The sequence below is a fragment of the Pedobacter rhizosphaerae genome (genome assembly GCF_900111155.1).
GTDB lineage: Bacteria > Bacteroidota > Bacteroidia > Sphingobacteriales > Sphingobacteriaceae > Pedobacter > Pedobacter rhizosphaerae.
The window spans coordinates 49,230-106,900 of record NZ_FOGG01000009.1; the positions used below are offsets into that span (position 1 = coordinate 49,230).

Sequence of the window (57,671 nt, forward strand, 5' to 3'; positions counted from 1 at the left end):
TAAGTAGAACGAAGAGGTGGTGCTTTGGCCTTGTTGGGCGGAAATACATATCGACAAAAGTGCCACATTGATAAATGAAAGAGAATCAACGATCTAGGCATCCTTGTCTAAGGACAATCAACTATCTTTTTATTTCTCTACTGGTTGGTGTCTCCACCGACCAGATCATTGAGTTAATCTAAATATCAAAATTTAGCATCCAGCTTTAAAACTTATTACTTACACAACCTTTCCCCGGCTCGCCGCCGCGGGAGAGAAGCTATAACTAGAAAAGAGGGATAAGTATATCCATCTTACGTCCTCATTATCGTTTCCCGTTTTATTTACTTCTAATTGCTTTGATGTAAATAATGTGTTTTATTAAATTATCTGTTAATTTTAAGATATTTACATAACTAAAATCTAGATTTTTCGATGAATAAGCAGCTTTTAAAGCATTCTTTCCAGCTTTTAAATGCCGAATATGTGAAGTTGGGTAATAAGTGGAACTTTAAAAATGTTATTAGTCCATATTATAGATTATACCACATCGATGAAGGTGAAGGAGTAATATCCAGTCCTGGCGTTAAACTAAAACTTCGTCCGGGTTATCTTTATCTGATTCCCAGCTTTACTTTATGTAACCTTTTTTGTGAGGCTTACCTAAGCCAGTATTTTATTCAGTTTTTCGAGGAATCTGCAGATGGAATTTCGTTATTTTTAAATTTTAGAAAAATACAGGAGATAGAGGCCACCGTTCAGGATATTGAATGTTTCAAACGCTTTATTTCCATCAATCCGGGTAGGGGTATAAATCGTTCTGACGACCCTTTGGTGTACGAAAAAGATATTTATTATAAGGAATATACCAAACTCAACAACCTCCAAAGTATTGCTGTTCAATATGAAAGCCAGGGAATTATTCTCCAATTGATATCCAGATTCCTAAAACCCGAAATTTTTCATCATGATAAGCAGATAAATATTCCATCAGCAATAATGGATTCAATCGGTTATATACAAATCAATATCGGGACGGTACTTAAAGTGAGCGATTTAGCAGATAAGGCCAATCTCAATACTGATTATTTTTCTAAACTTTTTCAGCGCCATACTGGCCAAAGCCCTGTTGCCTATATCTTGCAAAAACGGATAGAACGGGCTCAGTATCTGATTGTAACTACTAACAAACAGCAGGTAGAAATTGCTCAAATGACGGGGTTTGAGAATGTACAATATTTTTCAAGGGTGTTTAAGCGGATCACCGGACTTACTCCGGGTGCATACAAAGCACAAAATAAGTACCTCACCTGATCAACCTATTTAAACGTAGCAATTGGAAATGCTATATTTACTGCTGATGCCCATTGGTGATATTTCATTTTTGGATGCTATTCCTGCTCTCGGCAGTAATGTTGCCTATAATGCGAAAGATAATGCCGCTACACTTGGTCTTATGAGCAAACCCAACGAGTTACATGAAACAATAGAACGAACTTTGTATTTTTACTTCGGACAGCCTAAAATATTAAGAGAAAGCCGTGATGATAAATTCCCTCAATAAAATGATAAACAAGGTTAAACCGGTAAATCCGCTTACCACAATTAAAAGATATTTACTGTTGCTAGGTTTTAGCAGCACCATATGGAGTGCTTTTGCTCAGGGCGGAAAAGCTGTTAATGGTAATCCATGGGATAAGGTGCCTGCAATTTTAGCTTCGATAGAAGCCCCGGTTTTTCCCAATAAGGACTTTAATATAAAAGATTACGGTGCAGTGGGTGATGGAAAAACCAACTCTTCTGGGGCCATACGTAAAGCCATTGAAGCCTGTAACCGCGCAGGGGGCGGGAGAGTTGTGGTACCTGCAGGACGATACCTTACCGGGCCTGTTTATCTGAAGAGTAATGTGAATTTTTTTGTAGATAAAGGGGCTACGATATTATTTTCTACCAACCCAAAAGACTATTTACCCCTGGTACGTACCCGCTGGGAAGGTGTAGAGCTGATGAACTATTCGCCATTAATTTATGCTTATGAGGAGCATAATATAGCCATTACTGGTGAAGGAACACTTGATGGACAAGCCAGTACTGATCATTGGTGGCCATGGAAGGGGAAAAAAGATAAGGGCTATGTAGCAGGAACACCGAGCCAGTTGGATGCCGGTAATCGGGATGCCTTGTTTGATATGGCTGAAAAGGATGTGCCTTTGGAGAAAAGGGTGTTTGGTGAAGGACATTACCTCAGACCACAGTTTGTTCAGCCTTATAAATGTACCCGTGTACTTATTCAGGGTGTAAAAGTAGTTCGTTCGCCCATGTGGATCATTAATCCTGTTCTTTGCAACAATGTAACTATTAAGGGAATTACCGTGGAAAGTAATGGTCCAAATAATGATGGCTGTGATCCTGAGTCTTGTAAGGATGTATTGATCAAAGATTGTTATTTTAATACTGGTGATGATTGCATTGCCCTTAAATCTGGAAGAAACAGAGATGGAAGAAGGATAAATGTACCATGTGAAAATGTGGTGATCCAGCATTGTACAATGGCAAACGGTCATGGAGGGGTGGTAATAGGCAGTGAAATATCTGGTGGGGTTAAAAATGTTTTCGCAGAAGACTGCCAGATGAATAGTCCGGAATTAGACCGGGCGCTAAGAATTAAAACCAGTACAGCCCGGGGCGGAATAACCGAAAATATTTACCTGCGTAATATTAAAGTGGGTAGGGTAAAACAGGAAGCGATATTAATTACCATGTTCTATGAAGATAAGGGGAATTTTATGCCTTTAATTCGCAACATCAGAGTAGATAATATGCAAGTAGCTTACGGCGGTAAAACAGGTATTGTAGTAGAAGGGTATAAAGCACAGCCGGTACAAAATCTTCAGCTCAGCAACCTGCAAATTAATAATGTGAAACATCCTTATCATATTTCTAATTTAAAAGGCCTAAAGCTGGAAAAGGTAGAAATTAATGGCAAGAATATGCGCTCGGAAGAGGTTAAGATTTTAGATACCGAAGGTAATTTGCATTGGTAGTTTTTGAATTTTGTAGTTTAAGGAATGTGGGTTTTAATGCTCGGAACTTAAACTTGTTTTACTTTGTTGCGCTCAGGGTCTTTTTATAGTTTTACAGTAAAGGTGCTGAAATAAATTTACTGCGTAGCGTTCCACTGCGTTACAGGTCAGCAAGACGGGATATTAATAGGGGTTTCTTAATAAATCTCCTCCCGCGATTCGTCCCCCCTGAATTTATTTCAGGGTCTTTTTTCCAGGTTTACAGTAAAGGTGCTGAAATACTCAGCATCGGAAAGGTCTGCTTAGGATATTAATTGTCCGTTTCAGTCATATATTAATCATGCCGGCTTAAAACAATAGATACCTTTGACTGTACAAAAGAAATAAAATTTTAAAATGACCGTATGGTCATTTATCTTTGTACACATAAATTGGTTTAACATCATTAAACATAAGAGCGATGACAAAGGCAGAAAAAACAAAGCAATTAATCATAGATAAGGCTGCACCGATATTTAATTCTAAAGGTATAGCAGGTACCTCATTGAGTGATATTTTGGAGGCTACAAAACTGGCAAAGGGAAGCCTTTACGTCCATTTTGAGAATAAAGAGGCTATTTCTCATGCTGTAGTTGATCACTTTGTAGCCCATAAAACGAAATTTCTAAGTGCGGCATTTTCAGTGAAAGGTAATGCAAAGAAAAAATTATTCTCCTATCTCGACCTGGTCTTGAATCCTGCGAAGCCACTATTTGAAGGCGGTTGCCCCTTTCTTAACTTAGGAATGGAAGCTGACGATATGGATCAGGTGATTCGTGCAAAAGTTAAAAAAATGCTAGAAACAGAGCAAAGCTTTATTTCGGGAACCATTAAACAGGGCATAGAGAACGGTGAGTTTCAAGCTGATTGGAATGCAAAAGATTTTGCTACAACTACATATGCAATGATAGAAGGGGCAATAATGATTACCAGGGTATCCAGCGGTGGAAAATCGATGAAGACTATAGCTGCTTTCTTAAAAAATGAAATTGTACGTCACGAGATTTAATCCAGATCGGGAAAAAAAAGGAAAGCAACTTTTATGCGTAGGGTATAGCTACGAACTAATAGATTCTACTGAAAGGCGAAAGCCTTAAAATTTTATCTTATAAATGACCGATTGGTCATTTAAGGAACAGTAAACTGAATATTTAACATCTAATACATCCACTGGAAACAGTATTAATTAAAATTATATAGACATGAAATCAAAAATTTTGTTTGCAGTAATCATGGGAATGATTACCACGGGAATTATTTCCTTCAGCCTTTTGGCTATTAATTTGGGCTTAAGCGAACGCTTTGTAGGTATTTGGCTGAAAAGCTGGCTTACTGGCTATCTCATAGTGATACCAGTGATATTACTTTTAGGTCCACAGGTACAGAAGGCAGTAAACTGGGCACTTAATGAAAACCGCAGGTAACTATGTTTTTTATGAGTGCTTTGAACCTCATTTATACCATATATTACTAGGATTTGAATAAAGTAAACGATAAATTTATACTACCAACCGGAGTGCATATAAAATCCTCATAGATAAGAAAACAGATCCTTAGCTACAATAAAATCCAGTACTGCCTGAGTCTATTTCGCCATTCAATTTGTCCACTTAGGCTAATTCATCTTTATCATCCGATCCGTAGTATAATACCTTTGCTTTAGAAAGACACTAAAAAAGCGACTCTTCTAAAAAATCAATTTAATAATTTAAAAATCAGAGAAATGGAAATTTCAAACCTTGTTGCACAGAAAACTGTGTACACAGCAACAACAACTACAACAGGTGGCCGAGAAGGCGCATCAAAAAGTTCAGATGGACGTTTAGATATCAAACTTACCGCTCCGGGTGGTAGGGGTGAAGGAACTAATCCAGAACAATTATTCGCCGCCGGATGGTCTGCATGCTTTTTAGGCGCTTTGGGAAAGGCTGCGGCAGTAAAAGGTCTTAGACTTTCGGCCGCTTCAAGTATCAACACAGATGTAGATTTGGTACTTTCAGAAACGGATGGATATTCACTACAGGTACGATTAAATATCAGCCTTCCTCATATCTCACATGAAGATGCTGTAGCATTGGCAGCGCATGCCCATACGCTATGTCCGTATTCAAAAGCGATTAAGGGTAATATTAAAGTAGAAACAAATATCCTTTAGTATCTAAAATTGACCGCATTAAAATTGACCGATTGTAAAAGAAGTAATTTAATTTTTTTTTGCTTCTTAAATGACCAATCGGTCATTTTAAAATGGGTGTATCTAATACTTAAAAACCTGATCATGGAAAACATTAAAACATCTGCATTACCTAAAACAGTTAAGGTAGCTGCGGTACAGATAGCCCCAGTGCTATATAGCCGTAAGGGAACGGTTGAAAAAGTAATTAACAAGATTAGCGAACTGGCTAAAAAAGGGGTGGAGTTTGCTACTTTCCCCGAAACCATTATTCCTTATTATCCTTATTTCTCGTTTATCCAGGCACCTTATGCTATGGGAAAAGAGCATCAGCGTTTAATGGATGAGGCTATTGTGGTTCCCTCAGCAGAGACTGAGGCGATTGGAGAGGCCGCCAGACAAGCTAATATGGTAGTCTCCATTGGTGTTAATGAACGCGATGGTGGCTCCGTTTATAATACTCAGCTGCTTTTTGATGCAGATGGAGCGCTGATTCAACGCCGTCGTAAACTTACCCCCACTTACCACGAACGTATGGTTTGGGGCCAGGGAGATGCTTCCGGCCTGAGTGCGGTAAATAGTAAAGTAGGAAGAATTGGCCAACTGGCTTGTTGGGAGCATTACAATCCCCTTTTTCGTTATGCGCTGATCGCAGATGGTGAACAGATCCACTCGGCCATGTACCCCGGATCATTCTTAGGTCCCTTGCATGGAGAACAGACAGCCTTAAACGTACGCCAGCATGCGCTCGAGTCTGCCTGTTTCGTAGTATGTGCAACAGGTTGGCTTAGCCCGGAGCAGCAGGAACAAATTGCCAAGGATACCGGTGGTCCGATAGGGCCTATTTCTGGAGGTTGCTTTACAGCCATCATTGGTCCGGATGGACAGCTGATAGGCGAAGCTTTGAAAACAGGAGAGGGAGAGGTTATTGCCGAGATTGATTTTGCTCAAATAGACGCTCGCAAACGCTTAATGGATGCCAATGGTCATTACAGCCGACCGGAGCTCGTTAGTCTGAACATAGACCTTACACCGGCAGCACAGGTTCATAACCCATACAGCGGAAAGCCATATTTAGGGATGAAGGCAGAAAATAACAGTATTTACAATTAAACATAATAAAAATGAAAACGTTAAAAAATATTACCCGGTTAGTAATTGCCGGAGTATTGATGATGCAGGTTGCGCTTGCAACTGCACAAGATCATTCAAAAACAGTATTAAAAAATGATGATGGTATAAGGCCCTTCAAGGTCAGATTTTCAGATGCCGCAATAAAAGGACTTCAACAACGTGTTGCAGCTACAAAGTGGCCTGGAAAAGAGCTGGTTGGTGATGCGTCACAGGGAGCAAAGCTGGTTAAAATGCAGGAACTTGCCAAGTATTGGGGAACTTCTTATGACTGGAGAAAGGCGGAAGCCAGGCTAAATACTTATCCGCAGTTCAAAACCCAGATTGATGGTGTAGATATCCACTTTATTCATGTTAAATCAAAACATCAGAATGCCATGCCCCTTATTTTAAGTCACGGTTGGCCGGGATCGGTATTTGAATTTATCAGTGTTATTGAGCCACTAACCAACCCAACCGCTTTTGGAGGGAAAGCGGAAGATGCTTTTGATGTGATTATACCATCTTTACCTGGATTTGGTTTTTCTGGTAAACCCACTGTTGAAGGTTGGAACAACGAACGTATTGCAAAAGCCTGGATTGTACTGATGGATAGATTAGGGTATAAACGTTATGTTGCACAGGGTGGTGACTGGGGGGCGGCAATTGCACATGAAATGGCACTAAAGTCTCCTAAGGGATTACTGGGCATTCACAGTAATTTACCGGCAACATTGCCTAATGAGGCTGCTATGGCTCTTGGAGGTAATATAGTGCCGGCAGGTTTTTCAGAAAAAGAAAGTGCCGCTTTTTTACAACTGAACAATGCGATTAAAACCGGTGGATTTATCTACAAAACAACGCTGGAAGCAAAACCTCAGGGGCTAAGCTATGGCTTGTCAGACTCACCAGTTGGACTTGCTTCCTGGATATTCTTGCATCCAGGCTTCGACGATTGGTCTTATGGACAGGATTCTAAGCAATTACCTACCAAAGATCAGGTGCTCGACGATATTTCTCTTTACTGGTTAACCAATACAGCCTCTTCATCTGCTCAGATTTACTGGGAGAACCGGAAGAACAGCATTATTAGTGCAGATTTAATGAAATCTGACCAGATCACCATTCCGGTAGCTGTTACAACCTTTCCAAAGGATGTTTACGCCTCTCCAGAAAGTTGGGCACGCAAAGCATATAAAAATCTGAGTTATTTCAATGAAGTGGATAGAGGTGGACATTTTGCAGCCTGGGAAGAACCGCAACTGTTTATTCAAGAAATGCGCGCGGCATTTAAAACGCTCCGCTAATTTAAGATATTTTAATGGCCCTGATGTCCTGATCAAAGCTTTTCGCAAAAGAAAAGAGGCTGTACCATCAACATTCAAGATTGAATGAATACGATACAGCTTCTTTCTATTCTTTTATAGCTGAACAAACTTTACGCCCAAACTAAACCATCGTGAAGGAAGCGGAATGGCTCCAACTTCAAAATAAGTGGTATCAAAAATATTCTGGGCATCGAGGAAGATGGTGAACTTATCAATAGACTGGCTAACCCTAACATCATTTATCCAATAGGACGGACCTAACATTCGCTGGTTATAGCGGGTAGCAAAAAGTGCTGATAGGTTTTTATATCTAAAGTCTACCGTATTGGTAACCTGATGTTTTAATGAAGAAATGAGGTACTTAGAAGCTAAAGTAGTGTTGATGTTTTTAAACTCAGACTCTAAGTAAGAATAGCCAAGCATGAAATTAAATTTTGATTGATCGGTAAGGGCTAAAGCATAAGTGGTACGTACGTAAATCCCCCTGGTAAGGAGGTCGCCCACGTTATTACTTTGCCATGGCTGGCTGGAAAGTAGTCTTGTCCAATCGATAAACTTATTTATTCTTCTATAGAAATAGCTTGAACTGATGCTGAAACTATTTTTGTTAAACTTTAAGCCAATTTCAGATTGAAAGGCATTTTCGGGAGTAACGCTGGTATTTCCGATATTTCCGGGGCGCTGGTCCAGGTATAAATCTGTAAAGGAGGGGAGCCTTTGGCTGGTGCCAATGTTTCCGGTAATTTTAAGGGTATTGGTTAATTCGTAACTGGCATCCAAACCTGGGTAAATCTGCCATTTATAATCCGAATTATAATTCAGGTAAGTACCAAAATTTATATTCAGTTTTTCCAGTAAATAGGTTCTGTACTGCGCATAAAGCCCGAGGTTATTTCTACGGTGTACGCCAATATTGGAAGAGTTGATGTCTTCTGTTCTTGCTTCAGCTCCAAAACCCAGTTCTCCCGTTCCGGTTTTATATGCGGTATTTACCTCTGCAGCAAGCGAATTGGTGTAATGGCGACTTCTTCCCGCATCGAGCCTTGCCGGTCCAAAGTAACGGTAATCATCGTCATTGTATCTGTAGCTGAGCCTCGACATTAAAGTCCAGTGTGCTGATAGCTGGCTTTTAGATTGGATAGAAGCCAGTGTGGTTTGAACGACTTCATCAGAGTTTTTATCTCCTGGGGCAGCATAAAATCCATTTGCACCGAAGCCATTTTTGGTATAACCGAACAATGCTTCTATTTCATTTGAAGGGTTGATCTGGAAGCGGCCCTGATAAAGTAGTTTATTGTTTTCAAAGCCCGTATTATATCTGTATCCGTTACTGGCATCGTGCGAGGCGAATAAGGAATGCTGATGTTTTTCCTTGCTGAGTACAGCTCCAAACTGGATTCCCCTGCCGTTGAAAGTTTTACCGGAATCTTCTGCATCTTTTTCAAAGTTAGAACCAGCATAAGAACTGATCATAAAGCCTGATCGGGTAGGTTTTTTAGTGATGATATTAATGGCCCCCGTTAAGCTGTTAATACCGTAAATTCTGGCTGCCGGTCCGCGGATAATTTCAATTCTTTCGATGGCCTCTACCGGAATGGGCAAATTGAGCATGTTGTGTGCGGTTTGCGAATCAATAATCTTGGTACCGTTTAAAAGCACCACTGTTTGTTCAAAGCTTCCACCATCTATGCTGATATCTGCCTGACTTCCAAATGGGCCTCTTTGCCTGATATCTACACCATTGGCATACTGCAATACTTCCTGGATAGTTCGTGCAGGTAGTTTTGCAATCGTTTCTTTATCAATTATATATACATTTCTGTTTTGTTTAGAGATAGGCGTATTGAACCGATTTTCGTTAATTACAACATCATCAATCTTGATTACGGTATCTCTTTGGGTTTGCCCATACAGCTGGTTACAGGTTAGGGCAAGTATAAAAAGGTAAATTTTCTTCATGCTTTCAAATTTTGGCAAAAGTAGTATCTTGCCGTACCATTCAAGTAGGCCAGTTTTTAGAAAATGGATAGTCCGGTTTCAATTCCCTTTAAAAGTTTTATTCAGCTTAAGCCAGAAGAGCCTACAGCCTTGTACCTGCAAATTGTTTTTGAATTTATTAAGGCTATCCAAACGGGATGGCTGCCTGAAGGTACAAAACTGCCGGGAACACGAATTTTGTGTAAGCTTTTGCTGGTAAACAGGAACACGCTCATTAAGGCATTTGATGATTTAGAATCGCAGGGTTTTATTGAAATCAAGGCCAATAAGGGAACATTTATACTTTCCGGACAGAAGCAAAAAAACAGACCAAAATCAACCGCTAAGGAAAGAAAGGATGATACAGGATTTACGTTTAAAAGGTCATCCATTTTGGAAAGCCCTTTAGAGGTTAGTTCACTTCCTTATCAATTTAATGATGGCCTTCCTGATTTAAGGCTGATTCATACTGATGTATTGGCCAGGTTATATGTTGCTAAACTCAAACGCCAGAAAAACACCAATGCCTGGTCTAAACTTCAAACACAATCGCGACTGGATTTTAAAGTCCAGTTTTCTAATTTCTTAAATTTAACGAGGGGTATCCGCATTGCCGAATCTAATTTGCTCACCACGGGGAGTCATGAGATTAGTTTGTATTTGGTTACTAAGCTTTTAATTTCGCCTGGCGATCGGGTTGTAGTGGCCGCTCCGAGTTATTACTTATCTAACATGACATTATCGGATAGTGGGGCCGAGATTATTTCGATTCCTGTTGATGAAAATGGTATAGATACGGAGAAACTGCAGATGGTTTGCGAGAAAAATCCCATCAGGATGTTGTACCTCACCTCTAATTTTCATTACCCCACTACCATTGCCTTAAGTGCCAAGAGGAGGATTGCGCTGCTGGAGCTGGCAGATCGATATGGTTTTGTCATTTTAGAGGACGACTATGAGTTTGATTTTCATTACGATAATAATCCCGTTTTACCGCTGGCAGCCTTCGATACCCATGAAAGGGTGGTGTACATCGGATCGTTCGCCAGATCGCTGCCTAGCGGTTTTGGCTATGGCTTTGTTGCTGCTCCTGCTGCGTTTATCAGCGAGCTGGAAAAACACCAGCGAATTTTGGAGCCCGGTATCGATGTGGTTAAGGAACAGGTGCTTACAGAATGGATTAAGGAGGGAGAGGTACACCGGCTTTCGAAAAAAAATAAGAAGATATACAGGGAGCGTAGAGATTATTTTATTGGGTTATTGAATGAAAAACTGAAAGGAAGGATTAAGTTTCTGGTGCCTGCCCGTGGTTTAGCCGTTTGGGTTGAATGGATGGATCACTTTAGCCTGATCAAATTAAAGGACGCCTGTGCCGCTAAGGGATTATTCTTGCCTCAAACCATTCTGTATCAAAGTAAAAACCTTCGAGCTACGCGTTTGGGCTTTGGTCATTTAGAAAGGGATGAGATGGAAAAAGCGGTGGAGATATTGCGTTTGGGATTGGGTGAATTATTGGGTAGCCCGAATTAAAAAAAATGAAGTGATGTAAAATGTGGGCATGGAAGATGGTCTTGTTCTATTCATTGCTTGTAAGAAAGTTTTAACACTGAAATTGTTACCAGGAATAAACTCAAAAAAAGAGTAATAAAAATTGATTACTATCGTTTTAATTATAGCTTTACGCGAAGCGCATTCTATTTGTTTGGCACACAACTGGAAATCTCCTGTTGAATACGCTCAGGTGCTAAACACAATCACATGTCAAAGATATCTTTTCAATCTACCTCAACACCCTTCTTTCATGCTTTGAAGGCCAAGGTTAATACTTATTTTTTAGAAACTGGAAAAAGTAAAAATGGAGGAACAAAGCTGTTTATCAAAGGGATAGGCCTGGTTGTTTCTGCTATGCTCATCTATTCTACGCTGGTTTTTCTTGATCCGCATTGGATAATTAGTGTGGTACTATGTGCAGCATTTGGTGCTAATCTTGCTGCCATTGGTTTCAATGTGATGCATGAGGGCGGACATGGCAGCTTTTCTAAATTTAAATGGATCAATGAAGTTTCGGCCTATTCGTTAAATATTATGGGTGGAACCATACATTTCTGGAAACAGAAACACAATATAGACCATCATACTTATACCAATATAGATGGCATGGATCATGATATCGATATTAAGTTTATGCGGATGCATGCCGAGCAGGATAGAAAGTGGCATCATCGTTTCCAGCAATATTACTGGATTTTGTTGTATGGTGTTTCTTATCTGGCATGGGTACTCTATCAGGATTTTGAGAAATACTTTTCGAGAAAAATGGGCAAATCTGGCAAAAAGCTCAACCTGAGTGTTAAAGAACATTTGATCTTTTGGGCAACTAAGTTGGGATATTTAACGATTTACTTATTGATACCCATTTTGATGCTAGGGTTTGGAAAAGCATTATTAGGTTTTCTAATTGCTGCGGTAGTTTGCGGTTTTACGTTAAGCGTTGTTTTTCAACTGGCACACGTGGTGGAGGGAACAAGTTTCCCGGAAAATATCAATGGAAAAATTCAGAATGAATGGGCAGTACATCAAATCTCATCCACAGCTAATTTTGCTACCCGGAGTAAGCTGGCTTACTTTTATCTGGGTGGACTAAATTTCCAGGTCGAACATCATCTTTTTCCCGGAATCAGTCACATTCATTATCCCAAGATAAATGAGTTTGTTAAGGAAACTTGCAAGGAGTTTGGGGTTTCTTATCTCGAACACCGGACAATGCTGCGGGCATTTATTTCACATCTCTCACACTTGAAAAAATTAGGTGTTTCAGCATAAGCCGGACACCATTCTCATACTTGATTACTGATCCATTAAAATTTTATTATGCAAAATGAAAACATAGCCTTACAGGCAAAAGTATTTTTATTCCATTTGAACAATTCAAATGATGAAAACGGGATCCGTAGAGATGAAGAGTGGAAGCTCCGCCAGGTTACTGAAACCGCTAAAGAAGAAATTGAACGAAATTATTATCCAACCGTATTTACCAAAGTGGATCGCAAAATTATGGAGGAATTTTCGAATAATGTTTTGATGAACCTGAAATTACAGCCAAAGATTAAGGTAACAGATCTATTTATCGATACCCAAATCGGGGCTGAATATTTGATCGCTTTTTCTCCAAGCAGACTTAGAAGATAGGCCGGCAAAAGCAGCTTGTCAATGCGAAATGGGGAGTTGGAATGAAAAGGTAGCACCTGAGCCCGGACAGCTTTCTACGCTGATGGTTGAACCATGCAAATCCAGAATCATGGAAACCAGATACAGGCCAATGCCAAAGCCGCTGATGAAACGGGTTTGTTCGTTACTCACCCTGTAGAACTTTTGAAATAATCGTTTTTGATCAGCCGTGGAGATTCCAATGCCCTCATCCTTAACAGATATCATTATATTATTACCACTATTCTGGCAGCCCACTGTAATATTCCCCTTTTCAGGAGAATATTTTTGCGCGTTGCCGAGCAGGTTGGTCATGACCAGTGAAAGTTTTTCCTGATCTCCGTTAACAAAACATTCGGCTATCCCCCCATAGCTAATGAGGTGTCTGGCAGATACAATGCTCGCATCTTCAATGCAATTTTTTATCAGTGAAACGATATCAAACCTGTTCAATTCGAGCTGCATTTTTCCCTCTTCAAATCTGGATATATTCAGGAAATCTGAAATCATTTTCTCCATTTTTTTAGTTTGAATATCTGCCCTGGATAGGGCATTAGTAATAAAATCGAGTTCCTGCTTACGCGACTGATGGAGTGCTATTTGTACATACGACCTGAGGGAAGTTAATGGCGTTTTGAGTTCATGACTGACAAATCCAATGAATTCATCTTTCTTCTTCTCCATTAGTTTGTTCTCAGTAATATCTCTGGCAATTTTAGAGAGACCAACAATGTCGCCATTCCGATCTTTAATAGGGGAAATGGTTAGCGATACATAGATTAAGGTGCCATCTTTCTTCATGCGCACCGTTTCGAAATGATCGACGCGGTTACCTTGTTTAAGTTGCGAAAGTATCCGGGGCTCTTCGCTTAAGCGGTCGGGAGGGATGATTTTAAGAATTGATTCTCCAATCATTTCTGCTGCTGTATAACCGAATATACGCTCGGCAGAATCGTTCCAGCTGGTAACAATACTATTGAGGTCTTTACTAACAATAGCATCATCAGAGGAATCGATGATGGCACTCAGCCCCTCGCTAACTACCTCGGCCTTTCTGTTAGCGGTTAAGTCTCTGGCAATTTTGGAAAGACCTATTATTATTCCATCTTCGCTTAGAATAGGGGATATGGTAAGCGATACATCCACCAAACTACCATCCTTACGCCTTCTTCTGGTTTCAAAATGATCAACCCGAATGCCCTTTTTCAGCTGGTTTAGGATATGAGTTTCTTCATCTATCCGATCGCCGGGGATGAGTTTCATGATCGACTGACCTATGATCTCTGCGGGCGTATACCCAAATATTCTTTGCGCAGATGTATTCCAACTGGTTATTATGCCATTAAGATCTTTACTGATGATGGCATCGTCAGAACTTTCTACAATAGAATTCAACACTGCACATCTCTCTTCTGCAATGCGAAGTGTATTGATTGTTTCTTTAAGCAAGGCATTATCAAGCTCCAGTGCCGATTCTCGTTTCTGGAACTCAGCAATTAACCTGGAAATCTCTTTGGAATCTTTCATACACACCCGATAGTGCTACAAGATAAAGATATTATCCCGATAATGGTGTGCTATTCGAATGTTACTGACTTTAAACCCGGCTTCCGGTTTTGATGGTGTTTTTACCGATAAAATCGTTTAGTTAATTCTTGTAGTTTTTTCAATCTTTTGCAAGCTGGTTTTGTTCGTAAATTCTAGCGCAAGCGTCCCGCTTGTGCTTTTGAAATAAACATTAGACTAGGTTTTAATTTAAGTTATTTTTTGAATATGTTTAGGTCACAAGCGGGACGCTTGCGCCAGAGGGGGCCAGAGGTGGTAAGGAGAAAAATATTGATTTTGAATTTAATAAAGTAAAATAGAATGAGAAGTGTAATATATGAGTTGGATAATTATTATAAAATAGTTACTTATTCACAATTAAAATCGGGAGTTTGGTCAGCAACTAATTTTGTTGAAACCATTTACAAAAATGAATCAAATATTGATTTTAATGCTAAATTATTCTTGTGTTTAAAAGCTTCCATTAAAAATTTAAAAGAGAAAGATGCGTTGTCGGATGTCGATTATTACAGTGTGTTGGGGGTAAAAAAAGGAACTAAAATAGAAAAAGTAGCTAAGAGTTTTACAATTATTGTACAGGGTAACAGTCTTTATTTTATTCCAAGTATAAGAAATAGTAAAAAAACTCATTATCTTCCCCAATTTGATAATCGAATGGAATATAATATATCAGATGATTTAGATATTAAATCTATTTTTATTGACATTCTAAAAAAATGTGAATAATTTTTCCTTGTGCAGGTCTCAATTTATAGATTTGAACCCAATCTGGCGCAAGTTTGTCTGTTCGTAAATTCTAGCGCAAGCGTCCCGCTTGTGCTATTGAAATAAACATTAGCCTGGCTTTTTATATGAGTTGTTTTTGGATATAATAAGGTCACAAGCGGAACGCTTGCGCCAGAGGGGATTAACTCTACGGACAGGAGGGGCAAATCGACTGAAAGAGAAGGGTTTTAAGAGAATTCACAATCTGTCCGTCGAGTTCCGCAGGAGTTCTACGGATTGGCTAATAGAGGAGAGTCTTTGACTCGGTTTTAATTAATGTTGAGTTATAAACTCAACGGTATGTTGTAATCCGTAGAGACGCTGCGCTTAACTCTACGGACAGGGCGGAGAGTCTTTGACTCGGTTTAATTAATATTGAGTTATGAAACGCCACGCTATGTTGTGTAATCCGTAGAGGCGCTGCGCTTAACTCTACGGACAGGAGGTGATTTTTGAATATATTGAGGTCACAAGCGGGACCGCCTGCGCCAGAGAGGGGTAAAACCTTCAAAATAACAGGCGTATTGCTGCGCTTTAATGGGCTTAGTATGAAAACAAATTTTTAACTTAGCATTCAAATAGAACAACTATTAAATTAATGAAACGCTTCTCTCTTCTGCTGGTGTGCTCTTTTGCCTGCCTGTTTGCGCAAGCCCAGCTCTTTACCACGCCTTTTTTTAAGGGTGCCTACTATGATTTACAAGGAATTAAACACACAGGACTGCTTTATTTTACGCCAATATCTGCCACATTAAGATTTAAAGAAAAAGAAGAAGATAAGGTTCAGAAAATCGATATAGCACTTTTACAGTCTATAGTGGTCAACGGATCTAAAGATAGCCTCGTGGTGCTCAGCTATGAAGGCAAAGTGGAGAGGAAATATTTAGGAAAACTGATTGCCACAAGCCCTGTCCGAAAATTCTTTTGCAAATACGAGCCTGTAGGAGGTGGCAGCCCAATGATGAGTATTGGTGCTACGGCCAACCCCGGGGCCAGGGGAAGCAGCCCCTCTTTTAGTAACACCTACACCTGGTCTAGCCGAAATTATTATGGTCTGAAAACAGTTTACATGTACGAAGAGGGCAATTCAACCTATGAACTTAAACGAGGAAATTACGTAGAGATACTGAGTCGCGATTTAAGCGACAAGCCCGAACTCGTTAAACTGATTGCAGATAAGAAACTCCGGTATGGCGATTTGGGGAGTATCTTTGAACGCTACATGGGTGTAGCAGAGCCGCAAACAGGTAAAAAATAAATTAATAATCTCGCTACCATGAATCATAAGGTTCTTTGCTGTATTCTTATGGCTCTGCTGTTTACATTAAGTATTAAAGCGCAGCAGAAACCTCAATATACCCAGTATGTAATGAATAATTATGTGCTTAACCCAGCATTAAGCGGGATAGAGAATTATATTGATTTACGGATAGGACACAGGCAGCAATGGCAGGGATTGCAAAATGCACCCAAAACCTCATTTGTTAGCGCCAATTGGGCATTAGGGAAGGATTATTTATGGAATAATGCGCTTTCTTTTGAACCAGATGGAAACGACCCGAGAGGAAGGAGTTATGCACAATATTATACCGCCTCGCCCGCACACCATGGTATGGGTGTTTATGCTTTAAGTGATCGGGCAGGGGCTTTATCAACAGCGGTATTTAACCTAAGCTATGCATATCATTTGGCTGTAGGACAGCGTTTGAACCTATCTTTAGGGATATCGGCCGGGGTATCAAGGACAGCTATAGATGAAAATAGTTTGTTATTGGAAAATCCGAACGATCCGGCATTAAGTAACGCCGGCAGGAAGTTAATTCGCCCCGATCTGGCAACAGGTGTTTGGTTGTATGGACGGCGTTTTTTTACCGGTATTGCTGTACAACAATTAGTTCCCAACGATATTGGCTTTCACGATGAAAGCACCCTGCAACCGGCGGCAAAACAGATTCCTCACCTATTTTTAACCGGAGGTTACAAGTTCGATTTAACAGAAGATATTTCAGCTACCCCATCAATTATGATGAAATGGATTGCACCAGCTCCAACATCGGTAGATCTTAATGTTAAACTGGCCTTTCGCGACCGGATTTGGCTTGGAGCTGGATACCGAAAAGACGATGCAGCAAGTTTAATGGCAGGCTTTAACATCAATCATTTAGTTAACCTCACTTATTCACATGATTTTACCACTTCTGAACTCAACCGGGTAAGCAATGGTAGCCATGAATTGGTGCTGGGCATTCTACTCAATAATGTATACAAAGTGGTTTGCCCGCAAAGAATGTGGTAATTACCGGATAAGGGTAATAGAGCCACTGTATTTCAATTCCTTTCCCGAAAAATCTACCCCGGTTATGCGGTAGAAATAGGCACCTACAGGCAGGGTTTTCCCATTCCATGATCCATCCCAAGAATTAAAAAGATCGTTACTAATGAAAACCTGATCGCCATATCGGTTAAATATCTTAATTTGATATTGGGCAATATTACTGAGGTTTATGTTAAGTTTATCGTTAATGCCATCACCGTTTGGCGAAAAGGAGTTTGGAATTTGTACCATATTTCCATCTAATATTACAATATCATTAAGGCTGGCCGTATCCAGGCAACCAATGGCTGAAAAAGCCTTTAATACAACATTATATTTACCCGGCTTTAAATACTGGTGATCAGGGTTAGCCTCAGTAGAAACCCCTCCGTCACCAAACTCCCATTCATATCGATCGGCATATTGAGATTGATTGTTGAAATGGATGGTTAAGGGTGCAGCAAACTTACCGGGTAGTGGTATGTTAGTGTTAAAAGAAGCAATAGGAACATTAACAACAGCAGCAACAGTTGCTGTTGCTGCATCGCTTTCACAATCTCCAACTTTGATCCTTAAGGTATAATCTCCGGCCTGTGCGACTGATTGCATGGCCAGGCTAAGATTGGGTCCATTAGCCGTAAAGTTATTCGGGCCTACCCAGCTATAGGTGGCACCCGGCACTTCAGTAATGTTAAGTGTTAATAAATCTCCTATGCAAAGTGTCGATCTGTTTTGTTGGATAACAGGCGTAGTAGGCTTTAAATTAACATCAAAAGTTAAACTTTTAATTACATTACAGCCACGGTCACTTATAGCTTCTAAGGTTACCGTTTTTTTACCTGAGCTGGCATAGGTTATTTCATGCGGACCAGGAGTGTTGGCACTGGCTAAACTCGCACCCTCACCAAAATTCCATATCAGTTGATTGTAATTGCTTGCGCTTGCTGTAAAGTTTAACCGCTGATTGGTTTCGCAGGCATTAATTTGCTGCTGTTGTATTTCTGCCGTTGGCCCCAGAAATTCTCCCGTTCCATTAAAAGATAGTGTGAATCCATTATTTCCGCTAGAAAAGTTATCTATCAATAATGCATAGGTATGGCCGGCAATCATGTCGATTGATTTGACAAAGCCGTCTTGTCCCGCTACACAGCCAGATTGTTCACTGAGGTCTACAGCGGTACTATTGGCTCCGGTAATGAAATATCGGGGGTAACAATTAACGCCACTTCCCGCTGCACAGCGGATTATATATTGGGCTGATGGTAGTTGTTTGTTGCTTGCCGCACCTAGATCATATAATACCCAATCAATATCGTCAGTTGTAGTAGTGGGGGTAATGGTAAAACCAAGATTACCATTGTTTGCGGCGATCCAGGTATACCAGGCGGTATTGGATTCGACATTAAGACAACTTCCAATGGATTCGCGATTGTTAAGCCCTGCACCACTTACCTTTTGTTCGGTGAAGGTAGATTTACTGCAAAGGAGTGCTGCAGAATTGAAATCCTGCCCTGGCCTGTTAGGTGGATTGTAATTATTAGCGCAGAGTTTAAAGGTGCCTACCTGATTATTTTCGGCACTAATTCTTACGTAATACAGTTGGCCAATTGTTATTCCACCTTTATAAGCAGTGGTTATGTTTCCGTTTACAACCATAGAACCTACCTGTTCGGTAAGTGTGTTGTTTTGGTAAGTATAGATGGCAGCCAAGGGATTATTTAAGGTATTGATATTATCAATTGTTCTTCCCGTTATTGTAATAGAGATATCTGTTGCAATAGCGGTAAAGGTATACCAGATATCGTTACCCTCAGTATTCCATAAATTGGCTTTACTATAACCGCTTGATGTTGCTCCAATATTACTGAAAATCGCATCGTTTGAGCAATAACCATTAATACCAGGAAGTGGTATAGCATTTTTTACATCGTCATTTGCAGGTGCTTGACCATATATATTGGCTGCTGATACTAAGAGTGCAAAGAGTAGAGTGAGAATGGAGCGTATCATAATTTTGTAATGCTAAACTAGTAAAAATAATTATCATTTCAACTTCGGAGGAATCTGTTACGCAACGGCTTGCATAGCTCCTTCGCAAGCAATGTAAAATCGCACCAGCAATGCTTTAGATGACAAAAATGGTACTTTAATCGTTATTCCTTGCTTCTTAATCTAATCGCTTTTCCCTCCCAATAAAATAATTGTACTTTTAGCACCAGGATCAGCGCGTTTAAATGAAAGATATAATGACAGCTACTGCCCTTAAAGAAGGTTTTTTTACAGTAGATATGGCTAAGAAATTTACCCCATTAACAAGTGAAGCAGAAATTGCTGCTGCGATAGCTCAAAAGGCTACTACAGTATGTGTTCAACCTTTTTTAATTAAACGAGGCGAAACTTATGTTTTGGTAGATGCGGGACTGGGGTTGATCAGGTCAGGGGAAGCACAGATCATTCAGCTATTGGCAGAAAACGGCCTAAGCCCCGATCAGGTCAGTATAATATTGCTTTCGCATCTCCATAAAGATCACACCAACGGACTGGGTTATTTTGAAGGAGAAGTATTTGTTATGAATTTTCCTGATGCACAAATCTATCTCCAAGATAAGGAATTGAACTTTGCACTTTCACAAGATGGAAATCCTTCTTATAATATGCCTGCTTTGAAAGCACTCGCTCAGCATGCTAATGTTGTGCGTTTACAGGATGCTGAGGGTTGGATAAATGATTTTATCAGGTTTGAGGTAGTAGGAGGCCATACTCCTAACCATCAGGTTTTTTGGTTTGAACAGGACGATGCCGTTATTTTCTATGGTGGCGATAACCTGCCCATGTATGGTTACCTTAAATATCCGGTAGCTTATAAAAATGATTATGATGGCAAAAAAGCCTTGTCACTGAGAAAGGAATGGGAAACGAGAGCAGAAGAGGAGCACTGGGAAGTACTTTTCTATCACGATAAAAGAACCGCGATAAAACAATTTTAAAGGGTAGAATTATTATATATTTTTAATCCGCCCGTAGAAATTGCGAAGAAAACCAATAAAAACGGCACACCAGGCCACTATAGCGATATAAATAAAGTAATCAGCAATTGTTCTTAAAAAAGGAAGTTTAAGCGCCTCTGCTAATCTAAAGGTGCTAACGGTATACATGCCTAACGGAAAAACCAGCGACCAGTAGCTCGGGTCGTAGCCTTGAGCAGTTACAGGTGTTTTTATTTTCTTAATGATGTGTTTCCATACCCCCAGGAGTAATAACAATGGGATCCACCAGGTACCAGCAGCCCAAAAAAGAAGTGTTAATCCCTTCAAAAAAGGAAGTAGCTCTGCAATTAAAAAGAATTTGGACGAAGAACGGATCAACATAGATCCCGCGAGTGAGGTAATGGCTGTTGCCCCCATGTTAATCCAATATGGAGCCCCTAATTCATCAGCATGTAAAACGAAAAACGACATGCGATAGATGATTAACGACATGATGTACAAATAGAAAACAGCCCCCAGAAAAAAGAAACATAATGCAATAAACAGGGGTATGCTATTATCATTTGCCAATAGGGAGGTCAAAACTGATAGTGCCTGAATGGCGACTACAAATAACAACCAGCTGCCATTAATGCCGTCTTTGAGGCTTTTTTTATTATTGGTAACGGTAACGTTGAAATACAAACCATACCCCATAATCAGCCATAAGATACCTGCTGTCAGGACTAGGATTTTAGCTAGTAAAAGGTGTTGAAAAATTAGAATGAATTGGTTGCCAAGAATGCAGCACGCGGGAACCAGCGTTAAAAATCCCGCTCCACGTTCATAGCTGTGGAAATCTGCCAGAACATTAGCTTTGTAAAGCGTTATTCGATATAGCAAGGCGATTAGAAGAGCAGAGAAGAAAACGATGTTGATGATAAGAAAAAACTTAGCCATGATGGGCCAGTTTATTAATGTGCAGGCTACACCGATAATCCCCGTGGCCATTACAACAGAAAAATAAGCGGGCACCATTACCTTAATGCGATCGTTTAAAATCATATCTGAATTATTAGGTGCTGGCCAGGAGGCCGAAATATTCATCATCTTCATTTTTACCACCATAACCTTTGCCAACAGTGGTATGAGAAGTTACAAATTCGATGCTTGCGATCCATTTAACCATTTTATAACCCAATTGGTTCTCTACCCTCAAGCGCAGGGGAGCCCCGTAGAGATCTGTCAACGGTTCGTAATTCATCTCCCATGCCAGTAAAGCACCTGGCTTCATGCAATTATCTAAAGTGTGGGTGTCATAATAATTTCCACCATATAAGCCTTCTCCGAAAGAATAAAAAACAACAGTTTGAACTGATGGATGTGGTTTTACAATTTCAATAAGTTTACTAAGTGGCAAACCTCCCCATTCGGCAATACCCGACCAGCCCTGGATGCAATGATGCATGGTTATATTTTGATCCTGGCCCAATGCTTTAAGTTCATCTAAAGAAAATTCGCCTGGGTTTTCAACTAATCCGCCCACCTTGAGCTTGAAATTTTTAAAACCATTCGAGGCAAGGGCTTTCCATTCGTCAGATTCAGGTATTTTTCCGTTAGGCCAGAAAAACGGTGTAATATCTTCTTTCTTGTAATAGAGCTGAGGTTTAAGTTTGTTGATAGAGAGCTTCCACAGTGTGCCATTAATTAATTCTTCTGCCCGTTGCAGCAAACGTGGCCTTCTCCAGGAAATCCAATGGGCAAGTAACCCAAACAAGATCATAAAAACGATGAAGGCAATGCCGAGGTACAAACCCGATGGGTTGTGTTCACTATCAGTACCATGGATAATGTGGTTCATGTTTCTTACCAAGCCTGTAGCGGCTACCATGGCTACATGAACAACCAAGAACGCCAAATAGGCAACCATGACTAAAAAATGCACCGACCGTGCACCCTGTCTGTTGCCGAATATTTTAGGGAACCAGTGAAATCGGTTCTCAATGGCTGGCGACATGGCCATTCCGCTTAGCATGGCAATTGGTGCCAGTAAGAAAACTACAGCGAAATAGGAGAGTTGCTGCAAAGCATTATATTGATAATAGCCATTGGGCTCAATCGGCATATTTAATGTTGCATAATGTACAAATACAGCCCAGGCATCAGGGAAAACCCGCCAGGAAGAGGGGACTAGTTTAACCCATTGATCTGTAGTGAATAGTAAAATGATGAATATAATTCCATTGAGTAGAAAGAAGGGGATATTGATAAAATGCCAACACCTTGCCAGGCCTACGGTATGTCGGTAGCCGGGTAAGCCCAATACTGGACTGATATAACGGGCATCTTCTTTCGCTGTCCATACTTTACCCACAGGAATGTTGAGTGGAGTAAAACGTGCCCATTCTGAACCAGGTGTACAGCCATTGTTCCAATATAATCTTGGATGATCTGCAAGTATAGATAAGCCACTGCGAATAATGGTAACTAAAAAAAAGAAATTAACCCAATGGCTCAGTCTTAGCCACCAGGGGAAGCCAATACCCCGCGTTGGAACAGAAGCTTGATTTAGCATTGGATCGGTGGGAAGCCCCCATATTAAATATTGAAGCCAGGCTATTCCCACTGTAGCCAGAATCAGGATCAAAATAATGTACCATATTTGCTTTTTTAATCCGATAAATAATCTGCGGTCGGATGGATAGTGAACAGTTCGCTCTGCTGTGGAAAAACTAGGGATCATAGGCGGTGATTATCATCAAAATTGTTGTTCATAACTTAACAAACTATGCAAACCTCAAGGAATGGTATGCTGTGAATTTAATGAAAAATATTAAGGTTTTTGTAGTCCATCTTCCATTATGCCATTTTACATTTTTAACCACCTAAGACGCCTAAGGCACCAGAGTCTTTGTTGCTGTTTTCCATCTTCCACCATGCCCTTTTACATTTTTAACCACCTAAGATGCCTAAGGCACCAGGGTCTTTGTTGCTGTTTTCCATCTTCCATTATGCCATTTTACATTTTTAACCACCTAAGACAATTCTAGCTCAAGCGTCACGCTTGTGCTTTTAAGATAAACATTAGCCAGGGTTCTGGGTATTTGCTATTTAGTATATTGTAGACACAAGCGGCACGCTTGCGCCAGAGGAGGGCCTAAGGAGACTTTCGTATTGTTAATTGTATATCTCTGTGAATCAGATTGTAAACTAAAATCTTAAACCATTGGATTAAATTTGTTAGTACAATGAAAAAGATACGCGTTTCAATAATACTCCTCACAGCCTGGCTTGCATTAGCATCATTTTACTCAAATGCGCAATCAGCCATGATCGATGGTGATAAACTAATTGAGCAACTTATTGAAACGCGTTATCATTTTAACAAGCAGCTCATTAAGGGTAATCCGGTGCCTGTTCCGCAAACGGTATCTATTTTACGAAGGGGAGCGTGTACAATATCTTTTAACGGATGGGAGTACAGCATTCAAAATAACCGAATTGTAAATGTTAAGGGTGTTCTGCTTACGGCAAGTGCCTTGATGGCCATTAACGAAAGAATAGGGTTGTTGGATCGCGTACAATATTCATGTTCAGAACAATCGAACCTTGCATATACATCTCCCTCTAGAGATTTGGAATACGTGAAGATGCTTGATCGACATTACTTTTCTGCCTTGAACAGTTTAAAATCTTTTATGGCCACCATTGCCTCCAAGGCACGAAAACCACAGGCTTCAATATTAATTGAAATGTCTTTAGCTAAAATGGAACTCCCAAAGGAGTGGTTAGAAGAGGATGAAAACGCTTCAGGTAATTAAAATCAATGCAAATTACTCACCCGTCAGATGACGGAGATAAAAGTGGATTTTTCCCGAACCATTCTCACCAACAAAAAAGGTTACTTTGCTTTTTAGCCGGAGCGCTAATCCGTTACGAATACTAGGGATTTGTTGAAGATCAGTCCCGTAACGCAATGAGGGAAGCTATGGGAGACAAAATTGGCACCCTGTTTTTGGTTAGAGTTTTATAATACTGAAGCCTTTAGATCATAAATAGCTTTGTAAGAAAACGATCAACCATTAGAAAATCGTTTATTTTTTCTATCTTTGCCACAATTCCTTATTCGTTAACCATTTAATTTATAGGAATCATGACAGCGCAATTCTACATATCGCCCCTTTCGCTCATTGCCTAAACAGGCAGGCAAATACTGTGTTTTCTCGTATAGTTTAATGTGTTAATGTGAAGTGAGCCATTTAAGCGCTTCAACAATTTGTACTATTAACCGTTTATTTCGACCTTGATATTGCTTTTAATTCAGTTAAGCACTTCAGCAATTAAACAGTTAAACAATTTGCACGGTTAAATCCAGTTTATCTTGTCTGTCTTATCCCTTTGAGCATCAATGTAAGGGTATATCCTTTTTCGTGGATGAATCGAGATCATATCAAATTAAAATTATTGGCAGCCGGGCAGACTGGTAGAAAAGCTATGCCTTTCTATTGAAAAGTTATGCTATTGCCAAATAGAAATTCTGGGTTGATGGCCAAAGGGCCAACCCAGATTAGAAGAATTAAGCCGTATGGGCAATTTAAGAACAAAAGATTTAAGTAAAATTGGTTATCACAACGATCAGCTGAGAAGCTTGGTTATTGGTTTAGCCGCTAAAAATTTTAAACACCATAGTAAGCAAGAATTGCTAGACCTTTTGGTGAATATAAAGCATGATCCGAAAGCATTTTTGGATAATGAACTCACACAAAAAATTGCCGGGAAAATAATCGGTAAAACCAAGACCGTTTCATTTCAAACCTATGAATTGAGAGAGGAGCCGGTATTGTGTAAAACTTATGGCGGAAAGCATATTGAGGCATCTGCTAAAAGGCAAATGGAGTTAGCCAACTTACTTCCGGTGAGTGTGCAAGGTGCTTTAATGCCCGATGCGCACATGGGATATGGCTTGCCTATTGGGGGAGTGCTGGCAACGGATAATGCGGTAATTCCTTATGCTGTAGGAATGGATATTGGCTGTAGAATGGCTTTGTCGATTGTGGATGAGAATGATGGTTTTTTAAAAAGATATGCCTACCAGATTAAGCAGGCCCTAAAAAGTTTTACCCATTTTGGTATGGAGGGTGGTTTAGAGATCAGGCAAGAGCATGAGGTTTTAGAAAGCAGCTTATTTAATGAACTCTCTTTTCTAAAACCTTTAAGAGGCAAAGCAGTAAGGCAATTGGGCTCTTCAGGAGGGGGAAATCACTTTGTGGAATTTGGAGAGATAGAAATGCTCCCTGAAAATTCACTGGGTTTACCAGCCAGGAAATATGTGGCTTTACTCAGCCATTCTGGTAGTCGTGGTTTAGGTTCGGCCATTGCTAAACATTATACGCAAATAGCCATGAACAGCTGCAAACTTCCGCGACATGCACAACAATTAGCCTGGCTGGATATGAACAGTGAGGCCGGACAAGAGTATTGGATGAGCATGACCTTGGCCGGAGATTACGCAAAAGCTTGTCATGAAAGGATACACCTCAATTTATTAAAAGCACTCGGCTTGAAAGCGATGATGGTAGTGGATAATCACCATAATTTTGCCTGGAAAGATCGGCTTGCAAATAGTAAGGAAGTGATTTTGCACCGCAAAGGAGCAACACCCGCCCATCGCGATGAATTGGGTATTATTCCGGGCAGCATGACTACACCCGCTTACCTGGTATCAGGGAAGGGAGCTGAACAGTCTCTTTACTCTGCTTCGCACGGTGCTGGCAGGGCAATGAGCCGGCAGAAGGCCAAAGATAACATGACTGTTTCTGCAATGAAGAAAATGCTGGGCACGGCAGGTGTTACGCTGATTGGAGGTACGGTAGAAGAAAATCCGTTGGCTTACAAAGACATAGAAACCGTAATTAGGGCGCAGCATGACCTCGTTAATATTCAGGGTAAGTTTTTTCCACGAATAGTTAGAATGAATAAAGAATAGTATGGAAAAGATGATCATACAAATTACATCGGGTAAAGGCCCGGCAGAGTGCTGCCGGGTAGTTGCCTGTGTGCAAAGTCTATTGATGAAGGACGCAAAAATTAAGGGGATTGATTTGCAGGTGCTGGACAGTAAAGCCGGGGTGTTAAATAGAACACTATTATCTGTTGCGCTAATGGCCACGGGAAATAACTTAACTGCGTTCATTGCTGAATGGAAAGGAACAATCCAGTGGATAGCGCAAAGCCCTTACAGAAAGTACCATAAACGCAAGAACTGGTTTGTAGGCATATCTGCATTTGATGTTCAAAGTTTATTGCAATGGAATCTAAAGGATGTTAAAATTGAAACCTGCCGGTCTTCCGGTCCTGGCGGACAGAACGTTAACAAGGTAGAAACTGCAGTGCGTGGCACCCACCTTCCATCAGGAATACAAGTAATGGCAATGGATAGCCGTTCGCAGCTGGAAAACAAAAAGCTGTGTTTAGAAAGGTTGAGAAATAAACTTCTGGTTTGGCAAGCAGAACAGCTAATGCTTCAGCAACAAGATTTGTGGCAGGAGCATAATGTACTCGAGCGTGGAAATCCGGTTAAGACCATAAAGGCCGATTTGTTTTAGTTGTAACAGAACTTAAGTCTTTCTGTACTTGGATGATATAGCCGATAAAAATGAAATAGAACCCAGAGAAAGTAAATTAGTTTTCTATCTTTGTAATCTCACAAACAATTTAAGTCTTGAGTCATGTAATTTCGTTTGCATATTAATTGTTAAATGACCTTTCCCATTCGGGAAGGGAGTAATATCTTATTTATTTTATTTTACTATTACAAAAATGACTATATCAAAAAAATATAGTCGTACGTATCATTATCCCTTTTCCCCTGGAACAACAAGCGATGATAGAATACAGCACGACTATTGGGACTATATAGAACATATTCCCTTATTAATACATACGGAAAAACTGGATGGGGAGAACAACTGCCTATCCAGGAATGGTGTATTTGCCCGTTCTCATGCAGCACCTACAGTGTCAAAATGGACAGAAAGTTTAAGACAATTCTGGCATCTGGTGAAAAATGATCTTGGAGACTTAGAAATCTTTATGGAAAATTTATATGCAATTCACTCTATAGAGTATAAGAAACTAGACCATCATTTTTATGTGTTTGGCATTCGAGAGCATAACCGTTGGTTGAGTTGGGAAGAGACAGTATTTTATGCCAGCATGTTAGATTTACCTACTGTACCTATAGTCAAAATAGAACAGACACCGGTAAATCAACAGCAGTTTGAAGCTGAGATGCTAAACCTGGTAACCGGGCCGGGAGAATTTAATCCTTATGATGTGTACACGAAAAAAAGTACCACCATGGAGGGAATTGTTACACGGAATGCTGATGAGTATCTGGTGGATGACTTTGCTCGTAACGTTTTCAAATATGTACGTAAAGGACATGTGAAAACGGATGAACATTGGACAAGAAATTGGAAACGTGCAGCATTATTAAACGAAGGAGGTAATTATGTGGATGATAAGTGAAAATAAGGACTGGTCTTATTTAGAAAGTAGATTTGATTGGGTAAAGCGGATGCAGCATGTGCAGCAAGATTCTCGGTATCATGCTGAAGGAAATGTGGCCGTTCATACTCAAATGGTATTGGCTGAGCTAGAAAATCAACCCGCTTTTATTGCGCTAGCTCAACAAGATCAAGAGATTGTATGGGCATCTGCACTATTGCATGATGTTGAGAAGTATAGTACTACTGTTTTTGAACCGGATGGTAGTATAACCTCTGCCGGTCATGCCAGAAAGGGAGCTCAATTTACGCGTCAGTTGCTTTATTTAGATTTACCTACACCTTTTTTAATCAGAGAACAGATAGTAGCCCTGGTTCGCCATCATGGTTTGCCTATTTGGTTGTTCGAAAAAAGTGATCCATTGAAAACCTTGGTTAAAGCAAGTTTGGAGGTAAATATGCAATGGTTAGTCTTATTGGCAAGAGCAGATATGATGGGGCGTGTTTGCCCTGATAAAGCTGAAATGTTGTATAGGATTGATTGCTTTGAGGAATTCTGTAAAGAAAATAATTGCTGGGATAATGGCAGGCAGTTTACTTCTGGCAATGCTTTGATGTATTATATGCAACATGATGATGCTTATGTAGATTATGTTCCTTTTGAAGAGCCTATTGCTGAAGTGGTTTTGATGAGTGGTTTACCAGGATCGGGGAAAGATACTTTTATTAAAAAGAATTATTCCGATTGGCCCATTGTATCGTTAGATCGCATTCGTCAGGAAAGAGGAATATCCCCATCTGATAAAAATGGAAATGGAAGGGTAATTCAAGAAGCGAAGGAACAGGCTAGGATTTATCTTCGTCAGCAACGTTCATTTGTTTGGAACGCAACAAATACCACAAGTCAGATGCGACAACAATTGATAGATCTTTTCAGTACATATAAAGCAAAAGTAAAAATTGTTTATGTAGAAGTACCGTTTGGAAATTTACATAAGCAGAATAATGATAGGGAAGAAGTTGTACCTACATCAGTACTGGATAAGTTGGCCCAAAAGCTAGAAGTTCCGGCTCAATGGGAGGCTTATGAAGTTTCTTATCATATTAGTTTATAGTAATTTTCTCTAAAGGCTGTTTTTTCCTCTTAAGGCTGGTGTCTCCACCAGCCTTCTCCATCACTTCTTACAACATCATTGGATAATATTTTCTATGTTTCCCTGGCAATAATTTTTGAAGCGGATGGGCTTTCAAATTATCGGAAAACAATCAGTGACAAGCGGATACACTGCACATAGCATCCGCACTGCCATCAATGAAATAAGGCATTATTATTGTTTAGTAAGAACAACGCTTTTTTTTATCAAAATTAGCGTAATTTTATACACGGTAAATAAGATGGTAGGTAACGAAGGTCTTATCGATATAATTATCTCAGCAATAACTTCATGAATTATCAGAAACTACAAAATGATGTAGAAAAAGAAGTAAGCAAATACTTCGATACACATACCGACCCCAGGTTGGTTTATCACAATTTAGAACATACCAAAGAGGTTGTTAGTGCCGCCCAACAAATTGCCAATCACTACCAGCTCAGCGAAGAAGATTTTTTTGCAGTAACCGTAGCCGCTTATTTTCACGATACCGGTTATTTTGAAGATGCCTTAAATCATGAAGCCAAGGGGGCAGCTTTGGCAGATCAGTTTTTACAGGCAAAACAGGTTTCTGCTGAAGTACGTGAAAAAGTAAAGAGTGCAATTTTAAGTACTAAAATCCCTCAGCAACCCCATACTCAGATCGATAAAATTATTTGCGATGCAGATCTTTTTCACCTGGGTTTAGCCGATTTTAGAAGGAAGGGGAAGTTAATGCACAAAGAAGTAGAGCTGATTTATAAAAAGGATATCAGCAAACTGGATTGGCGCAAAAAGGATATCGAATTTATGGAATCTCACCATTACCATACCGATTATGCTAACCTGCTCCTTAACGATCAGAAACAAAAGAATGTAGAAAAGCTGAAGAGTAAACTCAGCGTTCAGGAAGAGATTGCGACTGAAATTGAAGAGCCAAAAGCAGATGCCTCTATATTTATTCCCAAAAATAAGAAAGATAAAGATGATCGCCCTGATAAGGGAATAGAGACCATGTTTAGGATCACCTCGGCTAATAATCAGCGGTTGAGTGATATGGCTGATAATAAGGCACATATTTTAATTACTGTAAACTCCATTATTCTTTCCTTAATTGTGAGTTTGTTGCTGCGCAGGTTAGATGATCATGGCAACTTAATTATCCCAACCTTCATTTTGTTGATGGTGAGCCTTTCTTGTGTGGTTGTATCCATTCTTTCTACCCGGCCATCCATCCCACAAGGTGAATTTAGTCAGGATGATTTAGACAAGAAAAAAGTAAATCTGTTATTCTTTGGCAATTTCTATAAAATGTCGCTTCCCAGCTATACTGAGGGGATGATTCAGGTGATGAACGACAAAGATTTTCTTTACGGAACATTGATTACCGATGTTTACTCGCAGGGAGTTGTTTTAGGACGGAAGTACAAACTGATCCGTTTAGCCTATAATATTTTTATGTGGGGTTTAATTGCCGCGGTTTTTGCATTCATTATTGCTTACGCAGCTTACGGTAAACTTTAATGGAAGAAATGATTGCCACAGCCCTTTTTAATAGAGATTTGAGCTGGTTAAAGTTCAATGAAAGGATTTTGATGGAAGCCGAAAGAACGGAAGTCCCGCTTTTGGAAAGAATTAAGTTTCTATCTATATTTTCCTCCAACCTCGACGAGTTTTACCGGGTAAGGATGCCTGTGCTTTTGGCTTTAGAAAAGTTGAGCAACAGGGATGATAACGATATTCGCTTAGAAGAAGATTTGTTGGTTGCAGCCAATCAGTTAATCACTTCACAACAGCAGCGATATGGTGAGGTACTGAAACAGGGTATTATCCCTGCTTTAGAGCAAAATCAAATAGCCCTTTTCTATGCCGAACCCTTTTCTGAGCCCATTAAAAAAGACATTACTCGGTATTTCTTTAGCCAGGTGATGGCTTTTTTACAGCCCGTGTATTTAAACGACCAAACAGATTTTTTTCCTGCCAACAACCAACTGTATTTCTTAATTACACTGGAACAGGAAGGAGTAAGCAAGGTAGTGGCTCTAAATATTCCTTCAAACGAACTGCCACGCTTTTATAAGCTAAGCCAGGAAGAACAAACCTCTATTGTATTTTTAGATGATATTGTTCGGTACCACCTGGATTATCTTTTCCCTGAACATAAAATTACAGGATGTTATAGTTTCAAAGTAACCAGAGATGCTGAGATAGACCTCAAGGATGAATATTCTGGTAGCCTCTCTGATCAACTGGAAAAGCAACTTCTTAAACGGGATTTGGGCCTGGCAACCCGATTTTTACACCAACCAGGTATCCCGGACAATGTTCTGGAGCTATTGAAGAACCTTTTTAACCTGCGCAAGAGGAGTTTGGTAGAGGGTGGCCAATACCACAACCTAAAAGATTTGATGTCCTTTCCGGTAAATAACCCGAAACTTTCAAATACTTCCTGGTCTAAAATATGCAATACCGATATTGTTGAAGGAACCTTAACAGAGGCCATAAACCAGCGGGATATTATTGTTCATACACCTTATCAAAGTTATGATAGCGTGCTTCGCTTTTTTAATGAAGCGGCTTTAGATGAGCATACGGCAGAAATTTACGTTACGCTCTATCGGGTTGCGAGTGATTCTAAAATTGTAAATGCCTTAATCAGTGCCGCTAAAAACGGTAAGAAGGTAACTGTTTTGGTAGAACTTAAAGCCAGGTTTGACGAGGCCAACAATATTAAATGGGCTAAGAAGATGAAGGCTGTTGGAATTGATATCATTTATAGCGTTACCGCGTTGAAAGTTCATGCTAAAGTGGCCCTGGTAAAACGTAAAGTAGGCGATAGAATGAAGTATACTGGTTTACTGTCAACCGGGAATTTTAATGAAAGTACCGCTGCGTTTTATACCGATCACATTTTAATGACCGCCAATAAGGATATGCTTCGGGAAGTAGAGTTGTTGTTTATCTTTTTAGCGAAGAGAGAGAAACCCAGCAAACCCGATCTGATCAAATTTGAACATCTTTTGGTTGCACAGTTTAATCTTCAGGAAAAATTTATAAATTTAATAGATAGAGAAATTGATCATGCCCAAGCCGGAAGGCCTGCCGCAATTACGATCAAAATGAATAACCTCGAAGAGAAGGTATTGATTAATAAACTCTATGAAGCATCATCTGCCGGTGTAAAAGTAAATATGATTGTGCGCAGTATCTGCAGGTTAATTCCTGGAGTGCCGGGTATGAGTGAAAATATTACAGTTACCCGAATTATTGATCGTTATTTAGAACATGGCCGCATATTTATATTTCACCATAACGGTCAAAACGAGGTTTATTTAGGCTCTGCGGATTGGATGAACCGCAACATTTACCGAAGAATAGAAGTGTGTTTTCCTATTTATGACCAGCAGATAAAGCATGAGCTGATCCGCCTGGTTCATATTCAGCAGGAAGACAATACACAGGCTGTAATCATTAATGCGCAAATGGATAATGTTCCAGTTGCCCGTACCAATAAACCTGTTGAGTCTCAGCAGGAAATTTACCAGTTTTTAAAAAATAAATCATAAAACCATACCTATGAAACATTACAAAAAAGGCATTTTATTTGCAATATCAACCGTATTAATCGCTTTTGTTGGCGTTTCTTGTGTAAATGGCAAGCATGAGGAGAACACTACAACTGAAACAGCAGAAGTAAACCCATCAAAACTTCCTTATGATTTAGAAAACCCTGTAGAGTACAATATGCCACAAAGCCTGTTTGAAATTTCGGGTATTGTTTTTAACCAGGGAAAAGCAGATCAGGTTTACGCAATACAAGATGAAGACGGAGATATTTTTCATCTGGGTTTAGCAGATAAGGAAGCAAAGTATTCCAAATTTGGTGGTAAGGGCGATTATGAAGACTTAACCATCATTAAAAACCAGGTTGCTGTGCTCAAAAGCAATGGTGAGTTGCATATTTTTCCATTATCAGAAGTGGGCAAGCCAGAAATTACTAATGTAATTAAAACGAAGGATCTTGTGCCAAAAGCTGAATATGAAGGTTTGGCAGCAGATGATAAAAACGGTAAGATTTATATCCTCACTAAAGAGAGCAAGGCTGATGCGAAGGCTAAGCACACCAGTATTTATGCCTTTCAGTTTGCAGAAGATGGCAGCTTAAAAGCAGATGGTGAATTTGCCTTGGCTTACCAGGAAATAGCAGATTTATCGGGTGATAAAAAACTGAAATTCCGTCCTTCTGCCTTAGCTAAAAATCCGGCAACACAAGAATGGTATGTTTTATCTTCTATCAATAAACTTTTGGTGGTAACTGATGCTGATTTTAAAATTAAGGCTACTTATCCACTCAAAGGGAGTCATTTCAACCAGCCCGAGGGCATAGCTTTCGATAAAGACAATAACCTTTATATTTCTAATGAAGGCGGAACACTTTCAGCTGGCAATATTCTATTGTTTAAACACAAGCCCTAGTTCACTCATTCCATCATTCTATCATTCAATAATTCTATCATTCAATAATTCACTCATTCAATAATCACATCATCCATCCCATCATACATGATAAAAAGATTTACCCTAATTGGAATTTTATTACTACTTAACCTGATTGCTTTTGCCCAAGACGATATTAAATACCGGGTAATCTTATTTGGTGATGCAGGAGAAATGAATGCGGGTCAGATGCAGGATTTAAAGAATGCGGCCAAACAGATTTTGCCCAGGAAAACAACTGTACTTTACCTGGGCGATAACATTTATCCTACAGGAATGGGGCTTCCCGGGAGTGCAAATGAAGAAGACACACAGAAAATACTGCGGTCGCAGTTTGAACCTATGCGTAAAATGGGTGCTGCGGTTTACTTCATTCCCGGAAACCACGATTGGGATAAATCCGGGCCTGATGGCTTAGCTAAGATCAAAGCTCAAGGCAATTTCCTTGCGACTCAAAATGATCCGCTTTTAAAATTAATCCCAGCCAATGGTTGTCCTGATCCTGTTGCCATTAAGCTAGGTGATAAACTCACCATTATTGCTTATGATAGCGAATGGTGGCTTTTTCCTTATGATAAACAAAATCCAGATGGGGATTGTGATTGCAGAACGAAAGATGACATTTTAGTGCGTATGGAACAATTACTCGAAGAAAATAAGGATCGGGTAATTCTCTTGGCTTCACACCACCCTTTCCAGAGCTATGGCCCACATGGTGGCTATTTTAACCTGCGCAATCATTTATTTCCATTAACAGCGCTTAATCATAATTTATATATTCCGCTTCCGGTAGTAGGTTCGTTATATCCATTCTTACGTTCAACATTACTTAGTCCCGAAGATTTAAATCATCCCGCTTATAAGGATATGATTAAATCGGTAACCGATGTTTTTGGGGATTACCCGAATGTAACCTATGTTGCCGGGCACGAGCATGGTTTACAATTAATAAAGGGCAAACAATTGCAGGTAATTAGTGGCTCTGGATCAAAAATTTCGCCTAACCGTGGAGGTAAGAGTTCGCTGTTTAACGAAATGCAACAGGGGTATGTGGTTGCAGATCAGCTCAATAATAACGATATGCGTTACACTTATTACGTTTACGCAGACACCGGCGTAAAAAGTGTATATACCTATGTTAAAAAATATGAAAAGCCCACTTACAAAGATCGTATAAAAGATAAGCCCATTACTGTAGATAGCATGATTGTCCAGATAAAACCTGAATATGATAGTGTTGGGCGTTTTCACCGGTATCTTTTTGGCGATAATTACCGTAAAGATTATGCCGCAAAAACCAAAGTGCCTGTACTGCGGATTTCGAAAATTGCGGGTGGTTTAAAGGCAACTAAAAGGGGCGGGGGAAATCAGTCCAGATCGCTTAGGCTGGAAGATAAAAATGGTAAGGAGTGGGTGTTAAGAAGTGTAGAGAAATATCCTGAAGTCTTGTTGCCGGCACAGCTTAGAGAAACCTTTGCCAAAGATGTAATCAAGGATAATATGTCTGCACAAAATCCCTTTACAGCACTCGTTGTTCCGGTATTGGCTAAGGCAGGAGGAATTCCACACAGTACGCCTGTAATTGGATGGGTTTCTCCAGATGATAATTTAGGTGAATTTGAGGCTGCTTTTGCCAATACGCTTTGTTTGCTGGAAGAACGGGAACCACTTGGTGAGTCGGATAACTCTCCAAAAATGGATAAGAAACTAACTGATGATAATGATAACACTTTAGATGGTCCGGCCTGGCTTAGGGCCAGGGCATTTGATGTTTTATTGGGCGATTGGGATAGACATGAAGACCAGTGGCGCTGGAAAGAAACCAAAAAGAAAGATGGTGGATCGCACTATATCCCGGTGCCACGTGATCGCGACCAGGTATTTTATAAATCGGATGGCCTGATTCAACGTCTCGCACAAAGTTCTTCATTGTTGCCAATGATGCAGGGGTATGAACGCCCATTAAAAAATGTAAACTGGTTTTTATGGGAGGGAAGAGAATTAAGTAGCCGTTGGACAGCTAATATAGACAAGAAGGAGTGGGATCAGGTGGTGAAGGATTTTTGCGCTAAATTTAATGACGAAGTTTTTGAAGCTGCTTTGAAAAAATTGCCAGAGCCGGGTTATTCTATGCACCACGATGAGTTGATGAAGCTGATGAAAGCCAGACTGAAAGAATTGCCAGGGTATATGGATGAATATTATTACTTTTTTAACCGGATAGTGGATATAGAAGTAAGCAATAAGAATGAATTGATTCAGATTACCGACGCCCCCAACAAAGCTTTGTCAGTAAAAATTAATAAAATTTCCAAAGAAGGCAATATCAAGGAGGAATTATTCAACCGTACCTTCGATCCGAAAGTTACGCAGGAGTTAAGGGTGTATATGCACAGCGGAAATGATAGTTTGATATTGGATAACAAAACTTCGAACATAAAAATCAGGATTATTGGAGGCAAAGGAAATAAGGTTTATAATTTCGAAAACAGTCATGCCAAAGTAAGGCTTTACGGCAGAACCGATAAAGCAACCTATTTGGGTGATGATGATCATAAAATAACCAAGATACTTGCCAACGATACATCTAATTTTAGCCATGTACATAAAGATATGTACAGGAGAAGGCTGTTGCTCTTAAATGCCGGTTATAATAATGATGATGGATTATTGTTGGGATTAATGTACAACCAAACCAATCCTGGCTTTAGAAAGAAACCTTATGGAAACTCTCAAACCATATCATTCCTGCATTCTTTCTCTACACGTGCGTTTAGGTTTAATTATAAGGGAGAATGGTTAAAGGCATTAGGCAAGGCCGATTTTATTTTAAAAGCCGATGCTTATGCGCCAAACAATACCCAGAACTTTTTCGGATTAGGCAATAATACACCTTTTGATAATGAAACACAGGAGATTTCCTATTACAGGGCTAGATTTAATCTCTATGAGGTAGATCCTTCAATCAGGTGGCGTAGACCAAAGTCTACTTTTAGCATTGGTCCGTCTTACCAGTATTATAAATATAACAAGGAAGATAACGATGGTCGTTTTATCGAAAATACCGGCCAGCTGCATTCTTACGATAGTTTAACGGTACGCAACGAAAAAATGTTTGCGGGTGCCATTATTAATTTTACCAATAATACACGGGATAATGATTTGCTCCCTACTTTGGGTAGTTACATCGATTTTAAATTGGTCGGTTATAAAGGTGTAAACAAATATTCTAATTCATACGGACAGTTTACAGCTAGTATTTCGCTTTACAAGAACTTAGATGCCAGAAAGAAATTTGTGCTTGCAGATCGTTTTGGAGGAGGTATTACGGTAGGGAAGCCTGCTTTCTACCAGGCACAATATTTAGGCGGCCAGAGTAACCTATTGGGCTACCGCCAATTTAGATTTGCCGGTGATCATGTATTTTACAATAATCTGGAGTTACGTGCAAAACTAGGCGATTTGGTGAGTTACGTATTACCTGGCCAGGTAGGATTATTGGGTTTTTATGATGTAGGTAGGGTTTGGAAGAAAAACGAAACCTCCGATATCTGGCATCATGGCGTAGGAGGAGGAGTTTATTTTGCGCCTGCATCATTAGCGGTTGTACGTTTTGTAATGGCACACTCTACAGAAGGATGGTATCCTTATGTATCTTTCAATTTTAGGTATTAAATTTGTATAACATATAATTAGGGTACATACCAAGTATTACGTTCAAAAGACGAACAATGGGATATTTGGTGTGTATCTTTGCAGTTGATTAATAGTAAGATACGATATTTTATTCTCCCGAATCCACCTCTCATTCATCATTTAATTTTAACAATTATAGAAAATTTATACCCATGAACACCAATGTAATACAGATACACAAGAATGAATGTATTCATTGCCAGGTGAAATCAAATCTGTCTTTTCGTCCCCTTGTGGAATATTTGAAAGACAGATTAAGAACAGAAAAAACCGTGAAATCAGAGTTTTACAGGTTTTTACTGGAAAAGATCGAGAAAAATGATCAATTACTGGGCAATATAAGTGCACAGGAAGTTGCAAAATATAAAGATACATTAGAATTGATTTTTACAATTCTTACGCCTTTAATGGCTAATGAAGAAGATATGTTTTGGGCTTTAAGTACGCCAATCCCCGACGAGATATTTTTTAGTACCAACGCATTCTATAAGTTCTTCAAGGATCACGATCCGAAAAATAAGGTAGATAAAACTGGCGAATCATTAGAAAAGCGCCAGTTGAGGTTTATATACAACCTGATTTTAGAACGTTTCTATAATTTTAAATACGTTTTAAAGAACGAAATTATATATGCCCATGTTAATCCTGAAACAAAGTTAACACAGTACTATAATATCCAAACAGATACTAAATTTGTAGATATTCTGCATCAGGGAGATCTGCCTGAAATTAACTTTCAAAAGCTTGGGCAGCAGTTTCATGATAACTGTGAGCTGGAATACCTTACACAGATCCTTCCGTTAACTAACTTTCACTTTGAAGGGTTTAGTGTAATTTCTATTACAGATGTAACTTTACAGCATGCTATAGATGGTATCCGTGATGCACTTGTTAATCACGACTACCAGTCTGAAGCCTATACCCATGTTATTCAGGCATTAAAAACTTTAAGTGGCAATGCAAATCTTGAATTTGGCCTGATGCCCTTTTTAACAGTTAATAATAAGCTGATATTTGATAGTAAAGAGTTTTCGCAGAGCATGCTCATCAACTCGGCAAAAGATTCTAGCCTTGAGGAAGAGGTGTTCTATTCTCTTGTAGATAAGTACAAAGAAAATCCACGCGCCATTTTTGTAAGTGCAATAAATGATGACCAGATAAAAAAAGATCCTTTCTTAAGAGTATTAAAAGAAGCAGGTGTTTGTTCTTATTCCGTGCTCCCGATTTTTTACAATACGCAGTTGGCTGGTGTTTTAGAAGTTTATTCTAACCAGGAGGTTGTAGTAGATGATCGTTTGCTTTCGCGTTTACGTCCGTCAATGCCACTCATCGGACAGCTTTTTCAATACAGTATAGAAGAGTTTGATGCCAAAATGGATGAGGTATTAATGGATAAGTTTACCGCTTTACAGCCTTCTGTGCAATGGAAATTTAATGAAGTCGTTTGGCATTTTCTTCAGGGAAATAAGAATAAGCAAAAATTGAAGGAGATAGAAACCGTTACGTTCAAACATATGTTTCCTTTGTTTGGTGCTATTGATATCAGAAATTCTACCATCGAAAGAAATAAGGCTTTAAAAGACGACATGGAAATCCAGCTGAACAGCTTGATGGATACCTTGAAGGCGCTACGTAAAAAGGTTAACCTGGAGCTTACAGATAAGTTGCTTTATAATTGCAATGAATGGGTTAAGCGGATCGAAGATTTTGCTTCTTCCAATGAGGAGAGTTTATTAAATGAGTTTTTGGAAACAGAAGTTTATCCTTTTCTCTCTATTATTAAAGCCAGCCATCCTGATACCAGAACCATCATTGATCAGTATTTTGAAGTTATCGTTCCTGAAACAGGTGCTGCTTTCTTAAACAGAAGACAGTTGGAAATATCCATGCAATTGATTAACACTGAAGTAAGTCAGTATTTGGAAAAAGCACAGCAAAACCTTCAGGCATCTTATCCTTGTTATTTTGCCAAGTTTAGAACTGATGGGGTGGAGTATGATATTTACATTGGCCAGGAGATTGCTCCTGAAAAGCCTTTTGATCTGTTATATCTTAAGAATATCCGTTTATGGCAGCTCACCTCTATGGTAGATATTGCCCGTTTATCAAAAGGGCTTATAGATGATATGCCACGCCATTTGCAAACTACTCAGCTTATTTTTGTACACTCTAACGCCATTGATATCAGTTTTAGAAATGATGAAAGGAGATTTGATGTGGAAGGTGCTTACAACATCAGGTATGAAGTGGTTAAGAAAAGAATTGATAAGGTATTGATTAAAAATACCAATGAACGCTTAACACAACCTGATAAAATTGCCATGGTATATTTTCATGCTGATGAAGCACAGGAATATATGGAGTATATTAAGTACATGCAGGTTCAAGGCCATTTAAACGACGATTTGGAGCTGTTGGAATTAGATGAACTGCAGGGAGTTTCAGGATTAAAGGCATTGAGGGTAGGCGTTAAATACCCGCTTCCTGAAAAACAAGAGGTAGCAAGCAAAGGGAACAATATCACAGAAGTTGTTTTAGAAAAACAACTCTCTTAAAAACACCTTGTTATTTGCTTGATCGTAAAAAAAAGGCTGTGTCATAAATTAAATTTCTATTCAGATCTGTCACGTTGAGCTTGTCGAAAACGCCCTGACTAGGTTTAATCAGGTGCTTCGAAAAGCTCAGGATTGACAATCGATTTTTATGAAACAGCCTTTTTTCATTTGTGTGTGCAAAATTTTATCTCACTACAGCTATTTGTTTATCAATAGCTAAAGTTTCAATGCTGCTGATTTTTGTTTTTAAAGCAGCAAATTTATCGATGGTTAATTTGGGGGTTTTGCTCATTACCAAGGTATGGTCATCTGTAGAACCGCTTAATTTTAGATCTGCATTTTCATTAATAACCGTGTATAAACCTATGGTGCTTGTGTTTAAGTCTGCATGTGCATTTCCTTTCATAAAAATCTGAAGATATTTGACCTTTAGCTTCCCCTGGGTTTTGATTACAGCATTTTCGGAAGCGTCGATTCTGTAAATATCATTAACATATACAATCAGCTTGGTAAGGTGTCTATCGGTTGAAGTAATGCGAAGAATATCTCCTTCCTGAGTAACTTTTGCTGTTCCGGTATTATCATCGGTATAAGAAACACCTTTTGCTGTGCCCTGTATTAAAAGAACTTCTACATTTCCTTTAACATAGATTCGTCTGATATTTTTGTTTTCGATCGTTTTTGATATTTTAGTTTCCATTGCGGAAACACTTGTAGCAAATAATGAAGTACTGAAAATAAGAGCGGTTAATGAAGTGGCGATTAGGGTTTTGATAGCGGTTTTCATAATATTTTGATTTAGTAAATGTTTGTCAATTGGTTTATTACGTTTTGTTAAGTTTCGTCAATATGACGCTGCTATTTCCGAAACGTTGCAAGGTAAACTGAGCTTTTATACCAGTAACATGAAGTAATCGACCAACGGGCTTTAAAAACAGACGAACAGGTGATAAAAAATGTTGCAAATCGTTGCTGAATGAAACAGCGTTTTGGTATATTTAATTGAAATTTTAATACAAAAAGGTTACATGAAGAAAAAGGTTGTTCTAGTTCAGGATAATAAAGATATTTTGAATATTATGGATCAGGTTTTAGAGGAGGAAGGATTCGAAGTCACCGCTTCATTAACTACAGAACCCATTGAGAAAATCGATGAAATAGAGCCAGATGTAGTGATTATTGATGATCACATCAAAGGAACTAAAAAAGGATCTGAAGTGATAGAAGAATTGAAATCTACACCCGAAACCGAAGACGTATCGGCTGTGCTCACCTCTACTTCTAATGATTTACCACAACAGGCTGAAGATTGTAAAGCCGATGACTACATTCAAAAGCCGTTTGATTTAGACCACATGGTGGATGTAGTGAAGCGTAATGCATAATACTCAAAAACTTAATGGCTGATAGCTAGCTTTTTGCCGGTAAGTATGCAATTTACCCTTGGTTTTTACTAAAAAAATTAGTATTTTTGTTTTAAAGTAAAACACTAAATATCTGGTTATGGTTGAGGTAAATGATTTCTTATATGGTAAAATGGAGTTGCCACAGGTATTTGCAGATCTGCTGAATACGGCAGCTTTGAAACGCTTAGCTGGCATACACCAAAGTGGTGCTATATTTTTGGTTAATCCAGATATTTGCCATTCCAGATTAGAACATGCGATAGGGGTTACCATGCTCATTAAAATGTTGGGCGGAACGGAGTTGGAGCAAATTGCTGGTTTACTCCATGATGTGTCTCACACTGCGTTTTCACACGTAGGCGATTACGTTTTTGAAAACCTGGAGGAAGATTTTCACGAGCAGGTTTTTGAGGAAGTAATTATTCAATCTGAAATTCCTAAAGTACTTCAAAATCATGGATACGACATTGAACAAATTTTTAGTGGTAAATTTGAAATCCTGGAACAACCTTTGCCCGCTCTTTGTGCCGACCGTTTAGATTATACGTTGCGGGATGCCATTCATGGAGGTGTAATTTCGAGACAAAGGGCAAGAACATTTTTAAAATCAATTGTGCTAAAGGAGGGCGTGATTGAGGTGAGTAGTGAGGAAGAGGCTATGTGGATTAACGATGTTTTTAAGCGATTAAATAATGAAGTCTTTAATCTACCCTTGCATTTGTACGCCAATGGGAAGATGGCCGAACTGATAAAAGAATTAATGGAGAAGGGTTTGTTAAATAAGTCAGATCTTTTTAAAACAGATACCCTGCTGTTGAATAAAATCAGAAGTTCTATTTCTGGTTATGAAGCCATTAAAGCCATAAAACAGCTTAAGGGATTTTCAGAATTTATCAAATTTGGCGCAGTACCAAAAGTAAAAACCAGAAAATTGAATGCAATCTATCACAATTGATTACCTTAGTAAATCTTAAACTTACTGTTTAACGTATATATTTATAAAAGAAGCTTATGTCTACTATAGAAATTGTATTGATTGTTGTTGTGGCTTTATTACTATTTGGAGGTAAAAAACTTCCAGAATTAATGAGAGGCCTAGGCCAAAGTGTTAAAGAATTTAAAAAGGCTAAAGATGAGCCTGCGAAGTAAGTTTTATTACGACTTGCTTTTAATCGGATGCTATTATTGCTTTGTTAATATTTTCTTCACATTAAATTTTTCACGAAGATTAAATGGAGTGAATGAAAGGCCATCAGTTGGACTTTAGGAGGATAGCTATTTCCTATGTTGTTAATCCATTAGGCTCATTTAGTAATCATGCAGGCTTTACGCTTTGTACTCCCAGCTCACAACTCCAAACCCCCAACTATCTACTTACATTTCCACTATTGATAGGGCCTCATTCAGGTTGAAGGCTTTGTACTCCCAACTCCAAACCCCCAACTATCTGTATTGCATTTCCACTATTGATAGGCCTCATTCAGGTTGAAAGCTTTGTACTCCCAACTCCAATCCCACAACTCCCAACTATTTGAATTTATATTGCCACTAATTGATAGAGCTCTTGCAGGTTATATGCTTTGTACTCCCAACTCCAAGCCCACAACTCCCAACTAACCCCAATTCAAAACTCCAAACTTAATCCCCTTTCACTTGTTTAATTATTAAACACAAAACAATGGAAAATACCCCAAAAGGCCCGGCAGGAAAAAAGACTTTCAGTCCGGAAGGTAATGACGAACAATCGGTTAAAAAGGGATTGGATAACTGGAATGATCGGTTAGATAACAATCTTGAGCCAGAAGATCATAACGATGTTTCTGCCGACGAAAGGGCAAAAGAGTATACTGATAAGTTTCGTGATCAAAAGAAATCAGATCCGCTTGACTAGGAAAAAAAAATGATGTGCAGAAAAACTTTACACAAACCCTCTACTTATTTACACAAACCTCCATTTTAGGCGACAAAAAAGTATCAATTTTTAAGTAGGATATTTTTCTTGTGTTGGAGAAGTAGTATATTGCATTTACTTATATTATGTGTAATGTACCATTCCCGCTCAATTAAACTAATCAAGTGATGAATAAGATTTGCTTATTAGTTTTATTCCTTGCTGTGCTTTTTTCAGCTTCTGTTTTTGGGCAGAACATTTCAAATGAAGGCTATGATTTTTGGGCGGTATTTCCTACGCATGTTGCCAGTGGGAATGGAGGTACTACCACAACCAATCACGCCAATATTGCGGTATTCGTTACCTCTAAATCTCAGTCAAGGGTAACGGTTAGTTGCGGAAGTTACACTGAAACTAAAGATATTCCTGCCAATACCGCCATTCAATTTGATGTAACCTGGGCGCAGGCATATGTGAATTTTGTGGAGGCCAATACCAACCTCATAAACAGGGGTATCCATATTAAAGTTGCCGATGGCAAACCGAAGGTTTCCGCTTACGCACACATGTACGGCGCAGCCAGGTCGGCAGCTTCTCTAATATTGCCTTATGAAACTTTGGGGCAAACCTATTATTCCATGAATTACACTCAGTTAAGTGGAGCACCTCAGGGAAATAATTATCTTACACTGGTAGCTGCAGAGGCCAATACCACTATTTTATTACATGAAAAGAATGGGAATGTATTAAAGATTACGCTGGATAACCCCGGTGATGTATACGAATACATGCCCAATAATTTTGGCGATTTAACCGGAGTATATGTAGAAGTAGATAAGGAAACATCGTCTTGCAAGAGATTTGCTGCATTTTCGGGCAGTTCTGTGCTTTACATTGCTTGTTCGGGCTCTCAGGATCCACTGTATCAGCAATTATATCCTACTACAAGCTGGGGCAAAAATTATGGGGTTGTTCCTTTTATAGGCCGGCGTTATATTCTTAGAATACTTGCGCAGGAAGATAACACAACGGTTACTTATAACGGTCAAACCTATACCTTAAATAAAGGCTCCTTTCATGAGAGTGCCATACTTAATGAATCAACTTATGTTTCGGCCGATAAGTTAATTAGTGTAGCACAGTATTCCCTTACCCAGGCATGTTCCAGTGCTACTGGAGGGAATATAATTGGAGATCCGGAAATGGTTATGCTCAACCCGGTAGAGTTTAATATTAAAGGGATTACTGTGTTTTCTTCCATTTTGCAGGCCATTTCCAGCAGGTACATCAATGTATTGATGCGCAGTAGCAAAACCAGTACCTTTAAGATGAATAACGTGCCTGTTGCTGCAAACTGGATTCCGCTCGCTGGTAATTCTTTTTATTCTTATGCACAAATTCCAGTTTCGCAAAGTAGTATTACTTTAGAAGCGGATGATGGATTTAATGCAATTGCTTATGGTTTCGGGCAAGCTGAATCATATTCCTATTCTGCAGGAACTAATCTATCTTCGAATAATTACCTCACGGTAGTTAATGATGCCCGGATGGTGGAGGGACCAAACGGATGCGTGGGGCAAGAGGTTGATTTTAAGGTAAATCTTCCTTATGTGGCCGATAGAATAACCTGGACTTTAGAAAATGGTACTCCAGATGTTATTTCCAACCCTACGCCAGAAATCAAGAACATCAATGGGCAAACCATATATGTTTACCGTTATCCGGTGAGCAAAACTTATACCGTTGCGGGAGAATATAAGTTAGAGGTAATTGCGCATGTGCCCAATAATGCCTCAAATTGTAATAGTGGCGATTTGACTACCAATTACATCTTTACTATTTATGATCTGCCAACAGCTAAATTTAAGGCAGAAGAATCAGGTTGTGCCAAAAATGATATCAGCTTCACAGATCAAAGTGTGCCTAATGCACAAAACTTTGCCGTAACAGATTGGTTCTGGGATTTTGGAGATGGAAAGACATCTACAGAGCAAAATCCCAAACATCAATATGCTGCGGAGGGTACTTATAATGTAACCTTATCAGTTAGGGCTGGAACCGGTTGTTTTTCTGATCCGGCACCTCCACAAACTGTTTTAATTTATCCTAAACCTGTTTCCAGGTTCAGTGCTCTGGCAACTGCCTGTATCAATAAGAGTTTTGAAATTGTAGATGCATCAACCATTAGCAGTAGTTTAACGCCTAATACAATTGTTAATTGGAACTGGGATTTTGGTGATGGAAGTACGCCTGTAGATAAAAACACTGCGGCTCCTTTTTCTTATCAGTACAATAAATTAGGTAAGTATACCATCAAGCTTGTTACTACTTCTGCTTTAGGCTGCAAAAGTGATGTATTTTCATTTGATGTAACGGTAGCTGATTTGCCTGTGGCTAAGTTTACCATGCCCAATATCTGTTTGGAAGATCCATTTGCATTATTTGTTAATCAATCTACTGATGCATCTGATGGCAACGGCTCTTTAAACTATGAGTGGACTTTTGGAGATTTAGCAAACTCAACAGCCCTTAATCCGAACACCTCTAACCTCAAAGACGGAAAGCATATTTATAAAGTAGCAGGGACTTACAGGGTTTCGCTTAAAATTACCAATGTTAACGGATGTGAATCAACAATAAGTCAGGATTTTGTAGTTAACGGGGCGGTAGAAAAGGCAGATTTTATCGTGCAAAATGAGGCAAATCTTTGCAGTAATCAAAAGGTGATTATCAACAATACCTCAACGGTGTTTTTTGGAAAAATAACCCGGATTTTAATCTATAAAGATTTTGTTAATGCTCCTGAAGATTTTCAAACCATTGTTGATCCCACAGCAGAGGATATAGCTTTAACTTATCCAGCTTTTGGTGGTAATGTAGAAAAGAAATTTACAATAAGATTGATCGCATATTCAGGTGAAAATTGTTTTCAACTCAAAGACAAAGAAATTACCTTAAAGCCAATACCTCAATTATTATTTGCAGCGATTCCCGAAATTTGCCAAAACGATGGAAATGTAATGATCAATCAGGCGCGGGAAACTTCAGGTATTCTAGGCACCGGTAAGTATACTGGAGAGGGGATAGATGAGCTAGGAAATTTCAATCCGAAGTTGGTTGATGTTGGATCGCACATTATTACCTATACCTTTACTGCAGCAAATGGTTGTCCGGCATTCATTACGCAAAATGTTGTGGTAAATAAATCCCCAATAGTTGATGCCGGGCCAGTAATTTACATTTTAGCCGGGGGTGAAATCGCTATGCCAGCAAGAGCTGAGGGAGTTAATTTAACTTATAAATGGCTGCCATCAACAGGATTAAAACAAGATAATATACTCAATCCAGTTGCTTCTCCGGAACAGGATACGGAGTATACTCTCACAGCAACCAGCTATAAGAATTGTAGTGCCTCATCATCAGTAATGGTTAAGGTTTTACAAGTTTTAACACCTCCAAATGCCTTCAGCCCAAATGGGGATAATGTAAATGATGTGTGGAATATTAAATATTTAGATACCTATCCAAATGCAACGGTGGAAGTTTTTAACAGAAGCGGGGCCAGGGTGTTTTTTAGTAGTGGATATAAAATACCATTTGATGGAACCTATCAAAATGAAGCGCTTCCGGTAGGTGTTTATTATTATATTATCAATCCTAGAAACGGTAGGAAAACAGTAACAGGATCATTAACGCTAATCAGATAAATTGAAAAGAATCTTTCTCATACTAACCACATTTTTATGTGTTGAAGCATTTGCTCAGCAGAAGCCTCAGTATACACAGTATATTTTTAATCAGTACTTGTTAAATCCTGCTTTATCTGGAATAGAAAATTATATAGATTTTAAGGGAGGATACCGCAAACAGTGGAGTGGAATTACAGATGCTCCTCAAACTTCTTTTGTTTCTGCGCATTGGGCTTTGGGAGATAATCAGCTCTGGAGTAATGCACTAACCTCTTTTCCCGAACAATCGGGGGATCCAATGGATAGAAGCTATACCCAGAATTATATGTCTTCACCATCACATCATGGAATGGGAGTGACGGCAGTTTTGGACAAAACAGGCCCGATAAAAAGACTGGATGCCAACGTTACTTATGCTTATCACCTACAATTGAGTAATAATTTCAATTTATCTGCAGGTATTGCAGCAGGTATTTCAAGTATTTCACTTGATGTGAATGAACTGACTTTTGATACGCCTTATGATCCTGCGCTTAACAGGGCACTGGTTAACCAGGTTAAGCCCGACTTAAGTGTAGGTTTATGGCTTTACGGTGCCCGAATGTTTGCAGGGCTTTCTGTACAGCAGATTCTTCCCCAAAAACTTAGCTTTACAGGAGATAACACCTTTAATCAAGGGAAGGAAGTGCCACACTTTTTTGCAACAACAGGCTATAAATTCTTTGTTGATGAAGAAATTGCCATCATTCCATCAGTTATGGTTAAGTACGTTCAACCTAGCCCGGTTTCTGTAGATTTAAATGCTAAACTGGCATTTAAGGATAAGGTTTGGCTGGGGGGCAGCTACAGGAAAAATGATTCGTTCTCTGCAATGGCTGGATTCAATATTGGGAAAATGGTAAACCTCACCTATTCTTATGATTTTACAACTTCAGATTTGAATCAGGTGAGTAACGGTAGTCATGAGATCGTTTTAGGCTTATTGCTGAACAATATTTATAAGGTTCCTTCCTATATCAAAATATGGTAGTTTTCCTGCTTCAATGCTGTGCCAATTGCCAATCCTAAGCTTGAATTAGGATGGGGGCGTACTGTTCCCTATCGAGAATCACATCCATGGAAACTGCATGCCTCAAACTGCAAACTGTGAACTGCAAACTGAAAACTGTGAACTGAAACCCGCCTAAAGCTCTTTCCTCAATCTGGCAACAGGGATATTCATTTGCTCCCGATATTTGGCAACCGTTCTTCTGGCAATATTATAACCTCGTTCCTTAAGGATTTCCGTTAATTTTTCATCTGCCAAAGGCTTGCGTTTATCTTCGTTTCCGATACAGTCTTCCAGGATTTTCTTAACCTCTTTGTTCGAAACTTCTTCACCATTTTCGGTTTGTATGGCCTCAGAGAAGAACGATTTCAATAAGAAAGTTCCAAACTCTGTTTGTACGTATTTGGAGTTTGCAACCCTGGAAACAGTAGAAATATCCATGTCAATCTTATCTGCAATGTCCTTTAAGATCATCGGGCGAAGCTTGCGTTCATCGGCAGTTAAGAAATACTCGTATTGATAATGCATAATCGCATTCATCGTTTTAAGTAAGGTTTGTTGTCTTTGCTTAATGGCATCAATAAACCACTTCGCCGAATCCAGCTTCTGTTTTACAAACTGTACGGCTTCTTTAAGCTTTTTATCTTTTGAGGAAGCTTTGTCGTAATGCTCAAACATTTCCTGATAAGATCTGCTTACTTTTAGCTCCGGTGCATTTTTAGAGTTTAGTGTAAGTACAAGTATGCCATCGTTGTTACTGATGTGAAAATCAGGAATAATTTGCATTTGCTTAGTAGTAACCTGATTAGCATCTCCCGGTTTTGGGTTTAGGCGCAGGATTTCATTCACGATTTCCTTTAACTCCTCACTATCCAAGCCTAAGCTTCTTTCTAGCTTATCATAATGTTTACGCGTAAATTCATCAAGGTAGTTTTCTACAATATTGATGGCCTTAATGATAATGGGATTGTTAACGTCTTTTCTTTTTAATTGAATGAGTAAACATTCTTTTAAATCGCGGGCACCAATACCTGGAGGGTCAAAACTTTGGATTAGCTTCAACATTTCCAGTACATCTTCTTCCTCAACCATCACATTTTGAGAGAAAGCGAGGTCATCAATCATTGAGCTTAACGGGCGACGCAAATAACCATCATCGTCTAAACTACCAATAATCTGTTTTCCAATTACAAAATCCTGATCAGAAAGGGGGATAAGGTCAAGTTGTTCTTGCAGACTTTCAAAAAAAGTACTTTCTATGGCAATAGGTGTTTCTTTTTTCTCCTCATCGTCGTCTCCATTATTATAGTTGGTGCTATAATCGTTGGTACTGTCATCCTGTAAATAATCATCTACATTAAACTCATCTGTTCCTTCATCTGAAGATTTTTCGTAGTCGTCTGGAGAGTCATTTAAGTCATCATATTCACTTCTAGGTTCATCCTGAGTCATTAAACTAGGATCCTCTAAAGCAGGATTTTCTTCAAGTTCTTCTTTTACTCTCGTATCTAAGGCAACAGTAGGTACCTGCAACAGCTTGATAAACTGTATCTGTTGTGGTGATAACTTCTGTAATAGTTTTTGTTGTAGATGTTGCTTTAGCATAGTATATATAAAAGAATGGGGCAAAAATAAACAAATGATTTCAGATATTCCTTGGAATTAATCCAAATGCAATTGATATGTTCGGTTTTTAAATTATTTGCTAAACATTTGTATTGAATTTAATGTTTGCTACATTAGCAAATAAATCATTAAAAACTTAATTATTATGGGATTTGTAAAAGAATTTAAAGAATTTGCCATAAAGGGCAACGTGATGGATCTTGCGGTCGGTGTGATCATTGGTGGAGCTTTTGGGAAAATTATTGATAGTGTGGTGAATGATTTAGTTATGCCTGTTGTTGCTGCTATTATTGGTAAACCTGATTTTAGCAATTTATATGTAGTTTTACGTGGAGCAGTACCTGAAGGCACCGCATTGGCTGATGCCAAGAAAATAGAGGGTGCCGCGATATTTGCTTATGGTAACTTTATCACTGTTGCCATTAACTTCTTATTACTCGCACTCGTAATCTTTATGATGGTAAAAGCCATTAACGCAATGAAGCGTAAAGAAGAAGCCGTAGCTGCTGCTGCACCTCCGGTTCCAACCAAAGAGGAAGTTTTATTGACCGAAATCCGTGACGCAATTAAAGCAAAAGCGTAACGATAAATATAATAAGGCCGCAGTTATTAAATCTGCGGCCTTTCTTTTAGTAACTCCGCTTAATTTGCGGGTTAGTAATAATAATATAATCGCCCAGCAATTCGAACTTCTGCCAGTTAGGATTGTCGAAGCTTTCATCAGAAAAAGATGAAATGTTTTGAATACGCAGTTTAGGAGCATACCCTTGTAGCTTTGCTAAAGTTCCAAGCCTTTCATCGCTGTGAAAGCGCCCATTTACCTGTAAAATCTTTATCCCTTTATTTTCCTTGGCAAATTTGGCTATAGACCAGGCCATGGTGGCATCCCAAAAGTTTTGGGTTTGGTAAACTTTCATATTTCCCATGCTGTGGCCACCTAATATTTCACTGAATTTTTCCTGGTAACGACCGGTTGCCGTATCAATGGGTAGTGGAGGTAAAAAAGGGGCTGATGTTTGGGGAAATTTATACAATACCCCCAATCCTTCCGTAGTAACTGCATTGCTGTATCTTGCCGCTGCATTCGCTGCAATAACCTTTAACTTATTGTTTTTAGCATATTCTATCAAAGGCTTATAATCTTTATAATTACTCCAGGCTCTTGCTTCTTTGATAAAGTTTTTTTCTGAAATAGCTCCGGCAAGGTATTCATTAACAATGGGCTGTGTATCTGTATGGAACATTTCAAGACTCACCGTTGTACGTCCGGAAAATCTTTGGTCCATCTTTTCAAGCAGGGTAAGCTCCAATAAATGACCGATAGAATCATTGTGTTCTTCTCCAAAGAATAAAACATCACAATTATCCAGCTCCTGAACCAGCTTATCTAAGCTGATTACTTGATGATTTTTGGTGTTGTAAACTTTATAGTTGCTTGCTGTGTTTTGGGCGAAGGCACTGAAGCAGGTTGTCGAAAGGGCAAATAGATACAAGATTTTCATAGTTCAAAGTAATAAAAATATTTTCACCGATAAAATTAGGCCACTTACCGTCTTTTTACCAAATGTTATGGGTGTTGTGTTTCGGGATAATGTTTTTATGAATAGGTTTGAAGTATTATAAAGAAAACACACATGGAAACTCAACATAACAATATCAAAAACTCCGGACGTATTTGGGGTGGTGCAATTATCGTGATCATTGGCTTTGTATTTTTGCTTAACAATATAGGCCTTGATATTCCTGACTGGATCTTTAGCTGGTCTACCTTATTAATGGCTTTGGGAATTTTTATTGGCCTGCGCCGAAATTTTAGAGGTGTTGGATGGTTGATATTATTATTGATCGGAACCTATCACACCTTAGATAATATTGCAGGTCCGGATTTTGATATATCTAAGTATGCTTTAGGTATTGGTTTGGTAATTGTTGGCGGCTTTTTGATTTTTCGTCCAAAATTTCCCAATCAGGGTAAGGCCAAGTTTAAAGACCGTTTTACCGATCAGTTTAATACAGACGATGCAGAGAAATCTACTAAGGTATTAGATAATGATATCATTGATACCTCTGCATTTTTTGGGGGTAGCCACCAGACCGTTTACTCTAAAAATTTTAAAGGTGGAGATATTACCGCTGTTTTTGGAGGCGCGGATATCAATATGACCCAGGCAGATTTTAGCGAGGTAGCATCGTTGGATGTAACTGCAGTTTTTGGAGGTATCAAATTAATCGTTCCTCAGAATTGGGCCATAAAATCTAATGTAACAGCACTTTTTGGAAGTGTAGAAGACAAGAGGGCACACCTGTTGCCTACAGGAGAAATTCAAAAAACCCTTGTGTTAGATGGAACAGCAATGTTTGGAGGGATAGAAATCAAAAGTTTTTAAATTCTTGAACAATGAAATGGTTTGCCGTAAATTGTATTTTTCAGATTATTAGTGGCGATGGAGCTCATTCCCCACAGTTTAACGAACAAACACGACTGGTGCTGGCCAGCGATTTCTCAAAAGCTTTAGAAAAGGCTAAAAACCGATCTAAAGATTACAACAGCACCTTTAATAATTTTGATGGCCAACAGGTGCGATGGGAGTTTGTCGGTTTTGGAAGTATCATTGAAATAGAGGAACCCGCTGATGGTGTAGAAGTCAGTTCGCTGATTTTAGAACCTCATTCGGTTGCATTTTATCTAGAGAAAATTGCACACAGAAATAAAATGTTAACACAACATAACTAGAAGATTTTGACAATAAGACCTTTATCAGTTCCACAGATACAGAAAACTGCCCTGGCATTTGCATTGGCCTGGATAATACTTTGCGCAGTAGGATTGCATTATATTGTTAAGTTTTCTTGGGCGGTATCTGCAGCAGATAGCATAATCAATAACTTCTTTTTAGCAGCAGCCTGCGTGAGCGTGAGTAATATGTTAGGTTATTACCAGCCAAAAAATGAACGGATTTTTTATGTGCTTATCGTAACGCTGGCGCTCACGGCTGTGGTACTTTTTGCATCCAAATATGCTTTATTGTATATCTTTTCAGATTTTAAAGAATACAAGGAGTTTTATAGTTTTTCTTTTGCTTTTAGAGCCTTAATCTCTTTTATGTGCCTCGCCTGGTGTGCCCTGGCTAATATCCTTTGGTATCGACTGGAGGAACAATCTGAAACGCAAACACGATTGCTTGCTGCACAAAATCTAGCTAAAGAAGCAGAACTCAATAAATTAAGACATCAATTACAACCCCATTTTTTGTTCAATAGCTTAAATTCCGTGTTTGCACTTACCATGATTAACCCGAAGGAAGCAGGAGTAATGATTACCAAACTCGCGTCTTTTTTACGGGGTACCCTAAAAAGAGATGATGAACTTTGGGTTTCTGTAGAGGAAGAAATGGAATACATTCAATTGTACCTGGATATTGAAAAAGTAAGGTTTAGTCATCGCTTAAATATAGAGGTTAACGTAGCTGAAGAAACTCTTGGTTTGTGTTTGCCAGGTACTTTGTTGCAGCCAATTGTAGAGAATGCAATAAAATTTGGATTGTATAATACTTCATCTGCGATCACCATAAAGATTGATGTAAGTGTAAACGAAAAACTTTTAGCCCTCAGGGTTGAAAACCCTTTCGATCCAGAAATGAAAGCCGCAGGTGGTACAGGCTTTGGTTTAGGTGCTATTAAACGCAGATTATATTTGTTATTTGCAAATCCGCACCTGTTGCAAACAGAAATTGAGGCAAATAATTTATATATTACCACCCTTAAAATCCCGCAGAAAAATGATCCGAGCGATACTAATTGATGATGAATCCTTAGCTAGAGATATTGTAAAGTATTACCTGTCAGATCATCCTGAAATAGAAGTTGTTGCAGAATGCGTTGATGGATTTGAAGGCTTGAAAGCAATCAATCAGCATAAACCAGACCTTATTTTTTTAGATATTCAAATGCCTAAAATAAGCGGCTTTGAAATGTTAGAATTGGTGGAAGATAAGCCTGCAGTAATTTTTACCACCGCTTTTGATGAATATGCCATTAAAGCCTTTGAGGTAAACGCTGTAGATTATCTCTTAAAGCCCATAGATAAAGGGAGGTTTGATTCAGCCATCAAGAAATTACCAGGTAAATTAAATCAGAAAGACAATACAGAAGCAGTTCTAGATGCTGCAGCCTTAAGTCCGGCGCAGAACAATAGGGTAGTGGTTAAAAAGGATGGCGTAATTAAAATTATTCCAACATCGGATATTAATTACCTGGAAGCAGACGATGATTACGTGAAATTAAATACCGTTGATGGCGCATTTTATAAAAATAAAACCATGACGTATTTCGAACAGACCTTGGATCATACCCAGTTTATCAGGATTCACCGTTCATACATTATCAACCTGGCTCAGGTAACAAAAATCGAACTAAAGGAAAAAGATAGCTACATTGTGCTGTTAAAATCCGATATTTGGCTACCAGTAAGCAAAACCGGGTATACTAAATTGAAAGCAGCTTTAGGGATGTAAAACACTCACTAAGAGTATATTTGTTTAAGGTAGGTACAGATATATTTGTTTTCTTTGAAAAATAAAATTCATCTGACTTGCAATTTTAGAGAAATCGCTTTATATTTGCACCTCTTAATTTTAAAAATTACAATAGATAATATACAGTCATGAAAAGAACATTCCAACCTTCGCAAAGAAAGAGAAGAAACAAACACGGCTTCCGCGAAAGAATGGCAACAGCTAACGGCAGACGAGTATTAGCATCACGTCGTGCTAAAGGAAGAAAAAGATTAACAGTATCTGACGAGCGTAAGCACAAAGCATAATTTTTGATTGCTCCTGCTTTAAGGAGTAAGCAGATCAAATCTGCAATCATCAATCAAAAAAGATGTATACATTTCGAAAAGAAGAACGGTTGTGCAGTAGAAAACATTTAGATCTACTGTTTAAAAACGGTTCTTCTTTTTTATTATATCCTCTTCGCATCTCTTATCTTTTTATTGATCAACCAGCTGAGGTTAAAGCCCAGGTCGTAATCAATGTTCCTAAAAAAAGATATAAAAGAGCTGTTGATCGAAACCTGCTTAAGCGTCGAATCAGAGAGGCTTACCGGCTTCATAAACAGGAGAATTTATACCTTCAATTACCAGAAAGAGATGGACTACTCTTGTTCTCTATCCAATTTGTAGGTAAAGATAAATATGAGTTCGCTTTTATAGAGAAAAAGCTGCTGGCAGCCTTTAAACGTTTTTTAAGCTTAGTCAAACCCAATGAAAGTCATTCGTAGGCTATTCAGCTGGTTATTTTTGGCATTGATTAAGGTTTACCAATATGCCATTTCTCCAATGCTTGGAGCCAATTGCAGATTTACGCCCACCTGCTCTCAATATGGGGTAGAGGCTATCAGAAAATATGGGCCATTTAAAGGTGGTTGGATGACTTTGAAGCGTATTGGTCGCTGCCATCCCTGGGGGGCACACGGACACGATCCTGTTCCTTAGCTAAACCCGTTCAATGGTTCATTAGTTTCATTAGTTCATTAGGCATTGGTTCATTGGCTCATTTGTTGAAGGATCTAAGCGCCAAATCCGCATTCTGGCATCTCATATCTCACATCATGTGTATCATATCTAGTATCTAATTAATATCTTTGCGCTATGGCAAAAATACTTCAGATAGAAACAGCTACAGCAGTTTGCGCTGTGGCATTATCAATAGACGGCCAAACCGTTGCAATTAAAGAGGAAAGCGGACAAAACCTGCACGCCAGTAATCTTACGCTATTTATTGAAGAAGTTGTTTCTGCTGCCGGTTTAACTTTTAAAGATCTTGATGCCGTAGCGGTTAGTAAAGGCCCTGGATCCTATACAGGCCTGCGTATTGGTGTTTCTACTGCTAAGGGACTTTGCTGTGCATTGGAGATACCTTTAATCGCCATAAGTACCTTAGAAATGATGGCAAAGGGGTTCTTGACGGCTAATAAAGATTACAAGGGATTAGTTTGCCCTATGATTGATGCCCGAAGAATGGAGGTTTACACTTCCATTTTTGATGAACAACTGAATGTTATCGAACCTATATCTGCTAAAATCATTGATGAGCTTAGTTTTGCCGAATTGCTGAAAGGCAATCAGATTACTTTTTTAGGCGACGGTGCGGCGAAATGTAAATCCACACTGAGTTCAGGTAATGCGCTCTTTAGCGAAGTTAATTTCAACTCCGCCCAATATCTATCAACTCTTGCATACGAGGCATTTAAACGAGGTGATTTTGAAGATGTAGCTTATTTTGAGCCTTATTACCTTAAAGACTTTGTGGTTACGCAGTCTAAAAAACAAAAGGCTCAGCAATCATAAGATTACTTCCGCTTAAATATTGAGAATAAGTTCTTAAAGAAGCTTCCACCCTCATTATCATTTATACCCGGCATCACATCGCTAAATTGAGGGTGATTAATTGTGTTTCCGAATTTTATTCCAATTCCCATATAAAATGAAGCTCCATTAGGGCCCCTTCCTATTGTTGCATCTTCTTTTAAAATTCCTTTCACCTGACTAGCGGTAGAAAAAAGATTATCGGTCCCTAAAAACAATTCAAAATTTGGTGTTTGGTATTTCCCTTGAAGTCCTACCATGAAAATATTATTTAAATTGTACAGGGGGGTAACGCTTCCAGAAAAGTCGTTGTAATTAAACGTATTAATGAATGCGATATCTCCTCCTTTGTAGAATAAATTTTTAGAAACTGCTAAGCCGGGTTTATAGAAACCATAGGTTTTGGAAAGATACACATCAGCCTTGGCATTGGTCAAAGCCATGAATTTTTTACTTTGTTGGTGAAGCAGAAAGATATCTTCGATTTCATCATTGGTGTTGCCCTGGTTATTGGCAATGTTATCAATTTCCTTTGTCTGGTTAACGGTGGTTCTTTGTGTAGTATTTCTCCACCATATAAAGCCCAGATCTTTGATATTAGCCATCAAAAAGAGGCCTTTTTTGCTGGTATAAGTTGTTCCAAAACCGAAAGATAAACCTGGGTTTTTAAAGTTCGGGAAAAAGGTTTTTTTGTTAATCTCTTCGGTGTCGTAAAAATTGCTGGAGTAAGTTCCCGCCAGCCCAATGGTTAACGAATTGGTTTCCGGGCTAATGTTGAGGTAAGAATCGGAAACGTTTAGCTTGTTATAAAGTATGCCACTCAATAAGCTGGCTTTTACACCAAAAGATAGCCGCTTGTTGTAATTCTCTCTATACGTGAAGCTAAATTGATGATAGCTTTGCTGATAGCCCTTGGTATTGAAGATATCATTGTAAGCTGTATTGGGGTTAAAACGCTCATAAGTATCAAAAATGGCAAGCGTTTCATTGGTATAATCAATATGTGCATCCGATCTGATTTGCCAGGCGAAGCCCATCTCTTTCTGGTATTTGTAAGATTTGAACAACCGGAAAGTAGCAACATATATATTGCTGTTCTCATAAAAGTGATTGATATCTCCCATGCCAATTGGTAGCCCTTCTGTGTCGTTTATGCCTTCCTGGCTAAGCTTTCTGATCACTCCCTGTGCGCTTCCGCGATTAGCGCCATTCACGCCAAAATAGGGAAGGAAAAAGTTAGAAGAAAATTTTCGGGAAGAATCTAAAGTGAAAGATTTTTGAGCGGGATTCTCAAAAGCATCGAACATAGTTTTCGTTCCAAAGAGGGCGTATTGTTGCGCGTAGGTTGTATTTGCTGCAATAAATGCAAATACAATTAGTAAAAGTTTCTTCATGTACAGGGCGTTTGTAGCTGGTTTCTTAATTAACGGTTGCTTAGCGAATCTGGTATTTCTGGTTTTAAATGTTTGTTTAAGAGAATGTTAGTGTTGAATTTGTTTTTTTCTGCACTCATTTGATAGAAAAAAGTATCAAAACTTTTCAAACCACTATCTGCCCTTAAATGTTTGTAGTAAGGTAATAAAATATTATTTCTAAAAATGTCTGCTGAGTTTTTAGTATTGATGTAATAACTAACATTTGCTGTGGTAGAAATTTGATTTAAGGCATCAAGATAGGCTGGCCTTTGCAATAACAACCTGTTGTTTTTATAGCTATTTAAGAATGATTGCAACGTACTGGCATTGTTAGCTACGATTAAGTAATTATCTGTTATCGTGTAGTAAGGCCTGGTGAATTTTTTAAAG

50 protein-coding genes (1 of these 50 only partly in view) are annotated in these 57,671 nt (G+C 39.0%); 40 read left to right on the plus strand and 10 right to left on the minus strand.

The genetic code is table 11. The annotated features are described in order from the left end of the window. Positions 1-414: 414 nt before the first annotated feature. From BMX11_RS09245 to BMX11_RS09280, 8 genes are all read left to right on the plus strand, one after another. Complete coding sequence (locus BMX11_RS09245; RefSeq protein WP_090883738.1) at positions 415-1,293, plus strand: AraC family transcriptional regulator; 879 nt, start codon at positions 415-417, stop codon at positions 1,291-1,293. A gap of 28 nt (positions 1,294-1,321) precedes the next feature. Further along, positions 1,322-1,543 carry a hypothetical protein gene (locus BMX11_RS09250; RefSeq protein WP_139180152.1) on the plus strand — a complete coding sequence of 74 codons (222 nt, stop codon included), beginning with the start codon at positions 1,322-1,324 and terminating at the stop codon, positions 1,541-1,543. Between the two features lies 1 nt (position 1,544). Further along, a complete protein-coding gene (locus BMX11_RS09255; protein WP_090883858.1) occupies positions 1,545-3,023 on the plus strand; it encodes a glycoside hydrolase family 28 protein in 1,479 nt (492 codons plus the stop codon). 439 nt (positions 3,024-3,462) lie between these two features. Continuing rightward, positions 3,463-4,050, plus strand: a complete 588-nt coding sequence (locus BMX11_RS09260; protein ID WP_090883740.1) for a TetR/AcrR family transcriptional regulator — start codon at positions 3,463-3,465, stop codon at positions 4,048-4,050. Between the two features lie 193 nt (positions 4,051-4,243). Beyond that, entirely contained in the window at positions 4,244-4,465 is a 222-nt protein-coding gene (locus BMX11_RS09265; protein ID WP_090883741.1) for a DUF2798 domain-containing protein, read from the plus strand. A 299-nt stretch (positions 4,466-4,764) separates the two neighbouring features. Continuing rightward, the gene (locus BMX11_RS09270; RefSeq protein ID WP_090883742.1) at positions 4,765-5,196 is read left to right on the plus strand and encodes an Ohr family peroxiredoxin; all 432 of its coding nucleotides are present in this window, start codon (positions 4,765-4,767) and stop codon (positions 5,194-5,196) included. A 123-nt stretch (positions 5,197-5,319) separates the two neighbouring features. Then, complete coding sequence (locus tag BMX11_RS09275) at positions 5,320-6,327, plus strand: nitrilase-related carbon-nitrogen hydrolase (protein ID WP_090883743.1); 1,008 nt, start codon at positions 5,320-5,322, stop codon at positions 6,325-6,327. An 11-nt stretch (positions 6,328-6,338) separates the two neighbouring features. Continuing rightward, on the plus strand, positions 6,339-7,631 hold the full coding sequence (locus BMX11_RS09280; RefSeq protein WP_090883744.1) for an epoxide hydrolase family protein: 1,293 nt from the start codon (positions 6,339-6,341) through the stop codon (positions 7,629-7,631). 114 nt (positions 7,632-7,745) lie between these two features. On the opposite strand, the gene BMX11_RS09285 is transcribed toward BMX11_RS09280, so the two are convergent. Then, complete coding sequence (locus BMX11_RS09285) at positions 7,746-9,611, minus strand: TonB-dependent receptor plug domain-containing protein (RefSeq protein WP_090883745.1); 1,866 nt, start codon at positions 9,609-9,611, stop codon at positions 7,746-7,748. A 63-nt stretch (positions 9,612-9,674) separates the two neighbouring features. Here BMX11_RS09285 and BMX11_RS09290 point away from each other — a divergent pair, with 63 nt between their 5' ends. From BMX11_RS09290 to BMX11_RS09300, 3 genes are all read left to right on the plus strand, one after another. Next, positions 9,675-11,159 (plus strand): aminotransferase-like domain-containing protein, encoded by a 1,485-nt coding sequence (locus BMX11_RS09290; RefSeq protein ID WP_090883746.1) that lies wholly within the window; start codon positions 9,675-9,677, stop codon positions 11,157-11,159. Positions 11,160-11,387: 228 nt separating this feature from the next. After that, entirely contained in the window at positions 11,388-12,452 is a 1,065-nt protein-coding gene (locus BMX11_RS09295) for a fatty acid desaturase family protein (protein ID WP_090883747.1), read from the plus strand. Between the two features lie 48 nt (positions 12,453-12,500). Further along, complete coding sequence (locus tag BMX11_RS09300) at positions 12,501-12,818, plus strand: hypothetical protein (protein WP_090883748.1); 318 nt, start codon at positions 12,501-12,503, stop codon at positions 12,816-12,818. An 18-nt stretch (positions 12,819-12,836) separates the two neighbouring features. Here the strand turns inward: BMX11_RS09300 and BMX11_RS09305 are convergent, their stop codons facing one another. Continuing rightward, entirely contained in the window at positions 12,837-14,363 is a 1,527-nt protein-coding gene (locus tag BMX11_RS09305; protein WP_090883749.1) for a PAS domain S-box protein, read from the minus strand. Positions 14,364-14,702: 339 nt separating this feature from the next. Between BMX11_RS09305 and BMX11_RS09310 the strand changes: the two genes are divergently transcribed. From BMX11_RS09310 to BMX11_RS09320, 3 genes are all read left to right on the plus strand, one after another. Beyond that, a complete protein-coding gene (locus BMX11_RS09310) occupies positions 14,703-15,128 on the plus strand; it encodes a hypothetical protein (RefSeq protein WP_090883750.1) in 426 nt (141 codons plus the stop codon). 637 nt (positions 15,129-15,765) lie between these two features. After that, positions 15,766-16,425, plus strand: a complete 660-nt coding sequence (locus BMX11_RS09315) for a hypothetical protein (protein WP_090883751.1) — start codon at positions 15,766-15,768, stop codon at positions 16,423-16,425. An 18-nt stretch (positions 16,426-16,443) separates the two neighbouring features. After that, a complete protein-coding gene (locus tag BMX11_RS09320) occupies positions 16,444-17,463 on the plus strand; it encodes a PorP/SprF family type IX secretion system membrane protein (protein ID WP_090883752.1) in 1,020 nt (339 codons plus the stop codon). Here BMX11_RS09320 and BMX11_RS09325 read toward each other — a convergent pair whose 3' ends face one another. Further along, positions 17,464-19,491, minus strand: a complete 2,028-nt coding sequence (locus tag BMX11_RS09325; protein ID WP_090883753.1) for a T9SS type B sorting domain-containing protein — start codon at positions 19,489-19,491, stop codon at positions 17,464-17,466. A 236-nt stretch (positions 19,492-19,727) separates the two neighbouring features. Here BMX11_RS09325 and BMX11_RS09330 point away from each other — a divergent pair, with 236 nt between their 5' ends. Then, positions 19,728-20,468, plus strand: a complete 741-nt coding sequence (locus BMX11_RS09330; protein ID WP_090883859.1) for an MBL fold metallo-hydrolase — start codon at positions 19,728-19,730, stop codon at positions 20,466-20,468. Between the two features lie 12 nt (positions 20,469-20,480). Here BMX11_RS09330 and BMX11_RS09335 read toward each other — a convergent pair whose 3' ends face one another. Further along, positions 20,481-21,557: a tellurite resistance/C4-dicarboxylate transporter family protein gene (locus BMX11_RS09335; RefSeq protein ID WP_245738624.1), complete on the minus strand. Its 1,077-nt coding sequence runs from the start codon at positions 21,555-21,557 to the stop codon at positions 20,481-20,483. Next, the gene (locus BMX11_RS09340) at positions 21,523-23,190 is read right to left on the minus strand and encodes a molybdopterin-dependent oxidoreductase (RefSeq protein ID WP_090883754.1); all 1,668 of its coding nucleotides are present in this window, start codon (positions 23,188-23,190) and stop codon (positions 21,523-21,525) included. Before BMX11_RS09340 ends, BMX11_RS09335 begins: the two co-directional genes overlap by 35 nt. 505 nt (positions 23,191-23,695) lie before the next feature. Here BMX11_RS09340 and BMX11_RS09345 point away from each other — a divergent pair. From BMX11_RS09345 to BMX11_RS09395, 10 genes are all read left to right on the plus strand, one after another. Continuing rightward, positions 23,696-24,268 (plus strand): hypothetical protein, encoded by a 573-nt coding sequence (locus tag BMX11_RS09345; protein ID WP_090883755.1) that lies wholly within the window; start codon positions 23,696-23,698, stop codon positions 24,266-24,268. A gap of 764 nt (positions 24,269-25,032) precedes the next feature. After that, positions 25,033-26,433, plus strand: coding sequence for an RtcB family protein (locus tag BMX11_RS09350; protein ID WP_090883756.1), 1,401 nt, complete (start codon positions 25,033-25,035; stop codon positions 26,431-26,433). Position 26,434: 1 nt separating this feature from the next. Continuing rightward, the gene (gene prfH / locus BMX11_RS09355) at positions 26,435-27,052 is read left to right on the plus strand and encodes a peptide chain release factor H (protein WP_090883757.1); all 618 of its coding nucleotides are present in this window, start codon (positions 26,435-26,437) and stop codon (positions 27,050-27,052) included. Positions 27,053-27,266: 214 nt separating this feature from the next. Then, positions 27,267-27,977: an RNA ligase family protein gene (locus BMX11_RS09360; RefSeq protein WP_090883758.1), complete on the plus strand. Its 711-nt coding sequence runs from the start codon at positions 27,267-27,269 to the stop codon at positions 27,975-27,977. After that, positions 27,961-29,070 (plus strand): AAA family ATPase, encoded by a 1,110-nt coding sequence (locus BMX11_RS09365; protein WP_175474519.1) that lies wholly within the window; start codon positions 27,961-27,963, stop codon positions 29,068-29,070. The genes BMX11_RS09360 and BMX11_RS09365 overlap by 17 nt, the downstream gene beginning before the upstream one ends. Before the next feature lie 330 nt (positions 29,071-29,400). Further along, on the plus strand, positions 29,401-30,612 hold the full coding sequence (locus BMX11_RS09375) for a Pycsar system effector family protein (RefSeq protein WP_090883761.1): 1,212 nt from the start codon (positions 29,401-29,403) through the stop codon (positions 30,610-30,612). Then, positions 30,612-32,654: a polyphosphate kinase 1 gene (gene ppk1 / locus BMX11_RS09380; protein ID WP_245738625.1), complete on the plus strand. Its 2,043-nt coding sequence runs from the start codon at positions 30,612-30,614 to the stop codon at positions 32,652-32,654. The genes BMX11_RS09375 and ppk1 overlap by 1 nt, the downstream gene beginning before the upstream one ends. Before the next feature lie 10 nt (positions 32,655-32,664). Continuing rightward, positions 32,665-33,564, plus strand: coding sequence for an SdiA-regulated domain-containing protein (locus BMX11_RS09385; RefSeq protein ID WP_090883762.1), 900 nt, complete (start codon positions 32,665-32,667; stop codon positions 33,562-33,564). Positions 33,565-33,651: 87 nt separating this feature from the next. After that, complete coding sequence (locus BMX11_RS09390) at positions 33,652-37,260, plus strand: BamA/TamA family outer membrane protein (protein ID WP_090883763.1); 3,609 nt, start codon at positions 33,652-33,654, stop codon at positions 37,258-37,260. A gap of 293 nt (positions 37,261-37,553) precedes the next feature. Further along, positions 37,554-39,836 (plus strand): GAF domain-containing protein, encoded by a 2,283-nt coding sequence (locus BMX11_RS09395; protein ID WP_139180153.1) that lies wholly within the window; start codon positions 37,554-37,556, stop codon positions 39,834-39,836. A gap of 184 nt (positions 39,837-40,020) precedes the next feature. Here the strand turns inward: BMX11_RS09395 and BMX11_RS09400 are convergent, their stop codons facing one another. Continuing rightward, the gene (locus BMX11_RS09400) at positions 40,021-40,623 is read right to left on the minus strand and encodes a GIN domain-containing protein (protein WP_090883765.1); all 603 of its coding nucleotides are present in this window, start codon (positions 40,621-40,623) and stop codon (positions 40,021-40,023) included. Positions 40,624-40,864: 241 nt separating this feature from the next. Between BMX11_RS09400 and BMX11_RS09405 the strand changes: the two genes are divergently transcribed. The 6 genes from BMX11_RS09405 to BMX11_RS09430 all read left to right on the plus strand — a co-directional run bounded on the left by BMX11_RS09405 (position 40,865) and on the right by BMX11_RS09430 (position 47,852). Further along, the gene (locus BMX11_RS09405; RefSeq protein ID WP_090883766.1) at positions 40,865-41,221 is read left to right on the plus strand and encodes a response regulator; all 357 of its coding nucleotides are present in this window, start codon (positions 40,865-40,867) and stop codon (positions 41,219-41,221) included. A 118-nt stretch (positions 41,222-41,339) separates the two neighbouring features. Then, entirely contained in the window at positions 41,340-42,197 is an 858-nt protein-coding gene (locus BMX11_RS09410; RefSeq protein ID WP_090883767.1) for an HD domain-containing protein, read from the plus strand. Between the two features lie 56 nt (positions 42,198-42,253). Continuing rightward, the gene (gene tatA, locus BMX11_RS09415) at positions 42,254-42,391 is read left to right on the plus strand and encodes a twin-arginine translocase TatA/TatE family subunit (RefSeq protein WP_090883768.1); all 138 of its coding nucleotides are present in this window, start codon (positions 42,254-42,256) and stop codon (positions 42,389-42,391) included. 529 nt (positions 42,392-42,920) lie between these two features. Next, the gene (locus BMX11_RS09420) at positions 42,921-43,133 is read left to right on the plus strand and encodes a hypothetical protein (RefSeq protein ID WP_090883769.1); all 213 of its coding nucleotides are present in this window, start codon (positions 42,921-42,923) and stop codon (positions 43,131-43,133) included. A 188-nt stretch (positions 43,134-43,321) separates the two neighbouring features. Continuing rightward, positions 43,322-46,840: a gliding motility-associated C-terminal domain-containing protein gene (locus BMX11_RS09425; RefSeq protein ID WP_090883770.1), complete on the plus strand. Its 3,519-nt coding sequence runs from the start codon at positions 43,322-43,324 to the stop codon at positions 46,838-46,840. Position 46,841: 1 nt separating this feature from the next. Next, on the plus strand, positions 46,842-47,852 hold the full coding sequence (locus BMX11_RS09430; RefSeq protein ID WP_090883771.1) for a PorP/SprF family type IX secretion system membrane protein: 1,011 nt from the start codon (positions 46,842-46,844) through the stop codon (positions 47,850-47,852). Between the two features lie 153 nt (positions 47,853-48,005). Here the strand turns inward: BMX11_RS09430 and rpoN are convergent, their stop codons facing one another. Continuing rightward, entirely contained in the window at positions 48,006-49,475 is a 1,470-nt protein-coding gene (gene rpoN, locus BMX11_RS09435; RefSeq protein ID WP_090883772.1) for an RNA polymerase factor sigma-54, read from the minus strand. A 166-nt stretch (positions 49,476-49,641) separates the two neighbouring features. Between rpoN and mscL the strand changes: the two genes are divergently transcribed. Continuing rightward, positions 49,642-50,079 (plus strand): large conductance mechanosensitive channel protein MscL, encoded by a 438-nt coding sequence (gene mscL, locus BMX11_RS09440; RefSeq protein ID WP_090883773.1) that lies wholly within the window; start codon positions 49,642-49,644, stop codon positions 50,077-50,079. A gap of 46 nt (positions 50,080-50,125) precedes the next feature. Here mscL and BMX11_RS09445 read toward each other — a convergent pair whose 3' ends face one another. Next, entirely contained in the window at positions 50,126-50,998 is an 873-nt protein-coding gene (locus BMX11_RS09445) for a ChaN family lipoprotein (protein ID WP_090883774.1), read from the minus strand. 132 nt (positions 50,999-51,130) lie between these two features. Here BMX11_RS09445 and BMX11_RS09450 point away from each other — a divergent pair, with 132 nt between their 5' ends. The 8 genes from BMX11_RS09450 to tsaB all read left to right on the plus strand — a co-directional run bounded on the left by BMX11_RS09450 (position 51,131) and on the right by tsaB (position 55,848). Further along, positions 51,131-51,883 (plus strand): LiaF transmembrane domain-containing protein, encoded by a 753-nt coding sequence (locus BMX11_RS09450; protein ID WP_090883775.1) that lies wholly within the window; start codon positions 51,131-51,133, stop codon positions 51,881-51,883. Between the two features lie 11 nt (positions 51,884-51,894). Then, the gene (locus BMX11_RS09455) at positions 51,895-52,230 is read left to right on the plus strand and encodes a DUF4288 domain-containing protein (protein WP_090883776.1); all 336 of its coding nucleotides are present in this window, start codon (positions 51,895-51,897) and stop codon (positions 52,228-52,230) included. A gap of 6 nt (positions 52,231-52,236) precedes the next feature. Further along, the gene (locus BMX11_RS09460; protein WP_245738626.1) at positions 52,237-53,298 is read left to right on the plus strand and encodes a sensor histidine kinase; all 1,062 of its coding nucleotides are present in this window, start codon (positions 52,237-52,239) and stop codon (positions 53,296-53,298) included. Continuing rightward, the gene (locus BMX11_RS09465) at positions 53,276-54,010 is read left to right on the plus strand and encodes a LytR/AlgR family response regulator transcription factor (protein WP_090883777.1); all 735 of its coding nucleotides are present in this window, start codon (positions 53,276-53,278) and stop codon (positions 54,008-54,010) included. The genes BMX11_RS09460 and BMX11_RS09465 overlap by 23 nt, the downstream gene beginning before the upstream one ends. Before the next feature lie 149 nt (positions 54,011-54,159). Continuing rightward, entirely contained in the window at positions 54,160-54,318 is a 159-nt protein-coding gene (gene rpmH, locus BMX11_RS09470; RefSeq protein WP_090883778.1) for a 50S ribosomal protein L34, read from the plus strand. A 62-nt stretch (positions 54,319-54,380) separates the two neighbouring features. Further along, entirely contained in the window at positions 54,381-54,779 is a 399-nt protein-coding gene (gene rnpA, locus BMX11_RS09475) for a ribonuclease P protein component (RefSeq protein WP_090883779.1), read from the plus strand. Continuing rightward, on the plus strand, positions 54,763-54,993 hold the full coding sequence (gene yidD / locus BMX11_RS09480; protein WP_090883780.1) for a membrane protein insertion efficiency factor YidD: 231 nt from the start codon (positions 54,763-54,765) through the stop codon (positions 54,991-54,993). Before rnpA ends, yidD begins: the two co-directional genes overlap by 17 nt. A 156-nt stretch (positions 54,994-55,149) precedes the next feature. Then, positions 55,150-55,848: a tRNA (adenosine(37)-N6)-threonylcarbamoyltransferase complex dimerization subunit type 1 TsaB gene (tsaB, locus tag BMX11_RS09485; protein ID WP_090883781.1), complete on the plus strand. Its 699-nt coding sequence runs from the start codon at positions 55,150-55,152 to the stop codon at positions 55,846-55,848. A 2-nt stretch (positions 55,849-55,850) separates the two neighbouring features. Here tsaB and BMX11_RS09490 read toward each other — a convergent pair whose 3' ends face one another. Beyond that, on the minus strand, positions 55,851-57,260 hold the full coding sequence (locus BMX11_RS09490) for a DUF5723 family protein (RefSeq protein ID WP_090883782.1): 1,410 nt from the start codon (positions 57,258-57,260) through the stop codon (positions 55,851-55,853). A gap of 29 nt (positions 57,261-57,289) precedes the next feature. Next, positions 57,290-57,671 carry the final stretch of a hypothetical protein gene (locus BMX11_RS09495; RefSeq protein ID WP_090883783.1) on the minus strand. The gene runs 1,187 nt beyond the window's last position, so 382 of the gene's 1,569 nt are visible here — the last part of the coding sequence; the start codon falls outside the window, past its right edge; it ends in the stop codon at positions 57,290-57,292.

Coding starts and splice junctions, on each gene's coding strand:
- BMX11_RS09245 (WP_090883738.1), top strand. CDS start 415: ATGAATAAGCAGCTTTTAAAGCATTCTTTCCAGCTTTTAAATGCCGAA.
- BMX11_RS09250 (WP_139180152.1), top strand. CDS start 1,322: ATGCTATATTTACTGCTGATGCCCATTGGTGATATTTCATTTTTGGAT.
- BMX11_RS09255 (WP_090883858.1), top strand. CDS start 1,545: ATGATAAACAAGGTTAAACCGGTAAATCCGCTTACCACAATTAAAAGA.
- BMX11_RS09260 (WP_090883740.1), top strand. CDS start 3,463: ATGACAAAGGCAGAAAAAACAAAGCAATTAATCATAGATAAGGCTGCA.
- BMX11_RS09265 (WP_090883741.1), top strand. CDS start 4,244: ATGAAATCAAAAATTTTGTTTGCAGTAATCATGGGAATGATTACCACG.
- BMX11_RS09270 (WP_090883742.1), top strand. CDS start 4,765: ATGGAAATTTCAAACCTTGTTGCACAGAAAACTGTGTACACAGCAACA.
- BMX11_RS09275 (WP_090883743.1), top strand. CDS start 5,320: ATGGAAAACATTAAAACATCTGCATTACCTAAAACAGTTAAGGTAGCT.
- BMX11_RS09280 (WP_090883744.1), top strand. CDS start 6,339: ATGAAAACGTTAAAAAATATTACCCGGTTAGTAATTGCCGGAGTATTG.
- BMX11_RS09285 (WP_090883745.1), bottom strand. CDS start 9,611: ATGAAGAAAATTTACCTTTTTATACTTGCCCTAACCTGTAACCAGCTG.
- BMX11_RS09290 (WP_090883746.1), top strand. CDS start 9,675: ATGGATAGTCCGGTTTCAATTCCCTTTAAAAGTTTTATTCAGCTTAAG.
- BMX11_RS09295 (WP_090883747.1), top strand. CDS start 11,388: ATGTCAAAGATATCTTTTCAATCTACCTCAACACCCTTCTTTCATGCT.
- BMX11_RS09300 (WP_090883748.1), top strand. CDS start 12,501: ATGCAAAATGAAAACATAGCCTTACAGGCAAAAGTATTTTTATTCCAT.
- BMX11_RS09305 (WP_090883749.1), bottom strand. CDS start 14,363: ATGAAAGATTCCAAAGAGATTTCCAGGTTAATTGCTGAGTTCCAGAAA.
- BMX11_RS09310 (WP_090883750.1), top strand. CDS start 14,703: ATGAGAAGTGTAATATATGAGTTGGATAATTATTATAAAATAGTTACT.
- BMX11_RS09315 (WP_090883751.1), top strand. CDS start 15,766: ATGAAACGCTTCTCTCTTCTGCTGGTGTGCTCTTTTGCCTGCCTGTTT.
- BMX11_RS09320 (WP_090883752.1), top strand. CDS start 16,444: ATGAATCATAAGGTTCTTTGCTGTATTCTTATGGCTCTGCTGTTTACA.
- BMX11_RS09325 (WP_090883753.1), bottom strand. CDS start 19,491: ATGATACGCTCCATTCTCACTCTACTCTTTGCACTCTTAGTATCAGCA.
- BMX11_RS09330 (WP_090883859.1), top strand. CDS start 19,728: ATGACAGCTACTGCCCTTAAAGAAGGTTTTTTTACAGTAGATATGGCT.
- BMX11_RS09335 (WP_245738624.1), bottom strand. CDS start 21,557: ATGATGAATATTTCGGCCTCCTGGCCAGCACCTAATAATTCAGATATG.
- BMX11_RS09340 (WP_090883754.1), bottom strand. CDS start 23,190: ATGATCCCTAGTTTTTCCACAGCAGAGCGAACTGTTCACTATCCATCC.
- BMX11_RS09345 (WP_090883755.1), top strand. CDS start 23,696: ATGAAAAAGATACGCGTTTCAATAATACTCCTCACAGCCTGGCTTGCA.
- BMX11_RS09350 (WP_090883756.1), top strand. CDS start 25,033: ATGGGCAATTTAAGAACAAAAGATTTAAGTAAAATTGGTTATCACAAC.
- prfH (WP_090883757.1), top strand. CDS start 26,435: ATGGAAAAGATGATCATACAAATTACATCGGGTAAAGGCCCGGCAGAG.
- BMX11_RS09360 (WP_090883758.1), top strand. CDS start 27,267: ATGACTATATCAAAAAAATATAGTCGTACGTATCATTATCCCTTTTCC.
- BMX11_RS09365 (WP_175474519.1), top strand. CDS start 27,961: ATGTGGATGATAAGTGAAAATAAGGACTGGTCTTATTTAGAAAGTAGA.
- BMX11_RS09375 (WP_090883761.1), top strand. CDS start 29,401: ATGAATTATCAGAAACTACAAAATGATGTAGAAAAAGAAGTAAGCAAA.
- ppk1 (WP_245738625.1), top strand. CDS start 30,612: ATGGAAGAAATGATTGCCACAGCCCTTTTTAATAGAGATTTGAGCTGG.
- BMX11_RS09385 (WP_090883762.1), top strand. CDS start 32,665: ATGAAACATTACAAAAAAGGCATTTTATTTGCAATATCAACCGTATTA.
- BMX11_RS09390 (WP_090883763.1), top strand. CDS start 33,652: ATGATAAAAAGATTTACCCTAATTGGAATTTTATTACTACTTAACCTG.
- BMX11_RS09400 (WP_090883765.1), bottom strand. CDS start 40,623: ATGAAAACCGCTATCAAAACCCTAATCGCCACTTCATTAACCGCTCTT.
- BMX11_RS09405 (WP_090883766.1), top strand. CDS start 40,865: ATGAAGAAAAAGGTTGTTCTAGTTCAGGATAATAAAGATATTTTGAAT.
- BMX11_RS09410 (WP_090883767.1), top strand. CDS start 41,340: ATGGTTGAGGTAAATGATTTCTTATATGGTAAAATGGAGTTGCCACAG.
- tatA (WP_090883768.1), top strand. CDS start 42,254: ATGTCTACTATAGAAATTGTATTGATTGTTGTTGTGGCTTTATTACTA.
- BMX11_RS09420 (WP_090883769.1), top strand. CDS start 42,921: ATGGAAAATACCCCAAAAGGCCCGGCAGGAAAAAAGACTTTCAGTCCG.
- BMX11_RS09425 (WP_090883770.1), top strand. CDS start 43,322: ATGAATAAGATTTGCTTATTAGTTTTATTCCTTGCTGTGCTTTTTTCA.
- rpoN (WP_090883772.1), bottom strand. CDS start 49,475: ATGCTAAAGCAACATCTACAACAAAAACTATTACAGAAGTTATCACCA.
- mscL (WP_090883773.1), top strand. CDS start 49,642: ATGGGATTTGTAAAAGAATTTAAAGAATTTGCCATAAAGGGCAACGTG.
- BMX11_RS09445 (WP_090883774.1), bottom strand. CDS start 50,998: ATGAAAATCTTGTATCTATTTGCCCTTTCGACAACCTGCTTCAGTGCC.
- BMX11_RS09450 (WP_090883775.1), top strand. CDS start 51,131: ATGGAAACTCAACATAACAATATCAAAAACTCCGGACGTATTTGGGGT.
- BMX11_RS09455 (WP_090883776.1), top strand. CDS start 51,895: ATGAAATGGTTTGCCGTAAATTGTATTTTTCAGATTATTAGTGGCGAT.
- BMX11_RS09465 (WP_090883777.1), top strand. CDS start 53,276: ATGATCCGAGCGATACTAATTGATGATGAATCCTTAGCTAGAGATATT.
- rpmH (WP_090883778.1), top strand. CDS start 54,160: ATGAAAAGAACATTCCAACCTTCGCAAAGAAAGAGAAGAAACAAACAC.
- rnpA (WP_090883779.1), top strand. CDS start 54,381: ATGTATACATTTCGAAAAGAAGAACGGTTGTGCAGTAGAAAACATTTA.
- yidD (WP_090883780.1), top strand. CDS start 54,763: ATGAAAGTCATTCGTAGGCTATTCAGCTGGTTATTTTTGGCATTGATT.
- tsaB (WP_090883781.1), top strand. CDS start 55,150: ATGGCAAAAATACTTCAGATAGAAACAGCTACAGCAGTTTGCGCTGTG.
- BMX11_RS09490 (WP_090883782.1), bottom strand. CDS start 57,260: ATGAAGAAACTTTTACTAATTGTATTTGCATTTATTGCAGCAAATACA.